This is a genomic window from Parasulfuritortus cantonensis, assembly GCF_004337445.1.
In the GTDB taxonomy this organism is placed as follows: Bacteria; Pseudomonadota; Gammaproteobacteria; order Burkholderiales; family Thiobacillaceae; genus Parasulfuritortus; species Parasulfuritortus cantonensis.
In genome coordinates, this window is record NZ_SJZB01000032.1 from 55525 (window position 1) to 112445 (window position 56921).

The following is a 56921-nucleotide window of genomic DNA, read 5'->3' on the forward strand; positions in this document are numbered from 1 at the left end:
ATAAAGATGTGACGCCGGTCAAGCTGGAAGAAAACTTCCGCTCGAGCGACGGCGTCGTGGCGGTTGCGCGTGACTTTATACAGCAACTCGTGCGGCGCCTGCCTAAGCAAATGAAGCCAACGGCGGCACAGGACTATGAGGCAGGCGACATCGTCGCGCTTGGATTCGACTCGCCGGAGGATGAAGCCCAATATATCGCGCAGACCTGCAAGACACTGCATGGCCTGGCAATCCGCGAGGGCAAGGAGACGCGCGGGATTTCGTGGTCGGACATGGCTATCCTGCTGCGCTCGGTTCGGCGCGATGGCGGCGCCATCATGGCAGCGCTGAACGAGGCTGGCGTGCCCTACGTCATCACCGGCATGGACAACCTCTTCGCCAAACCGGAGGCGGAGGCAGCGCGACAGTTGTTCTACTTTCTTGCCGGGGAAATCAACGAGAATGCTTTGCGACCCTATTGGCAGGCCGCTGATCTAGGGATCACGAAGCAGGCACTCGAGCAGGCGATCCAGTCGGCTGCGCAAGCCAGACAGGATATGCAGAACGCCCAGGTCGGGCAGTTCAAGGTGTACAACCTACAGCGCCAGTACATGGCCTTCCTCGAGAATGCCAGCATCCGGGAGGAGAATGTTCCAGACGGCCGGGGTGAGGTGGTGTTCTACAACCTCGGCAAGTTCAGTCAGGCGATCTCGGACTTCGAGAGTATTCACTTCCACTCGAGCCCGGTCGAGAAATACCAGAGCTTCGCCGGGTTCCTGCGTTATCACGCCGAGAATGCGTATCCGGAGGGCTGGCAGGACAACGCTTTCGTCGGCCCGGACGCAGTCCGGATCATGACGGTGCACCAGGCCAAAGGGCTGCAATGGCCGGCCGTGTTCATACCGCAACTGGTGAGGAACCGCTTCCCGGCCAAGGGTGGCGGCGGGCGGACGGCCTGGCATCTGTTACCGGCAGACGCCTTCGACAACGCGGCACGCTACAAAGGGGGCGTCGAGGACGAGCGCCGGCTTTTCTACGTAGCGCTGACTCGGGCGCAGAAGTTACTCCACCTGAGTTGGGCACCACATGCCGGCAACACCCACGCCCAGCAGCCGTCTGATTTCTTCACCGAGGTGCTGGCATCGAAGTACGTCAAGCGCCGTCGGCAGGACTATGCGAATCGTGAGCATCTCCCCGCCGAGCCGAAGGCATCGGTCGCCAACGTCACCCTATCGTTCTCGGACCTCAAGTATTTCTTTGCCTGTCCCTATCAGTTCAAGCTGCGCATCCTCTACGGGTTCAACGCACCGCTGGACGAAGCACTAGGTTTCGGCAAGTCGCTGCACGACGCGTTGGCGGAGGTGCATGCCCGCGCGCTGCAGGGCGAGCAGATCAAGCCGGACGAGGCTGCTGCACTCATCGCCCGGCACCTGCGTGCACCCTACGCCTACCCGACCCTGCGCGAGCAGCTCGAGGGAGCAGCCGAGCGGATCGTCGAGGGCTACATCAAGAAGAACGCCGCCGAGTTCAAGAACCTCGAGTTTTCCGAGAAGGCGATCGAGATCGCCCTCGGCGATGGCGTCTCGGTGGCCGGCCGCATCGACCTCGTCCGCCGGATCGACAATGGCGAGGTGACGATCGTCGACCTTAAGTCGAATGACCGCGCCCAAGCCGAGGCGGTGACGGAAACCCAACTCCACATTTACGCGCTCGGCTACCAAGAGCTCACTGGCCGACCGGCGGATTACGTCGAGATCTACGAGTTGGACGAACAGAAGCAGAAGCGCCGCTCGGTGGACGACGATTTCATCGCCGACGTGAAGCGCGACGTGCAGGCGGCAGCGACAGCCCTGCGCAGCAATGCCCTGCCTCCAATAGCCCACAAGAAAACCTGCGGCCAATGCGACTACTGCAACCTATGCTCGGCCGCCGTCGTGAAGTGATATCAAAAAAGGCGCAAAACTCAAACATGAACCGCCCCGGCTTCTGTGGAGGCCGATTGGTTTTTTGTGGCTTTCCCGGCGGTGTCGGAAAGCCGGCGGTAGTAGGTCATCTCAGCCCCGTTTGGAGGGATATTTAGGGCATTCAACCGCCACCTTCCAAAGCAGCAAATCTGAACACCTGAACTAAGTTCCGAGGCGATGTTGGGGCGACAGGCAGCTACGTCCGCTCAGGCCGGCGAGCACCGAGGCGTTTGGCTCACCCGATGACTGCCGCACTCAGCACCCAAGTGGAACCACGGATATCTTTGCAGCAGGTGCGGCTCAATGGGTGAATTCACAGGATTGAAAAGTTGTCCTTCACACCGCCGAGGACTCCAGCGGGTACAGTCCGCCCCAGGTTGCCAACCAGCGAGTTAGATTGTCGCCCCGTCGGCACCCTCCCCCATCGAACGGTTTGAATTTCACGAAGTCAGGGCTATAAAACGCCCTCCCACGTATGATCGAACCGGCCATGTCCCCAACCCTTTTCCAGCGCACCCCCGGCCTCAGCGGCGACGACCCCGAGGCCAAGCGCCGCGAGATACGCGACTATTTCCACGCCACGCTCGACCGCTACGAGTCGCTGTTCGAGACCCTGGCCGAGGACGCGGCGTATTACGTCAAGCCCATCCCGCTGCGCCACCCGCTGATCTTCTACTACGGCCATACCGCCACCTTCTTCGTCAACAAGCTGGTGCTCGCCGGCCTGCTCGAAACGCGCCTGGACCCGCACATGGAGTCCGTCTTCGCCGTCGGCGTCGACGAGATGAGCTGGGACGACCTCGACGAGGCCCACTACGACTGGCCGGCGGTCGCGGCGGTGCGCGACTATCGCCGGCGGATGCGCGAGACCGTGGACAGCCTGATCGACCGGCTGCCGCTCGGCCTGCCCATCACCTGGGACAGCCCCTGGTGGCCCGTCCTCATGGGCATCGAGCACGAGCGCATCCATCTCGAGACCTCATCGGTGCTGATCCGCCAGCACGCCCTGAAATACGTCCGGCCCCATCCGGCCTGGCCGCACTGTCCGGACGCAGGCGAGCCGCCGGCCAACGAACTGGTGCCGGTGGCCGAGGGCACGGTGACCCTGGGCAAGGACTGGGCCGACGATCCCCACTACGGCTGGGACAACGAATACGGCCACCATGCCGCCAACGTGCCGGCCTTCCAGGCCGCGCGCAGCCTGGTCTCCAACCGTGAGTTCCTCGAATTCGTCGAGGCCGGCGGCTACGGCGACGACGCCTGCTGGACCGAGGAAGGCCTGGGCTGGCGCGACTTCAGCCAGGCCCGCCAGCCCAGCTTCTGGCTGCGCCGCGAGGACGGCTGGCACCTGCGCCTGATGCTGGAGGAGGTGGCCATGCCATGGAACTGGCCGGTGGAGGTGAACTACCACGAGGCCAAGGCCTTCTGTAATTGGCAGGCCGGGCGCCTGGGCCGGCCGGTGCGCCTGCCTACCGAGGACGAATGGTATCGGCTGTACGAGGTGGCCGGCCTGGCCGAGGTGCCTGTGGACGCGCCGGCCAACGCCAACCTGCACCTAGACCACTGGGCCTCGTCCTGCCCGGTCGACCGGTTCGAACAGGGCGATTTCCACGACGTGGCGGGCAACGTATGGCAGTGGACCGAGACGCCGATCTATCCGTTCGATGGTTTCAAGGTCCACCCGCTCTACGACGACTTCACCGTGCCGACCTACGACGGGCGCCACAACCTGTTCAAGGGCGGCAGCTGGATCGCCTGCGGCAACGAGAGCCTCAAGGCCGCGCGCTACGCCTTCCGGCGCCATTTCTTCCAGCATGCCGGCTTCCGCTACGTCGTGGCCGACGCGCCCGAGGCGCCGGTGGCGTCGCATTACGAGACCGACAAGCTGCTGTCCGAATATGCCGAGTTCCATTACGGCGACGAATACTTCGGCGTCGCCAGCTTCCCCAAGGCCCTGGCCGACCTTGCGGTCGAGGCCATGGCCGGCCGACCCATGCGACGCGCGCTCGATTTGGGCTGCGCGGCAGGCCGGGCCACCTTCGAACTGGCGCGCCATTTCGACCGGGTCACCGGCATCGACTTTTCCGCACGCTTCATCAACCTGGGTGTGCAGATCGCCGCGCAGGGGCATTGCGCTACGTCCTCGCGGACGAGGGCGAGCTGGTGTCGTATCGCGAGCGCCGCCTGGCCGACCTGGGCCTGGACGCGGTGCGCGACAGGGTTTCGTTCTACCAGGGCGACGCCTGCAACCTGAAGCCGATCCACAGCGGCTACGACCTGATCCTGGCCGCCAACCTGATCGACCGCCTGTACGATCCGGCGAAGTTCCTCGGCACGGTGCACGAGCGCATCAACCCGGGCGGCCTGCTGCTGATCGCCTCGCCCTATACCTGGTTGGAAGAACACACCCCGCGCGAGGCCTGGCTGGGCGGCTACAAGAAGGACGGCGAGAACCACACCACCCTGGACGGCCTCAAGGACCTGCTCGGGGCGCATTTCCGCCTGGTCAGGGGGCCGCTCGACGTGCCCTTCGTGATCCGCGAGACGCGGCGCAAGTTCCAGCACACCCTGTCCGAGGCGACCCTGTGGGAGCGCTTGCCTTGAGCTTCGACTTCGACCGCGTCGTCCCGCGCGCCGACACCGCCTCGGTGAAGTGGGACGCGCGTCCCGGCTATTTCGGCAGCGCGGATGTCTTGCCGATGTGGGTCGCCGACATGGATTTCGCCGCGCCCGACGAGGTGGTCCAGGCCCTGGCCGCGCGCGCCGCGCATCCGGTCTACGGCTACACCCTCTATCCGGACGGCCTGTTCGACACCCTGGCCGGCTGGCTCCACCAGCGCCACGGCTGGACCATCGAACGCGACTGGGTGCTCTGGGCGCCGGGCGTGGTGCCTTCCCTGTTTGCCGCCGTGCAGGCGTTCGCCGGTCCGGGCGAGGGTGTCGTGTTGCAGCCGCCGGTCTATCACCCGTTCTTCTCGGCCATCACGGATACCGGCCGGGTCATCGTCGAAAACCCCTTGCGCCTGGCCGACGGCCGCTATGCCATGGACCTCGACCATCTGGAACGCTGCGCGGCGGCCGGCGCCAGGCTGCTGCTCCTCTGCTCGCCGCACAACCCGGTCGGCCGGGTCTGGCGGCCGGACGAACTGCGTGCCGTCCTGGACATCGCCCGCCGCCACGACATGACCGTGCTCTCGGACGAGATCCACCACGACCTGGTCTACCCCGGCGAGCGCCATCACCTGCTGGCCACCCTGGCCGGCGACCCATCCGGCATCGTCACCGCCGTGGCGCCGAGCAAGACCTTCAACATCCCCGGCCTCGGCCTGTCGGCGCTGGTCGTGCCTGACCCGGAACGGCGCGCGGCGCTGAAGCGGGTGTTCGGCCAGTTGCACGTCAGCGCCAGCAATCCGTTCAGCGTCGCGGCCTTCGAGACCGCCTACCGGGTCGGCGCGCCCTGGCTCGATGCGCTCATGGCCTACCTGGCCGGGACGCGCGATTTCGTGCTCGACTTCGTGGACCGGCGGTTGCCGGGCATCAGGGCGATCCGCCCCGAAGGCACCTACCTGGTCTGGCTGGACTGCCGCGGACTGGGTCTCGACGACCGGGCGTTGGCCGACTTCTTCGTCCGCACGGCCCGGGTGGGCATGAACCCCGGCCACACCTTCGGCCGCGGCGGCAGCGGGTTCATGCGCCTGAACGTCGGCGCACCGCGCGCCGTGGTGGCCGAGGCCCTGGAGCGCATCGCGGCGGCCGTCGCCGGCCGCTGACCGTCCAGGCCGGGGCAAGCGCGCGCCGGCCCGGGCCAGCCCGGCCATTCCTGGCCGCCCCGCACGGCCCCGATCCGCCCCACCCATGGCCAGGTTCGCCGCCGCCGTGCGCGTCTCCACGCCCAGCTTCCCGAGCACGCGCTCCAGGTGCTTGTACACCGTGCGCGGGGAGGGTTGCGCTCACGACGCCAGGGGCGGCCCGCGCTCCGCTCAGAGGCCGGCGCCCGCCCGCCTCAGCGACCGGGCCCGAGCCATTTCAGCAGGGTCTCGAACAGCAGGTCCGGTTCCACCGGCTTGGCGATGTGGTCGTTCATGCCGGCGTCCAGGCAGCGCCGGCGGTCCTCGTCGAAGGCGTTCGCCGTCATCGCCAGGACCGGCGTGGCCGCGTTCAAGGTGCCGGCGCGGATCGCCCGGGTCGCGTCGAGGCCGTTCAGGTTGGGCATCTGCATGTCCATCAGGATCAGGTCATAGCGGTTCTGCTCCGCGAGGGCGACCGCCTCGACGCCGTCCCCGGCCAGGTCGACCCAGAAACCGACGTCCTCGAGCAGGCCGCGCGACACTTCCTGGTTGATCGGCTCGTCCTCGGCCAGCAGGACCAGCGCACCGCCGTGGCGCGCCCGCAACTGGGCCTCGGCCGAGGCCGGTGGGTGCCGGACCGGTTCGGCGAGGCCGGCGCAGCAGCGCTCCAGGGGCACCGCGAACCAGAAGGTGCTGCCCGCGCCCGGGCGGCTTTCCACCCCGATCTCCCCGCCCATCAGGCCGACCAGGCGCTTGCTGATGGCGAGGCCGAGGCCGGTGCCGCCGAACCGGCGCGTGATCGAGTTGTCCGCCTGTTCGAAGGTGCCGAACAGGCGTCCGATGTCCTCGGCGGCGATGCCGATCCCGGTATCCGTGACCCGCCAGCGCAGCGTCACCCGTTCCGCGTCGGCCGCGGCCAGTTCGGCCCGCACGCTGATCGTGCCGTGGTCGGTGAACTTGACCGCGTTGCCGACCAGGTTGAGGAGCACCTGGCCGAGGCGGATGGGGTCGCCGAGCACCTGCAGGCCGGCGATGGCCTCGGTCAGGGTCACGTCGAACGCGAGCCGCTTCTCCTCGGCCTTCTCGGCGAGCAGGCTGCGCACGTTCTCGACCACGCTGCCGACCGAGAAGCCGACCTTGTCCAGGCTCAGGCGCCCGGCCTCGATCTTCGAGAGGTCGAGGATGTCGTTGATGACGGTGAGCAGGTGCACGGCCGCGATGCCGATCTTGTCGAGGTAGCCCTGCAGCGTCGGGTCGCCGGTCCGGCGCCGGGCCAGGCCGGCCATGCCCATGATCGAGTTCATCGGGGTGCGCAGCTCGTGGCTCATGTTGGCCAGGAAGGTGCTCTTGGCCCGGCTCGCCGCCACCGCCTCCTCGCGGAGCCGGATCTGCTCCTCCTGGGCGGCCTGCAGGCGCTGCTCCGTCTTGACGCGCTTGGCGATCTCCCGGGTCAGCTGGATGGTCCGGTTGGCCAGCTTGTCGTACATGCCCATGACCGTGTCGATGAGCACCCGGGTGGCGCCGGACATCTCCATGTTGGCGATCTCCTTGGCTTGCGCCAGGGACACGCCGGAAGGCAGCGCCAGGACCACCTTGGCCATGCGCTTGTCGGACTCGATGATGTGCATGGCCAGCCAGTGGGTCAGGAAGGTGACGATCTCCTCGATGACCTCGTCGCTGGATTCCTCGGATTCCTTCGCCTTGATGTCGAGCACCTTGGCGATGAAGTCCTCGTGCGCCTTCTTGTGCCATTCCTCCCAGGGATCGCCGGAGAAATGCCGGTGCCAGATGCTCTCCTCGGTGGAGAAATGATAGGCGGTGTAGGCCTTCAGCTCGTCGAAGACCTTGTTCAGGGTGGGCGCCTCGGACTGGAAGGCGATGTGCCCGACCAGGATGTTGAGCAGGTCGACCAGCTTGCGGTGCTGGTCGTCGATCTCCTGAATACCGCAGGAAAAATTCTCGTTCCAGGGAAATATTTCGACCAGCTCCGGCATGCCAGGCTCCCGCGATTTGCTGTAACTCATTATTCCACAGGAAGATTGCCGCCAGCATCCCCGCTCCGGCGCCGGCTTGCCGCGGCCTAGAGGTCCTGGCCCCGGTCCTTGCCGGCGCCGCTCAGCATGTGGTTCAGGTAGGCGCGCAGGGTGGCCGGCTTGAGCGGCTTGTGCAGGACCGGCAGCCCGGACGCGTCGATGGCCTGGATGGTGGTCGACGCCGTGTCGCCGGTGATCAGCGCGGCCGGGATGGTGAGGCCGAACTGGGCGCGCAGCTCGGCGATCGCCTCGATCCCGGTCCGGCCCTGGCACAGGCGGTAGTCGCTCAGGATGGCGTCCGGGGTGCGGCCGAGTTCGAGCAGGTCCTGCTTCACCTCGCAGGCGTCGGCGCCGGCCGCCAGGTCGATGCCCCATTGCTCGAAGACCAGGTTCATGGCCTCCAGGATCGCCTCGTCGTCGTCGATCAGGACGACCAGGGGCGTCCGGCCGGCCGGGGCGACCGGCTCGGCGCCCGCCAGGCGGTCGTCCGCGTGGGCCAGGGGCGGCTCGCAGCGGGCCACGCGGATGCTGAAGCAGGAGCCCTTGCCCAGTTGGGAACGCACGTCGACCGGGCTGCCGAGCAGGCGGGCCAGGCGCCGGACGATGGCGAGGCCCAGCCCCAACCCCTTGTCGCGCGCCCGTTCCGGGTTCTCGAGCTGGAAATATTCCTCGAAGATGCGTTGCCGATAGGATTCCGGGATGCCCTTGCCGGAGTCGTACACGTCGAACCGGATCCAATCCTTCTGCACCCGGCGCATGCCCAGCACGATGCGGCCGCTGTCGGTGTAGCGGATGGCGTTGGCAAGCAGGTTGCTGAGGATGCGTTCGAGCAGGACCCGGTCGGTGAAGACCGCGACCTTGCCGGCATGCACGCGCAGGTCGAGCCCCTTCTCCGCCGCCATCGGGCCGTACTGGCTTGCCAGGCGGTCGAACACCGGCGCTACCTGGAAGCATTCCAGATGCGCCACGACGACGCCGGCGTCCAGCCGGGAGATGTCGAGCAGGGAGCTGAGCAGCGACTCCATGGCATGGGCCGAGGCCTCGATGTGCTCGACCAGTCGGGTCGGCTCGCCGCCGCGCGGCTGCAGCTTCTCCTTGAGCGCCTCGACCAGCAGGGTCAGGGCATGCATGGGCTGGCGGAGGTCGTGGCTGGCGGTGGCCAGGAAGCGCGAGCGCGCCATCACCGCCGCGTCGGCCGAGGCCTTCTGGTCGCGTAACTCGCGGGTCGCCTCGCTGACTCGTTGCTCAAGGTCGTCGGCGTGCCGCTGCATGACCTCGGCCATGGCGTTCACGCCGCGCTCGAGTTCGCCGATCTGGCCTTGCGACTGCGCCCGGACGCGGGCGTCCAATTCGCCCCCGGCGATGTCGCGGACCGTGGCGATCACGGCATTGAGCGGCCGGCTGAGGCCCTGGCTCAGGCGCCAGGCGAGCGCCCCGGCGACCAGCAGCATCAGGCCGGCCAGGCCGCCGACGACGAGCAGGGAGCGGCGCTGGGCGGCGATGATCGGGGCCAGGTCGAGCACCACCATGACCTCGCCGATGCGCTCGTCCTCCTTGGCGACGTCACCGGCCAGGTAGGGGTCGTCCAGTTCCGGGTTGTGGAATACCACCGGGTAGGCGAAGAACACGTAGCCGCCGTGGCGCCACTCCCGCTTCAGCGGCGCGAAGGCCGGCGGCGGCAGGGCGATCGAACCGGCGGTGTGCAGCCAGCCGCCGAATTGCGCGGCGATGGCGACGGTATTGCAGTCCTTGGCGGCGATCTCGTAGTCCAGCATGCGCCGGAGGTACTGGGTATTGCCGGTGTACAGGTCGAAGGCGGCCGTTTCCGCCAGGCGCAAGGCCACGGCCCGGCCGCGTTCGAGCAGCGCCTCCTCGGTCGACTGGATCTCGCGGTGGGCGAAATAGCCGGCCAGCAGGATGACCGCCAGGACCAACGGCACCAGGGCCACCGCCATGATGCGCGCGCGCAGGTCGCGCGGGAACGGACTAGGGGGTGCCATCGCGGCTACCCTCCGTGGCTGGCCGTGCCCGGACCTCGGCCACCGGCGCGGCTCAATCCTTGCCGCCCAGGCCCATCTTCTGGGCGAGCAACAGCGCCTCGGTCCGGCTGTTCACGTTGAGGACCCGGAAGATGGTCGCCAGGTGGATCTTCACCGTCCCCTCGGTAACGTTGAGATTGTGGGCGATCTGCCGGTTGTTGAGTCCCTTGGCCAGTTCGCGCAACACCTCGACCTGGCGCCGGGTGAGTGCCTCGTGGCGGCCGGCCTCGGGGGCGATCGGCCGGGTGCCGCCGTCGCGGGCGTCGTCGAGCAGGGAAGGCGGGACGTAGACCCCGCCGGCCAGCATCAGCTTGAGGGCGTTCAGGATGACGTCGCTGGGCGACGCCTTGCTGATGTAGCCCAGCACGCCGTCACCGAGCAGGCGCTGGATGTTCTCGCGTTCGTCCGCCGCCGACAGGACCGCGACCGGCAGGTGCGGGAACGAGGCCCGGAAACGGGCGATGCCGTCGATGCCGGGCATGCCGGGCATGTACAGGTCCAGAAGGGCGAGATCGATGTCCTGATGCTGTCGGGCGGCTTCGAAGGCCGCCGGGTAATCCTTCGCCTCGATGATCTCCACATCCGGCGCCAGCTTCAGCAGCACCGGCTTGACGCCTTCGCGGAACAACGGGTGATCGTCAGCAAACAGGATGCGCATGGTCATACTCTCCCTTTCCTTCCTGATTATGAACGTATTCTATCTCCCTAGAGTTTTAATACCCAGGAATATAACTTTCGATATATGAGGTTTATACCTTTTGCAGATGCGGCAATCCCTAGCCACCATTTACTATGTGGTTAAGGTAGATAGAAACGCGTCGGACACTGGTGGTCGGGGAGCCAACAGCGACACTATCCAAAACGTAGCAATCCCAACCTGACCGGGCACCCGCCCGGTTTTTTTTGCCCGTCAGAGCCCCAGGCGCTGCCACAGGGTGCTGGTCAGCCCGGCCTGGTTCAGGGTGTAGAAGTGCAGGCCCGGCGCCCCCGCCGCCAGCAGACGCTCGCACATGCCGGTCACGAAATCGAGGCCGAAAGCCTTGATCGCGGCATTGTCGTCGTAATAGTTCTCCAATTTCTTCGCCAGCCAACGCGGAATCTCGGCCCCGCACATGGCCGAAAAACGCGCCAGCTGGCCATAGTTGGAGATCGGCATGATGCCGGGCACGATGGGGATGGCGATGCCGGCGGCCTCGCACTCGTCCCGGAAGTAGAGATAGGCGTCGGCATTGAAGAAATACTGGGTGATCGCCGCGTTGGCGCCGGCATCGACCTTGCGCTTGAAATTGCGCAGGTCGTCGTCGTGGTTGCGCGCCTGCGGGTGCACCTCGGGATAGGCGGCCACCTCGATGTCGAACCAGTCGCCGGTTTCCGCCCGGATGAAGGCGACCAGTTCGTTGGCGTAGCGGAACTCGCCCGGGTCCGCCACCCCCGAGGGCTGGTCACCGCGCAGGGCGACGATGTGGCGGATGCCATTGGCCTTGTAGGTCTCCAGGATGTCGCGGATGTTCTCCCGCGTGGAACCGATGCAGGACAGGTGCGGCGCGGCGGCCTGGCCCTCGGCCTGGATCTCCAGCACGGTCTCCAGGGTGCGGTCGCGCGTGGAGCCGCCGGCACCGAAGGTCACCGAGAAGAACTTGGGCTTGAGCTGGGCGAGTTGCCGGCGCGTCTCCCGCAACTTGGCCGCCCCTTCCGCGGTCTTGGGCGGGAAGAACTCCATGCTGTAGATGCGCTCGCTCATGTCGGCTACTCGGTCTGGGGATGGCGCGATTCTAACCGAGCGCCACCCCCAGCGCCCGCCCGATCAGCCAGGTCGCGGCCCCCGCGGCGGCGCCGATGGCCAGCATGCGCAGGCCGCCCTGCCAGGACTTGCGGCCGGTGAACAGGCTCAGCGTGGCACCGACGCCGAACAGGCTGATCGCCGTCGCCACCGCGGCGCCCTTCAGGGCGACGTTGCCGGACAGCAGCAGGTACGGCAGCAGGGGCACCACGGCACCGGCGGCGAAGGCGCCGAAGGAGGCCAGCGCCGCCGTCCAGGGGGAACCCAGTTCCTCGGGGTTGAGGCCCAGTTCCTCGCGCGCCAGGGTATCCAGGGCCTTGTCGGGGTCGGCGATCAGGGTGTCGGCCAGGCGGCGCGCCTCGGCGCGCGGCAGTCCCTTGGCTTCGTAGATCAGGGCCAGTTCGGCCGCCTCCTCGCCGGGGTACTGGTCGAGTTCCTCGCGTTCGAGACCGATCTGGTATTCGAAGAACTCGCGCTGGGCACGCACCGAGACATATTCCCCCGCGGCCATCGAGAAGGCCCCGGCGAGCAGCCCGGCGACGCCCGACATCACCACCACGGCGGGGTCGCCCGAGGCCCCCGCCACGCCGAGGATCAGGCTGGCATTCGAGACCAGACCGTCGTTGACCCCGAATACCGCGGCGCGCAGGCTGCCGCCGCCCGGCATCCGGTGGCGCTCGCCGCCGCCGTGGCCGCGGTCGGCCGTCTCGGCCGGGCTGTACAGGGCCATCCCGCGCACCTTCATCGCCGACAGGATGGAACGCATGGGCACGATGCCGAGCCGGCCCACCAGCCAGCCCACCAGGCGGCTGCGCAGGTCCGGCCGGAAGGCCGCCGGGACGGTGCCGCCGGCCTTGGCCAATTCGGCCGCCCACAATTCGGCCTGCTCCTCGGCCGCCCGCGCCAGTTCCAGGAAAAGCACCTGGCGCGGCGTGCCCGACTCGGCATCCGAGAGGATGCGGTACAGCCACGCCGAACGCTTCTCCTCGCGCCAGCCGTCGAGATACTGCCCGTTGCTCATGGCAAGACTCCGCGTCGATATTGGATCGCCTCGGCGATGTGGGGGTGGTGATGCCTTCCTGCCCGGCCAGGTCGGCCAGCGTGCGGGCCAACTTGAGCACCCGGTGGTAGGCGCGCGCGGACAGGTTGAGCCGGGCGATGGCCTGGCGCAGCTGGTTGGCCGCCGCCGCATCGACCGCACAGTAGCGGTCGATCTCGGCGACCGTCAACTCGGCGTTGCTCTTGCCCTGGCGCGCCAGCTGGCGCGCCCGCGCGGCGACCACCCGCGCCCGCACGGCGGCCGACGCCTCCCCGGCCGGCGCGCCGACCAGGTCCTGTTCGGGCAGCGCGGGGACCTCGACATGGAGGTCGATGCGGTCCAGCAGCGGACCCGACAGCCTGGCGCGGTAGCGCGCCACCTGCTCCGGGGTGCAACGGCAGCGGCCGGACGGATGCCCCAGGTAGCCGCACGGGCACGGATTCATGGCGGCAACGAGCTGGAAGCGGGCCGGAAAATCGGCCTGGCGGGCGGCCCGGGAGATGGTGATGCGCCCGGACTCCAGGGGTTCGCGCAGGACCTCGAGGGCCTGACGGGAGAATTCCGGCAGCTCGTCGAGGAACAGCACGCCGTGATGGGCCAGGCTGACCTCGCCCGGCCGCGGGTTGCCGCCGCCGCCGATCAGGGCCACCGCGGAAGCCGAATGATGCGGTGCCCGCATCGGGCGCTGGCGCCAGTCGGCGGGCTGGAAGTCGCCCGCCAGGGAACGCACCGCCGCCGACTCCAGCGCCTCGCGGTCGGTCATCGGCGGCAGGATGCCGGGCAGCCGGCCGGCCAGCATCGACTTGCCGGTACCGGGCGGCCCGGACATGAGCAGGGAATGGGCGCCGGCCGCGGCCACCTCGAGCGCCCGCCGCGCCGCCAACTGGCCCTTCACCTCGGCGAGATCGGCGTAGGCGGCCGCCTCGGCGAGGGCCGGCGCGACCGCCTCGGGCAACTCGGCGCGCCCGGCCAGGTGGGCGCAGACGGCCAGCAGGCTGTCGGCGGCGAATACCCGGGCATCGGCGACCAGCGCCCCCTCGGCGGCACTCGGGCCCGGGAGCACGAAGGCACGCCCGGAGGCCCGGGCAGAGAGCAGCATGGCGAGCGCCCCCCGGATCGGCCGTAAGGCACCGGTCAGGGCCAATTCGCCGGCGAACTCCAGCCCGGCCAGGGGAGCGGCCGGCACCTGGCCGGAGGCGGCCAGCACGCCCAGGGCGATGGGCAGGTCGAAGCGGCCCGACTCCTTGGGCAGGTCGGCCGGGGCCAGGTTGACGGTGATGCGCCGGGCCGGGAACTCGAAGCCCGACTGCAGGATGGCCGCCCGCACGCGGTCGCGCGCCTCCTTCACCTCGGCTTCCGGCAGGCCGACCAGGTTGAAGGCCGGCAGGCCGTTGGCGAGGTGCACCTCCACCGTCACCTCGGGCGCCTGCATGCCGGCCAGCGCCCGGGTATGCAATACCGCCAGGCTCATCGCCCCGGGCCGGGTTAGGTGCCGCCGCCTTCCAGGCGGGCGAGCCGCTCCTCGAGGACGCGCAACTGCTCGCGGGTCTGCGCGAGCACCTGCGCCTGGACGTCGAATTCCTCGCGGGTGACGAGGTCGAGCCGGCCGAGCAGACCGGCCAGGCTGGCCTTGAGATTCTTTTCCACGTCGCGCGCCGGCGAGGCGGCCATGACCTCGGATATGCGCGCCGATATTTCCTCGAGCAGGGATTGCTTGAGCATCGTCGACCTCCGTTCAACTGTTCGCGGACAGTGTACCAAAGCCGGCCGCCCCGCCGGCCAGCGCACCCGAAAGCGGCCAGCATGGTGCAAACCGGAGCGGCAATGCACCAGAATTGTGCACAATACCGACCCGCCTCCGGTGTTATTTTTTAAATACCTGATTTAATGGAGTAATTATGCTGGCATAGGAAATGCTATTGGGGGGTGTGCGTTGTTGCACCGCAATAATCTCTTTGGAGCCAATGATGAAAAAACTCGTTTCCGCCCTTGTCCTGTCCGGCCTGGCCACCGCTTCCTTCTCCGTCCTCGCCGAGGACGCTCCCGCCAGCAGCCTGACCGGCAACATCGGCCTGACCACCGATTACGTCTTCCGTGGCGTTTCGCAGACCCAAAATGGTCCCGCCATCCAGGGTGGTTTCGACTACGCTCACTCCAGCGGCCTGTACGTGGGCACCTGGGCGTCCAACGTGGACTGGGTCTCGACCGGGTTCAAGGACAATAACAGCATGGAAGTCGACCTCTACGGCGGCTACCGCGGTGCGGTTGGCGACGTCGGCTACGACGTCGGCGTGATCACCTACTACTACCCCGGCGACCAGATCAAGGGCGCCAACGATCCGGACACCACCGAAGTGTACGTCGCCGCGAGCTGGAAGTTCCTCTCCGCCAAGTACAGCTACACCGTGTCCGACCACTTCGTCGGCTGGGGCACCAAGAAGGACCCGAGCGGCAAGACCGACGGCAGCTACTACGTCGAGCTGAACGCCAACTATGACCTGGGCGACGGCTGGGGCGTGCTCGGCCACGTCGGCTACCAGGACGTCAAGGACAACGGCGACGCCTCCTACACCGACTGGAAGGTCGGCGTGAGCAAGGATGTCGGCTTCGGCGTCTTCACCCTGGCCTACTCCGACACCGATGCCGACAAGGATACCTACACCTGGTCCGACAACGCCGATGGCAGCCATTCCAAGAAGGTCGCCAACGGTCGCGTGTTCCTGTCCTTCAACAAGTCTTTCTAACCCGGTCCCAACCGCTCCGGCCACTCCCGGCCGGGTGACCGGGGCGGACAGGATACCAACAGGAGACAGTAATGAAATTTGTCACCGCCATCATCAAACCCTTCAAGCTGGATGAAGTACGCGAGGCCCTGGCCGGCCTGGGCGTCTCCGGCATCACCGTGACCGAAGTCAAGGGCTTCGGGCGCCAGAAGGGTCATACCGAGCTCTACCGCGGCGCCGAGTACGTCGTGGATTTCCTGCCCAAGGTCAAGGTCGAGGTCGCCGTCAAGGCCGACCTGCTCGACCAGGCCATCGAGGCCATCCAGAAGGCTGCCCAGACCGGCAAGATCGGCGACGGCAAGGTTTTCGTCTGGGACCTGGAACAGGTCGTACGTATCCGCACCGGCGAAGCCGGCGAAGCGGCGATTTAAGGAGACATGACCATGAAGCGCTTGTTGGCTAGTTTGTTGCTGGTAGGCACGTTGGGCTTTACCGGCCTGGCCCTGTCCGAAGAACCGGCCGCCGCTCCGGCCGCGACCACCGAGGCCGCCCCGGCCGCCCCCGAAGCCGCGGCGCCCGCCGAGGCCGCCCCGGCCCCTGCCGCCGAGCCCGCTCCGGCCCCCGCCGCCGAGGCGCCCAAGCTCGACACCGGCAACACCGCCTGGATGCTGACCTCCACCGCCCTGGTCCTGCTCATGACCGTTCCCGGCCTGGCCCTGTTCTACGGCGGCATGGTGCGCAAGAAGAACGTCCTGGCGACCATGATGCAGAGCTTCGCCATCACCGCCATGATCTCGGTGCTCTGGATGGTCGTCGGCTACAGCCTGGCCTTCGACACCACCGGCATGGAAAAGGGCGTGACCAACTTCAATTCCTTCTTCGGTAGCCTGTCCAAGGCCTTCCTGGCCGGCATGGGCAAGGACAGCCTGACCGGCACGATCCCGGAATCGGTGTTCATGACCTTCCAGATGACCTTCGCGATCATCACCCCGGCCCTGATCACCGGCGCCTTCGCCGACCGCATGAAGTTCTCCGCGATGATGTGGTTCATGGCCCTCTGGTCCCTGCTGATCTACGCCCCGATCGCCCACATGGTGTGGTCCGGCGACGGTGGCTTCATGTGGGACATGGGCGTCCTGGACTTCGCCGGCGGTACCGTGGTGCACATCAACGCCGGTGTTGCCGGCCTGGTTGCCGCCCTGGTCCTCGGCCCGCGCATCGGCTACGGCAAGGATGCCCTGATGCCGCACAACCTGACCCTGACCATCATGGGTGCTGCCATGCTGTGGGTCGGCTGGTTCGGCTTCAACGCCGGTTCCGCCGTCGCCGCTGACGGCCGTGCCGGCATGGCCATGGCGGTCACCCAGATCGCCACCGCCGCCGCCGCCCTGTCCTGGATGTTCGCCGAATGGTTCAGCAAGGGTAAGCCCAGCGTCCTGGGCATCGCCTCCGGCGCGGTCGCCGGCCTGGTCGCCATCACCCCGGCGTCCGGCTTCGTCGATCCGACCGGTGCCCTGATCATCGGCCTGGTCGCCGGCGTCGCCTGCTTCTGGGGCGCCACCTCGCTCAAGCACATGATGAAGTACGACGACTCCCTGGACGCCTTCGGCGTGCACGGTATCGGCGGCATCGTCGGCGCCCTGCTGACCGGCTTCTTCGCCGTCGAAGCCATCGGCGGCACTGCCGGCGGCATGGGCCAGTTCCTGATCCAGCTCAAGGGCACCGTGATCACGATCGCCTTCACCGCCATCGGCACCTACATCATCCTGAAGGTGCTCGACATGGTGATCGGCCTGCGCGTCTCCGAGGAAGAGGAACGCGAAGGTCTCGACATCGCCCTGCACGGCGAGCGCGTGGAATAAGCCAACCGGTCGGGCGGGCCAGCCGCCCGACCGGAGCACGATTGCTCCTTCGCCATCCCCGCCCAAGGGTTGGCTCTTCGAAAGGCGCCGAAAGGCGCCTTTTTTTATCCGTGGCCGCAAGCGGTTATAGTCGGGGCCATGAAACTACTCATACTCGCCGTCGGCGACAAGCTGCCCGCCTGGGCGGAAGCCGCCGTCACCGACTACGTCAAGCGCATGCCGCGCGAGATGCGCGTCGAGGTCGTGGCCATCAAGCCGGAGAAACGCGCCGGCCAGTCGCCGGAGCGCATCAAGGCGCTGGAGGCGGCACGCGTCCTGGACAAGCTGCCGGACGGCTGCACCCTGGTCGCGCTGGACGAGCACGGCCGCGAGGTGAGCACGCGCGAACTCGCCCAACTGCTGGACGACTGGCGCGGCAGCGGCCGCGACGTCGCCCTGGCGATCGGCGGCGCCGACGGCCTCGCGGCCCCGCTCCTGGCACAGGCGGCGGCCCAGCTGTCGCTGTCGCGCCTGACCCTGCCGCACGCGCTCGCCCGGGTCCTGCTCGCCGAGCAGCTGTATCGGGCCTGGAGCCTCCTGGCCAACCACCCGTACCACCGGGACTGACGGGTTAGAATGGCGGCCATGACGAAAACCGTGTACCTCGCCTCGCAAAGTCCGCGCCGCCTGGAGCTGTTGCGCCAGATCGGCCTGGTGCCGGTCATCCTGCCGTTGCGCCACGCCCCGCCGCGCGCCGACGTCGACGAGACGCCGCTGCCCGGCGAGCCCGCCTTCGAATACGTCCGGCGCCTGGCCCGCATGAAGGCCGAGGCGGGCATGCTGGCGCTGTGCGGCCGGCGCCTGCCGGAGGGCCCGGTCGTCGCCGCGGACACGACGGTGACCCTGGCCGGCCAGATCCTCGGCAAGCCGGCCCACGCCGAGGAGGCCGCCGCCATGCTGCGCGCCTACTCCGGACGTACGCACAGCGTCCTGACGGCCGTCGCCGTCGCCCAGGCCGGCGAGGTGGCGGTTGCCGTTTCGGAAAGCGAGGTACGCTTCAGGACCCTTTCGGAGGCGGAGATCAGCGCCTATGTGGCCAGCCACGAGCCCTACGACAAGGCCGGCGGCTACGGCATCCAGGGGCGGGCCGCGCTGTTCATCGAGCATATCGCGGGGAGCTACACGGGCATCATGGGGCTGCCGCTGTACGAGACCGGCGCCCTGCTGGCCGGGCAGGGCTGGCGGTCCTCTAGGGGCACGCGAGTGGCGAGTCGAGAGCCGGGCAGGCGCCTGCCCGGCTCTCGACTATCTACTCCGGGCTGAATTCGAATGAGCGAAGAGATATTGATCAACGTCACCCCCAGGAGACCCGCGTCGCGGTCACCTACCTGGGCGCGGTACAGGAACTGCACATCGAGCGGGCCAGCCAGCGCGGCCTGGTCGGCAACATCTACCTGGGCAAGGTCAGCCGGGTGCTGCCGGGCATGCAATCGGCCTTCATCGACATCGGCCTGGACCGGGCCGCGTTCCTGCACGTCGGCGACATCTGGGACGCCCGCGAAGGCGACGTCGTGCGGCCCATCGAACGCCTGCTGCACGAAGGCCAGAACGTCCTGGTCCAGGTCATCAAGGACCCGATCAGCGCCAAGGGCGCGCGCCTGTCGACCCAGATCAGCATGGCCGGGCGCTTTCTCGTCTACCTGCCCCAGGAGACCCGCATCGGCATCTCCCAGAAGATCGAGGACGAGGCCGAGCGGGAGCTGCTGCGCGTGCGCCTGCAGAGCCTGCTGCCCCAGGACGAGCACGGCGGCTTCATCATCCGGACCATGGCCAACATGGCCGAGGACTGCGACCTGGCCGCCGACGTGGAGTACCTGCACACCCTCTGGGACGCGATCAAGAACCGCGCCAACACCAGCGAGGGCCCGTGCCTGATCTACCAGGAGCTGGACCTGGCGCACCGCGTCCTGCGCGACTTCGCCAACGACGAGACCGACCGCATCCTGGTCGATTCGCGCGAGACCTACCTGCGCATGATGGGCTTCGCCGAGGACTTCACCCGCAAGCTGGCCGGCAAGATCAACCACTACGCCGCCGAGCGGCCCCTGTTCGACCTCTATGGCGTCGAGGAGGAGATCGAACGGGCGCTGGGCCGGCGCGTCGACCTGAAGTCGGGCGGCTACCTGATCATCGACCAGACCGAGGCGCTCACCACCATCGACGTCAACACCGGCGGCTACACCAGCGGGCGCACCTTCGACGAGACCATCTTCAAGACCAACCTGGAGGCGGCCCAGGCCATCGCCCGGCAGCTCCGCCTGCGCAACCTGGGCGGCATCATCATCATCGACTTCATCGACATGGACGTCGCCGAGCACAAGGAGGCCGTGCTGGGCGAAGTGACCAAGGCCATGGCGCGCGACCGCACCCGCATCACCATCAACGGCTTCACCTCCCTGGGCCTGGTCGAGATGACCCGCAAGCGCACCCGGGAGAGCCTGGCCCGGCAGATCTGCGAGCCCTGCCCGACCTGCCAGGGGCGCGGCCAGATCAAGACCGCCCAGAGCGTGTGCTACGAGATCCTGCGCAACCTCATGCGCGAGGCGCGTCAGTTCAACGCCCGCGAGTTCCGCATCCTGGCCTCGCAGACCGTCATCGACCTGTTCCTGGACGAGGAATCGCAGAACCTGGCCCAGTTGTCGGACTTCATCGGCAAACCAGTGTCGCTCCAGGTCGAGGGCCTGTTCACCCAGGAGCAGTACGACATCATCCTGCTCTAGGGCAGCAGGCTGCCGATCACGACCGGCACGCCGCGCGCCTGCTCGACGACCCGGAAGGCCTTGTCCCAGTCGACCCGGTAGGGGCGCTCGCCGGTGGCCCGGATGAGCGCCGCCACCATGGCGGTCTTGCCGGTCTCGGCCCGCTCCTCGGCCAGGGCCGGGTGGGCCTCCAGGTAGAGCTGGCCGTCGTGCACGGCGACCTTGTAGGGCTGGTTGACGATGCGCACCGGCGTCCCCACGGCGACCCGGTCGAACAGGTCGCGCAGGGGTTCCGGCTCCATGCGCAGGCAACCGTGGCTGACCCGCATGCCGGCGCCGTAACCCTGGTTGCTGCCGTGGATCAGGTAGTCCGTGGCGCCGATGCGCATGGCGTAGGCGCCGAGGGGGTTGTCCGGTCCCGGCGGCACCACGGCGGGCAGCGGCTCGCCGAGTTCCGCCTGCTCCCGCCGTATGGCCGCCGGCACGTGCCAGGCCGGGTCGCGCGCCTTGCTGGTGATGCGCGCCTGCAGGGTGGGCACCTGCCAGCCCTCCTTGCCGATGCCGATCGGATAGGCCAGCACGCTGGCGGCCCGGCCCGCCTCCGGCACCGGGTAATAGTACAGGCGCATCTCGGGCAGGTTGACGACGATGCCGGTGCGGGGCGCCGCCGGCAGGACCAGGCGGCCGGGCAGCAGGACCCAGGAGGTCGCCACCGGCTGGCCCGGCTCGACCTTGGGATTGGCCACGCGGACCTGCTCGTAGCCGTACTGGTAGCGGCTGGCGATGTCCAGCAGGGTGGCGTCGGCACGGCTGGCCACCGCCTTCATGCTGCCGACCAGGTCGTCGCCCGCCGGTCCGAGCGGCATGGCGTCCGCGCCGGCGTGGTTGGCGACGCCGGCCAGCAGGCCGGCCATCAATAGATAGGGAGCGATGTTCAAGCGCGGTCCGTCCAGTCGGGTCCATGCACAAGGGACCCGATTATCCGAAAACCGGGCGCCGCCGTCAGCGGCTTTCCGCCAACAGCATGGCGATCATGCGCTCGGCCTGGCCGGCATAGCCGCCGCCGAACAGGTTGTAGTGGTTGAGCACGTGGTAGAGGTTGTACAGGCTGCGCCGGACCGGATAGCCGGGATCGATCGGCCACGCCTCGTGGTAGGCGGCCATGAAGGCGGCCGGGAAGCCGCCGAACAGTTCGGTCATGGCCAGGTCGGCCTCGCGGTCGCCGTAGTAGACGGCCGGGTCGAACAATACCGGCCGCCCGCCGGCGTAGCCGTAGTTGCCGCCCCAAAGGTCGCCGTGCAGCAGGGAGGGCACCGGCGTGTAGCCGGGGAAGAAACCGCCGAGCCCGGCGAGCAGGCGCTCGCCCTGCTCGACCAGGCGGCGCGGCGCGCCGTTGCGGGCGGCCAGGCCGAGTTGGAACGCCAAGCGGCGCTCGCGCAGGAAGTCGACCCAGGCGGGCGCCGGCTCGTTGACCTGCGCGGTCGCCCCGATGGTGTTGTCGCGCCGCCAGCCGAACGTCGCGTGGCGCTGGCGGTGCATGGCCGCCAGCCGGCGGCCCAGTTCGCCGGCATCGCCGCGGCCGTCCAGCTCGAGGTACTCCAGGACCAGGAAGGCCCGGCCGCCGTCGACCCCGCTGCAGACCGGCTGCGGCGCAGCGATCGCGCCGCTGGCGAGGATCTCGGCCAGGCCTTCGGCCTCGGCCTCGAACATGGCCAGGCGTTCGGCCCGGTTCACCTTCACGAAGTAGCGGCGGCCGTCGCGCCCGACCAGGCGTTCCGCCTCGTTGATGTCGCCGCCGCCGACCGGCTGCCGGGTGGCGATGGCGAACGCCGCCCCGGTGGCGGCGCCGATCGCCTCGGCCAGCCCGCTCACCGGTTCAGGGCAGCAGGGTCTTGGGTTCGCGCGATTCGCCGGCCTCCTCGAGGCGGCGCAGGTACTCCTGCCAGTAGACGTCCTGGTGCTTGCCCAGGTCGTACAGGTAGTCCCAGGAATAGATGCCGGAATCGTGCTTGTCGTCGAACACCAGGACCACGGCGTAATGGCCGACCGGCTCGATCGCGCTGATGTCGACGTTCTTCTTGCCGACCTGCAGGGTCTCCTGGCCCGGACCGTGGCCGCGCACCTCGGCCGAAGGCGAGAACACGCGCAGGAACTCGAACGGCAGGTTGAAGCGGCTGCCGTCGTCGAAGGCGATCTCCATGACCTTCGACTGCTGGTGCATCTTGATCTCGGTGGGCGTGGGAACTTGGTTGCTCAGGCCGGCCATACGGATACCTCGGTGATGAAAGGGAATCCCGCTAGTTTGCCAGCCTAACGCGGCCCGGGCAATGACCGATTGTTTTTGTCGGGTATTAGACGGGCCCCGGCAAGGCCCGAAACGGCCCAAATTGGTGCCTTGCGCACCGAAACCATGCGGCGGCGGGCCTGCAATGACCACACCGGACAACCTGCGTATCAATACTTAACCATTAAATATCAGCCAGATACGCATTGGCCCGGACACTGGCACGGGGCTTGCTGAACAGGTGACGAATATTACGGATATTCATTTCAGTAATACCCACGAACAAGGAGTCGACCATGAACCGGAAGTCGTTCGGAAGCACCATGAAGCACCTGCTGGCCCGTGTCATCCTGCCCGCCACCGCCGCGCTGGCCTTCGCCGCCCAGGCCGCGCCGCCCCTCAAGATCGGTTACAGCGACTGGCCGGGCTGGGTGGCCTGGCAGGTCGCCATCGACAAGGGCTGGCTCAAGGAAGCCGGCGTCGCCGTCGACTTCGAGTGGTTCGACTACTCGGCCTCCATGGACGCCTTCTCGGCCGGCAAGATCGATGCCGTCACCATGACCAACGGCGACGCCCTGGTCACCGGCGCCGCCGGCGGCAAGAGCGTGATGATCATGCTCACCGACTATTCCAACGGCAACGACATGATCGTGGCGAAGCCCGGCATCAAGTCGCTGAAGGACCTCAAGGGCAAGAAGGTCGCCGTCGAGGAAGGCTTGGTCGAGCACCTGCTGCTCCTGAACGGCCTCAAGAAGATGGGCATGAAGGAGTCCGACGTCACCCTGGTGAACGCCAAGACCAACGAGATGCCGCAGGTCCTGGCCTCCGGCGACGTCGCCGCGGTCGGCGCCTGGCAGCCCATCTCCGGCCAGGCCATGAAGTCGCTGCCCGGCTCCCGCCCGGTCTACACCTCGGCCAACGAGCCCGGCCTGATCTACGACGTGGTCGCGGTCAACCCGGTCAGCGCCAAGCAGCGCAAGGCCGAGTGGGTCAAGGTGGTCAAGGTCTGGGACAAGGTCGTCAAGTACATCAACGATCCCAAGACCCAGCCCGACGCCGTCAAGATCATGGCCTCCCGCGTCGGCGTCGCGCCGGCCGCCTACACCCGCTTCCTGAAGGGCACCAAGCTGCTCAGCCTGGAGGAAGGCAAGAAGGTCATGGCCAAGGGCCCCGGCTTCGGCTCGCTGTACGGCTCCTCCAAGGTCGCCGACGACTTCAACGTCGCCAACGGCGTCTACAAGAGCCACCAGGACGTCGACGGCTACATCGACCCGTCCTTCACCGACGCCGCCCTGAAGTGACGTCCTGACCGAGACAGACTGACAACGGAGCGGAAATGAACACGATCGCCAACTGGTTCGCCAACAGCATGAGCGTCGACGCACGCAGTCGAACGCTGCTGGCCATCGGTTCGTTTCTGATCCCGTTGCTGGTCTGGAGCCTGGTCAGCTACGTGCCTTTCGTATGGCATCCCAAGGTCTACGTCACCGACCCCGGCGACGTGGACTACTTACAGGCCGGCATGCTGGTGGACAAGCCCATGTTCGCCGAGGAAGTCGCCAACATGGAGCAGTCCCAGCTGGCGCCGCCGGTGGGCCACCCCTCCAACCCGATCTACCTGCCGGCGCCCGACGAAGTGGCGAAGGCCTTCTACAACGGTTTCGCGAATCCGCCGACCAACACCGACGTGCCCTCGATGCCTGCCAGCCTGTGGCACAGCATCCAGATCATCTTCTGGGGCTTCCTGATCTCGTCGCTCATCGGCGTGCCGCTCGGCATCCTGTCCGGCACCTACAACCTGGTCGGCCGGCTGAACGAACCCTTCATCGAATTCTTCCGCTACCTGCCGGCGCCCGCCTTCGGCGCCCTGGCGGTGGCCATCCTCGGCATCTACGACGGTCCCAAGATCGCCATCATCGTCATCGGCACCCTGTTCCAGCAGGTGCTGATCATCGCCAACACCACGCGCAAGCTGGAGGCCACCATCATCGAGGCCGCCCGCACGCTCGGCACCAGGAACCTCAAGCTGCTGACCAAGGTGGTGGTGCCGGGCATCCTGCCCGACCTCTACCGCGACCAGCGCATCCTGCTCGGCTGGGCCTGGACCTACCTGATCGTCGCCGAACTGATCGGCACCAGCTCGGGCATCACCTGGTTCATCACCCAGCAGGCCCGCTACCAGCATTTCGACAACGTCTACGCCGCCATCATGACCATCGGCATCATCGGTTTCGGTACCGACCTGGTGCTGGCCTGGCTGGGCCGGCGCCTGTTCCCCTGGGACCGCACCCAGGATAGGAGCTGAGCCATGAACCAGGAAACCCTGCCCAGCCATCTCGACCAGTCGCCGGAAGTCCGGGCCCGCTTCGAACGCATCCGCAACCGCGAGGTCATCCTCGAGGTGCGCGGCCTGGGCAAGCGCTACCGCACCCCCCAGGGCGACACCGAGGCCCTGAAAGGCATCGACTTCAGCGTGCGTCGGCGCGAATTCGTCTGCGTCATCGGCCCCTCGGGCTGCGGCAAGTCGACCCTGATCCGCATCCTGGCCGGCCTCGACCAGCACACCGACGGCGAGGCCCTGCTCGACGGCAAGCCGATCAAGGGCCCGGGCCAGGACCGCGGCATGGTGTTCCAGGGCTATTCGCTGTTCCCCTGGCTGACCGTCAAGAAGAACGTCATGTTCGGCCCCCAGATGAACGGCCGCGGCCGCGACGAGGCCGAGCACGACGCCATGATGTGGCTCGATCTGGTCGGCCTGGAGAAGTTCGCCGACGCCTACCCGCACCAGCTTTCCGGCGGCATGCGCCAGCGCGTCGCGATCGCCCGCGCCCTGGTCAACCAGCCCCGCATCCTGCTCATGGACGAACCGTTCGGCGCCCTCGACGCGCAGACCCGGGCCCGGATGCAGACCCACCTGATCGACATCTGGAAGAACATCGACATCACCGTGCTGTTCATCACCCACGACCTCGACGAGGCCATCTACCTGGCCGACCGCATCCTGGTCCTCAAGGCCCACCCGGGCGAGGTGCAGGAGGTGATCGAGGTGCCGGTGCCGCGGCCGCGCACGCCGGGCCAGTTCAACAGCCCGGAATTCCGGGCCACCAAGGCGCGCCTGGAGGAACTGATCCACCCGGCCGCCGAGCACGCCCCCGAGGACGAGGAGGACGACAAGGTGAAACCGCACCTGATCCGCCTCACCGACATCAACGACAACGTCGAATAGAGAGAGCGACGCAATGCTTTGGCAAGACCTGACCTGGTCCGAAATCCCCGACGTCCTGGCCCGCTGCGGCCAGGCCGCCATCCTGCCGGTGGGCGCCACCGAGCAGCACGGCCCGCACCTGGGCACCGGCGTCGACTTCATCATCGCCGAGCGGCTGTGCGCCGCCGTGGCCGCCAGGACCGGCGTGCCCATGCTGCCGACCCTGCCGTACGGCTGCTCGCTCGGCCACAGCCGGCGCTGGCCGGGCACCCTGGCCCTGCCGCCGGTGACCCTGATCGAAGTGGTCAAGCAGATCGGCGACTGGGCCTACCACTCCGGCATCCGCCGCCTGTTCATCGTCAACGCCCACGTCACCAACGCCGCGCCGCTGCGCTGCGCCCTGGAGATGCTGCGCGCCGAACACGACGACCTCATGGTCGCGGTGATCAACACCGCCACCATCAGCGAGCGGGTGCGCCACTTCCACTTCGCCGACGCCGAGGACTGGCACGCCAACGACGCCGAGACCTCGATCATGCTCGCCATCGCCCCCGACTCGGTGCGCCCGGACAAGTTCGCCGAGGCCGACGACCCCGACCGCACCTGCGGCTGCGTCTTCGCCCATCCGGTCAACCGCACCAGCGCGAACGGCGTCACCGGCACGCCCAGCCAGGCCAGCCGCGGCAAGGGCCAGGTCTGGTTCGACTGGCTGGTCGAGGACCTGGCCGAGCGCGTCCGCATCGGCTGCAGCGAGCAGCCGCCCCTGCCCCATTCCTATTTCGAGACCGCCTGAGCGGCCCCGCCATCCACAGACCAAGGACATCATGTACACCACGGAACAGATCACCAGCCTGAAGCAGGAACTCACCGGCAAGGGCGTCAAATACTGCATCGGCGCCTACGTCGACATCCACGGCGTGCCCAAGGCCAAGGTGGTGCCGATCGACCACCTCGGCCACATGGCCAAGGGCTCGGAGCGCTACACCGGCTACGCCCTGGACGGCCTCGGCCAGGCCCCCAACGACGACGAACTGACCTCGGTGCCCGACCTCGACCGCGCCATCCAGCTGCCCTGGGAGCCCAAGATCGCCTGGATCCCGGCCGACAACCACTTCCAGGGCCAGCCCTACGCCCTCAACACCCGGGTCGCCCTGAAAAACCAGCTGGCCGAGGCCGCCAAGATGGGCTACGGCATGAACCTGGGCATCGAGTGCGAGATCTTCCTGCTCAAGCAGGGCGAGGACGGCAGCCTGTCCGTGCCCGACCCCGAGGACAAGCTCAACAAGCCCTGCTACGACGTGCGCGGCTTCACCAACAACTTCAGCTGGCTGGACAAGATGGCCACGACCATCAACGACCTCGGCTGGGACCTGTATTCCTTCGACCACGAGGACGCCAACGGCCAGTTCGAGTTCGACTTCAACTACGCCGACGCCCTGACCACCTGCGACCGCCTGACCTTCTTCCGCTTCATGGCCAAGCACTACGCCCGCGAGGAAGGCCTGGTCGCCACCATGATGCCCAAGCCCTTCGCCGACAAGACCGGCAACGGCGCCCACTTCAACATGTCGCTCTACGACCTCGGCACCGGCAAGAACCTGTTCGCCTGCAAGCCCGAGGAGGACCCCAACGGCATCGGCCTGACCCCGCTCGGCTACAGCTTCGTGGCCGGCATCCTGAAGCACGGCCGCGCCCTCTGCGCCGTCTTCGCGCCGACCGTGAACAGCTACAAGCGCCTGGTCCGCCGGGGTGCCATGAGCTACTTCTCCTGGGCCCCGGTGTTCAACTCCTACGGTTCCAACAACCGCACCAACTCGGTGCGCATCCCGGCCGGCGGCGGCCGCTGCGAGTCGCGCAACGCCGACGGCGCGGTCAACCCCTACCTGGCCGCCACGCTGGTCCTGGCCGCCGGCCTGGAGGGGGTCCGCGAGGGCCTCGACCCGGGCAAGCCGAACGAGGACAACCTGTACGCCATCAGCGAGGCCGAGCGTGCCGAGCGCGGCATCGAGTTCCTGCCCCAGACCCTGCAGGAGGCGGTCGAAGCCTTCGCCGCCGACCCGCTGGTCGAGGCCACCCTGGGCAAGGAACTGCGCGACGAGTTCATCCGCTACAAGACCGAGGAATGGGAGGCCTACCACTTGTCGGTGAGCAAGTGGGAAGTCGAACGCTACAGCTACATGTTCTGAGCCGCGCCATGAAGACGAGCCAACTGGAAAAGCCCACCTCCCTGGTCAGCCGGATCAGTGTCTCGCTGCCGCCCGACCTGCTCACGGAACTCGACGCCATGGTCGAGAGCCGCGGCTACCTGAGCCGTTCCCAGGCGATCGGCGAGATGGTCAATTACCAGTTGGCCGAGCACAAGCGGCGGCTCGGCAACGAAGTCATGGCCGGCACCCTGACCCTGCTCTACAACCGCGCCACGCGCGGCCTGCAGGGCAAGCTGGCCGACCTGCAGTACCAGCACATCGCGGAAGTCATCAGTTCGCTGCACGTGCACCTGACCGAGGACCAGATGCTGGAAGTGGTCCTGGTCCAGGGCCCGGCCGCCAAGCTGCAGGCGATCGCCGACGAGATGCTCGCCCAGCGCGGCGTCATCACCGGGCGCCTGCAACTGCTGGCGGCGGTCATCCCGCCCCTGCACGCGCCCGCGGACGCCATCGAGGAATAACCATGGAACATCCGGAAATGCTCATCGACAACCCGCCCGCCTCGGCCCCGGTCGACGCGCCCGAGCACTGGCGCCGCTTCGCCCCCGACCTCGACCCGGCCACGGTGCTGTTCTCCGAGCTGGTGCCCGGCGGCGGCCACTGGTCCTACCGGCTGCCGCGCGGCACCACCCTGCGCCTCACCGCCCTGGACGCCGGCGCCAACCTGTCCGTGGTGCTCTACTCCGCCCAGGAGAAACTGGAGCGCTACAACATGCCGGATTCCCTCAAGGCCCAGCACACCGCCCACTACACCCGCGGCCACGTCCTCATGAGCGACATGGGCCGGAGCATGGCCTCGATCACCCGCGACAGCGTCGGCTGGCACGACCCCCTCGGCCTGCTGCTCGACAACCGCCTGATGAAGGAGAAGTACGGCCAGCACGACTACCAGACCTACCGCAACGGCATGTACCGTTCCGGCCGCGACGGCCTCTTGGTCGAGATCGCCAAGTACGGCCTGGCCAAGCGCGACCTGGTGGCGCCGGTGAACTTCTTCAGCAAGGTCACGGTGGACGCCGACGGCCGCTTCCACTACGTGCCCGACCACGCCCGGGCCGGCGACCACGTCGACCTGCGCCTGGACATGGACGTCCTGGTCGCCTTCTCGGCCGCGCCGCACCCGCTCGACCCCCGGCCCGCCTACGCGCCGGGCAAGATCGGCCTGGCGGTCTGGCGCTCCGGGCCGGCCCCGGCCGACGACTACTGCCGCGCCTTCCGGCCCGAGAACGCGCGCGCCCTGTTCAACACCGACATGCTCTACCTGGCCTGAGGAGACCGCCATGACCGCGACCGCCATCCGTATCCGGGAAAGCAGCCTCGATCCCGCCGCCGCCGTGCTCGACCACGTCGTGCCGGCCGGCGAGCCCTACCTGCTCGCCATCGAGCGCGGCCAGACCCTGCGCATCGTCGACCTGGAAGGCAACCAGGCCGTCGACGTGATCTTCTACAACGCCGACGACGGCGCCGAGCACTACAGCGCCACCGAGACCATCCTGCGCCAGGGCGGCATCTACCTGACCACCGGCTCGGTCCTGTACAGCGACGACGGCAACCCGATGCTGACCATCGTCGCCGACACCTGCGGCCGCCACGACACCCTGGGCGGCGCCTGCGCGGCCGAGAGCAACACCGTGCGCTACGCCCTGCAGAAGAAGTTCATGCACAGCTGCCGCGACAACTACCTGACCGCCCTGCAGCACGCCGACATCGGCCTGGGCAAGCGCGACCTGGTGCCCAACATCAACTTCTTCATGAACGTGCCGGTCACCGAAGCCGGCAAGCTGACCTTCGAGGACGGCGTCTCCGCGCCCGGCAAGTACGTCGAACTGCGCGCCGAGATGAACATCTGGATGCTCGTCTCCAACTGCCCGCAGCTCAACAACCCGTGCAACGCCTACAATCCGACACCGGCCCGGTTCCTGCTCTGGAACCCGCAGTGAACTGACGCGACACCCGGCCCGGGACGTCCCGGACCGGCACAACCACGCGAGCGGGACGCCCCGCCTGAGGAATCCGATGTTCAAGAAGGTCCTGATCGCCAACCGCGGTGCCATCGCCTGCCGTATCCAGCGCACCCTGAAGAAGCTGGGCGCGGCCTCGGTCGCGGTCTACTCGGAGGCCGACGCCGGCGCCCGCCACGTCCTCGAGGCCGACGAGGCCTACCTGCTCGGCCCCGCCCCGGCCGCCGAGAGCTACCTGCGCGCCGACAAGATCCTGGCCATCGCCAAGCAATGCGGCGCCGAGGCCATCCACCCCGGCTACGGCTTCCTGTCCGAGAACCCCGACTTCGCCGACGCCTGCGCGGCGGCCGGCATCGCCTTCGTCGGCCCCACCGGCGACCAGATGCGCGCCTTCGGCCTCAAGCATACGGCGCGCGAACTGGCCGAGCGGAACGGCGTGCCGCTGCTGCCCGGTTCCGGCCTGCTCGGCGACGTCGGCCACGCCCAGGCCGAGGCCAGGCGCATCGGCTACCCGGTCATGCTGAAGAGCACCGCCGGCGGCGGCGGCATCGGCATGCGCCTGATCTGGAGCGAGGACCAGCTCGCCGAGGCCTATGCCTCCGTGGACCGCCTGGCGCGGGCCAACTTCAAGGAAGCCGGCATCTACCTGGAGAAATACGTCGAGAAGGCGCGCCACATCGAGGTGCAGATCTTCGGCGACGGGCGCGGCAAGGTGGTGGCCCTGGGCGAACGCGACTGCTCCGTGCAGCGGCGCAACCAGAAGGTCGTCGAGGAGACCCCGGCGCCGGGCCTGAGCGACCGACAGCGCGCCGATCTCCTGGCCACGGCGGTGCGCCTGGGCGAGGCCGTGAACTACCGCTCCGCCGGCACCGTCGAGTTCGTCTACGACGCCGGCACCGGCGCCTTCTACTTCCTCGAGGTGAACACCCGGCTGCAGGTCGAGCACGGCGTCACCGAGGAGGTGACCGGCATCGACCTGGTCGAGTGGATGCTGCGCCAGGCGGCCGACGACATGGCGCCCCTGGACAGCTTCCGGATCGCCGCCAAGGGCGCCGCCATCCAGGTCCGCCTCTACGCCGAGGACCCGAACAAGAACTTCCAGCCCAGCGCCGGCCTGCTCACCGCGGCCCGCTTCCCGAGCGACATCCGGGTCGACGCCTGGGTCCAGGACGGCACCCTGGTGCCGCCCAACTACGACCCGATGCTGGCCAAGCTGATCGCCTACGGCCCGGACCGGGAAACCGCCCGTAGCCGCCTGATCGCCGCCCTGGAGGCCTCGGAGGTGGCCGGCATCGAGACCAACCGCGCCTACCTGGCCCAGGTCCTGGACTATCCGGACTTCGTCGCCGGGCGCCAGATCACCCGCATGCTGGAAGGCTTCCACTACCGGCCCGCCAGCGTCGACGTGCTCGAACCGGGCGTCCAGTCCAGCCTGCAGGACTGGCCCGGCCGGACCGGCTACTGGGACGTCGGCGTGCCGCCCTCGGGGCCCATGGACGCCCTCTCCATGCGCCTGGCCAACCGCCTGGTCGGCAACCCGGAGGGCGCCGCCGCGCTGGAGCTGACCGCCGCCGGCCCGACCCTGAAATTCAACTGCGATGCCGTCATCGCCCTGGCCGGCGCCCACATGGCCGCCCGCCTGGACGGCGAGGTCCTGGCCTACTGGCGCGCCCACCCGGTCAAGGCCGGCTCGGTCCTGCAACTTGGCCGCGTCGACGGTCCCGGCCTGCGCACCTACCTGGCCGTCGCCGGGGCCTTCCAGGCGCCCGACTACCTCGGCTCCAAGGCCACCTTCAGCCTCGGCCAGTTCGGCGGCCACGGCGGCCGCACCCTGCGTACCGGCGACGTCCTGCACCTGCTGCCCGGGGCCGGCCCCGCCGGCGCCGGGCTCGCGGCCGCGCTGCAGCCGGAGCTGACCGACGAATGGGAGATCGGCGTCCTCTACGGCCCGCACGGCGCGCCCGACTTCTTCACCGCCGAGGACGTCGACACCTTCTTCGCCACCGCCTGGGAGGTGCACTACAACTCCTCGCGCACCGGCGTCCGCCTGATCGGCCCGAAGCCGCACTGGGCGCGCACCGACGGCGGCGAGGCCGGCCTGCATCCGTCCAACATCCACGACAACGCCTACGCCATCGGCGCGGTCGACTTCACCGGCGACATGCCGGTCATCCTCGGCCCGGACGGCCCCTCGCTGGGCGGCTTCGTCTGCCCGGCCACCATCGTCCAGGCGGAACTCTGGAAGATGGGCCAGCTGAAGCCGGGCGACCGCGTCCGCTTCAAGCGCCTGACCCGGGCGCAGGCCAACGCCCTGCAGCGGGCCCAGGACGCCGCCATCGCCGGCCTCGACCGGCCCGCCTGCGCCAGCCTGCCGGCGCAGCACGCGCCGCTCGCCAGCCCGGTCCTGCGCCACCTGGCCACCGAGGGCGAGAAGCCGGCCCTGGTGGTACGCCAGTCCGGCGACGCCAACCTGCTGTTCGAACTCGGGCCGCTGGTCCTGGACATGGAGCTGCGTTTCCGCATCCAGGCCCTGATGGAGGCGGTCAAGGCCGAGACCGCGGCCGGACGCCTGCCCGGGGTGCTCGACCTCACGCCCGGCATCCGTTCCCTGCAGGTCCACTTCGACCCCCGCGCCGTCGACCAGGACACCCTGCTCGACGCCGTGGTCGCGCTGGAAGAAGGCCTGCCGCCCTTGGACGACATGGAGGTGCCGTCGCGCATCGTCCACCTGCCGCTGTCCTGGGACGACCCGGCCACCCGGCTGGCGATCGAGAAGTACATGCAGTCGGTGCGCCCGGACGCGCCCTGGTGTCCGAGCAACATCGAGTTCATCCGCCGCATCAACGGCCTCGACAGCATCGAGGACGTCTTCAACATCGTCTTCAAGGCCAGCTACGTGGTCATGGGCCTGGGCGACGTCTATCTCGGTGCGCCGGTGGCCACGCCGCTGGACCCGCGCCACCGCCTGGTCACCACCAAGTACAACCCGGCCCGGACCTGGACCCCGGAGAACGCGGTCGGCATCGGCGGCGCCTATCTATGCGTGTACGGCATGGAAGGCCCGGGCGGCTACCAGTTCGTCGGCCGCACGGCGCAGATGTGGAACCGCCACCGGGTCACCGCCGACTTCGCGAAGCCCTGGCTGCTGCGCTTCTTCGACCAGGTCCGCTTCTACCCGGTCGGCCAGGACGAGTTGCTCAAGCTGCGCGAGGACTTCGTCAGCGGGCGCTTCAAGCTCGAGGTCGAGCCGGCCCGCTTCAGCCTGCGCGAATACCGCCGCTTCCTGGCCGACAACGCCGAGTCCATCGCCACCTTCAAGACCCGCCAGCAGGCCGCCTTCGAGGCCGAGCGCGAACGCTGGAAGGCGGCCGGCCAGGACGTCGTGACGACCGACGAGACGGTCGCCGAGGCCGGCCCGGACAGCGAGCTGGACCTGCCCGAGAACGCTCGGCCGGTGGCCAGCCACGTCGCCGGCTCGGTGTGGAAGGTCGAGGCCAAGGTCGGGGACCTGGTGCAAGCCGGCCAGACCCTGGTCATCGTCGAATCGATGAAGATGGAATTCGCCCTGGTGGCGCCCTGCGCCGGCAGGCTCAGCCACCTGTTCTGCAAGGAAGGCGGCGCGGTTTCGGCCGGCCAGGACCTGCTGGTGATCGAGGAGGCCGGCCAATGACGCCCCTGAGCCTGGACATCGCCAGCCTCAAGGCCGCCTACGCGGCCGGCACGCTGACCCCCGAGGCGGTCGCCGAGGAGGTCATCCGGCGCACCGCGGACGACCCGAACCGGGTCTGGATCGAACGCCTCCCCGACGACGCCATCCTGGCCTACGCCCACGCCCTGGCCGACAAGGACCCGGCCGCCCTGCCCCTGTACGGCATCCCGTTCGCCATCAAGGACAACATCGACCTGGCCGGGGCGGCCACCACGGCCGGCTGCCTGGCCTACGCCTATCTGCCGGAACGCAGCGCCTTCGTCGTCCAGCGCCTGGTCGACGCCGGCGCGATCCCGGTCGGCAAGACCAACCTCGACCAGTTCGCCACCGGCCTGAACGGCACCCGCTCGCCCTACGGCGCCTGCCGCAACGCCTTCGATCCGGAGTACGTCTCGGGCGGTTCCAGTTCCGGTTCCGCCGTGGCCGTCGCGAAGGGCTACGTCAGCTTCGCCCTGGGCACCGACACCGCCGGCTCCGGCCGGGTGCCGGCGGCCTTCAACAACCTCGTCGGCCACAAGCCCAGCCTGGGCTGGCTGTCGGCCACCGGCATGGTGCCGGCCTGCCGGTCGTTGGACACCGTCTCGGTGTTCGCGCTCACCGCCGAGGACGCCGAGGCGGTCATGGCCGCGGCGGCCGGCTATGACGCCGCCGACGCCTATGCGCGGCCGCTCGCCGGGCACGGCTTCGACTTCGGCTCGGCACCGGCCTTCCGGGTCGGCGTGCCCCGCCCGGAACAGCTCAACTTCTTCGCCAACTCCGAGACCGAACGCCTGTTCGCCGACGCCGTCGCCCGCATCGGGGCGCTCGGCGGCGAGTGCGTCGAGATCGACCTGCAGCCCTTCCTGGACACCGCCAAGCTGCTCTACGACGGCCCTTGGGTGGCCGAACGCCAGGCCGCCGTGGGCGCCTTCCTGGCCGCCCACCCGGACGCCGCCCTGCCGGTGATCCGGGACATCGTCGGCGGCGCGGCGCGCTGGTCGGCGGCCGACGCCTACGGCCACGGCTACCGCCTGAAGGCCTACAAGCGCCAATGCGATGCCATCCTGGCCACGGTCGACTGCGTGCTCATGCCCACCGCCGGCACCGTCTACACCATCGCCGAGCTGGAGGCCGACCCGGTGCGCCTGAACAGCAACCTGGGCTGGTACACCAACTTCATGAACCTGCTCGACTACGCCGCCACCGCCGTACCGGCCGGCTTCCAGGCCGACGGCCTGCCCTTCGGCGTCACCCTGTTCGGCCAGCGCGACCAGGACGGCCCGCTGCTACGCCTGGCCGCCAAGATGCAGCGCGCGGCGGGCGGCCAGGCCGGTGCCACCGGCTTGCCCTTGCCGACGCCCTGGCCGGCGCCCCGCCTGCCCAGCGGCCAGGTCCGCGTGGCCGTCTGCGGCGCCCACCTGTCCGGCCTGCCGCTCAACGGCCAACTCACCTCGCGCGGCGGTCGCCTGGTCGCCGCGGTCAAGTCGGCCCCGGAATACAAGTTCTACGCCCTGCCCGGCGGCCCCCCTACCGACCCGGCATGGTGCGCGTCGCCGAGGGCGGCGGCGCGGTCGAGATGGAGATCTGGGAAGTGCCGGCGCGCGAGTTCGGCTCCTTCGTCGCCGGCATCCCGGCCCCCCTCGGCATCGGCATGGTCAAGCTAGCCGACGGTGGCTGGGTACAGGGCTTCGTCTGCGAAGCCGCGGCGGCGGCCGGCGCGGAGGACATCACGGCGTTGGGGGGGTGGAGGGCTTATCTGGCGGGACGGAGAGTTTCCACACCATAAATGGATCGTCCATAGTGAATGTAAATAGTGACGATCAAACTTAATCGTCACGATTGCAAACTGGCTAGGAGATGGTAGGTTTAGCCCAATCGTAAATCTCTCTTGCCAGTTCAGCTGCTGACGGCAGACTCACTACGCGGAACCCATCTTGCTCCAATTTCCATTCGTATTCGCCAATTACATTCTCAATTCGCTTGTAATCCTTTGGCTCGATTGAGTCTGAGCTAGGCAGGAGCAGAAAAAGACCGACATCGTTCAGCTTCCGAACGCGAGAGTAGGTTGTCAAATCCCGACTTGACTTAAGCAGATTAAGCTCAACGCTTTGCGGTGTCTTATAGACCGCGGACGTGACGCTTCCGCAGGCCCGCGCAGTAAGAAGGTTAAGGTCGAGATAATGCTTAACTCCATCCTCTTCCAGTAAAATCCCTTGGTTGTTTTCGTTGACGATTCGGTCAAAATCAAGATGGGCTATGCGTTTCAGTTCGTCGTTTACAATTTTTCTCGCATGTGGTGTGTCCATTGATTCAAATTCACTCTTCAGCTTGTTCGGAATTGGCGACATTATCACCACTTCTCGGAAGAGTCTTTCAACGGTTAGCTCTAAATCGTCCCCTGATGTATACTGTGGCTGAGAGAGACTGAGGCAATAGGTGTCGAAGACAATCTCTGGAATGGCGATCTTTTGCTGAACGCCCCGGCGAAGTGTCTCCTCGGCATGAGCCATAATTTCTCGGATAGACTTCTGCGGAAAATAACTATGATAGATGCAATCAAATTTCCTTAGGTCGTCTAGTAACTTGAAATGCAAGCGTTCACCGGGAGACTGGACAACCACACCAACGGTAAAGCGTTGGGGCGCGAACACATCAGGCTGAATTTCGATGGTGCTCCACGCACCCGAAAACGCAACTCCAGGTATCTTTGTAGCTATGCTTCGTAGATGCGATACGTCGGCGTTCGATGAAAAATAAGAATTGCTCACGCTATCACCCCCAACGTATTTGCAAGCCACCCAGCCTGAGCACGCTCGTCGAGCGTTTTTAATACCTCGGTGGTTAGCGTTGCCGATAAATGCGGATATATTTTTGTGACAATATCTGCGATATCCGTGCGAACTGAATTAAACCCTGGTGCGTGCTTGCTTGCCGCATTTGCCATATCCACCTGGAAGCGCCGAAAATCTCCATAAGACAGGTGCTTCCGTGCTTCTGATAACAAACTTCTAGAATGGAATACTTTTCCGGTACGTGGCCAGAGCAGATCGTGAAGAATGGTCTCGTGGTCAATCGCTATATAACCACCGTTTGCTGAGCGAATTACATTGCCATAATTGCGATCTCTTAGATCTGTCCAAACATCAAATGATGCAATTTGCCTTGCATCTTTGCTGTGTAGGCATTGTCGCCGTGCAAGCCAGAACGCCCATGTATGTATCTGGCGAAGCGATTTACCGGCGACGACTTCGCAACACCAAGCTGGACAATAGTCGATACCATTAAGCTCCAGCGGGAGCGTCGTGCTTTGCCGCAATTGACTCAAGGGCACGATAACAATTGCCGCAAACGGCACGCAGGTGAGACCACTTGCACGAGCGAGCAGCCAACCAATTGCTTCACCAAGCAGTGAAGGGTAAGTAAGCGGCAGGAGTTTTACGAAACAATCTCGCAGTTTTCCGGTGCCGTCGGCAATTTTTGCTAAATGCGCTGTCCCGTTGGCCCCCAAGCTAGCTGGTCTTCCTCGATATTCACGCCATGCAGATGAGTCGAGAATAGGTACGCTCACCGTAACCCCCTAACAGTGTAACGAGCGAGTTTCGTTCGTTGTGTTTTACTTGTTGAAATCATAGCGCGCGTAGGGCGGAAAAGCGTAGCGTCTTCTGCCGAATGCATTATGGCTTACCCCACCTCTTACGCCCCGGTAGGTAGGTTGTCGCCACCTGCCAACCCCAGCAAAAGGGGTCAGTACAGAACAATCATCGGGGTCAGACCCCTATTGTTCTCTCAGATCGAGTAGGCATCCTCACCCAACCCAAGCTGGCCGAGAGTGTTCAAATCGCATCCCTGGCAGGCGGAACAGGCGAGGCAAGCATCGGCGGGATGAATCCCTCGTCGGTCAATGCCTTCACCACGCCGCGCAGGAGCATGTTGTTCGCGAAGCCGATGGTGTATTGCCGCGCCCCTTCCTTGATGGGCTGCAGCATGCCTGCCTCCACCAGTTTGCGGATCTGATAGGTGCGTTGGTTCGCATTCAGGCCGGCCAGTACCGGTTCCAGATCGTTTGCCTTGACGATGCCGAGCTTGATTGTCGTGTTGAGCACCGAGGCTTCCCGCGTCGTCACCAACTGCCGGTCGCGGGCGAAGGCCACGGCGGGCAGCAAAATCCTCGCCTGGAGTTGGGCATAGTCCGCCAGCCGGTCGATCTTGTTCAGTTCGTCGCGGATGCCCGCCAGTACATACGTGCACCAGGCCTCCAAGGCGGCGTCCGTACCGACATCGGCCGCCCCCAGCATGGCGTAGTAGCGCTCCCTGTCGGCGCAAAACACCGCCGCCGGGTTCAACAGCCGGCCCGCCGAGCTGACCCGGAAACCGTATTTGATCAGCTGGGCGTAGGTCAGCAGGCGCACCACCCGGCCGTTGCCGTTGCTGAAGGGATGAATCCAGGCAAAACGATGGTGCGCCAAGGCCACTTTCATCAAGTCGTACTTGGGCGGATCGGGCCGGTTGATGAAGGCCACCAGTTCGGCCATGTACTCGGGTACCCGTATCGCATCGGGCGGCAAATGCTCCGCCTGGGCTATCTTTACCGGACCACCACGGTAGGTCCCCGGCGTGCGGTCACCTTCCCGCTCGAGCGTATCGACCGTGGTGGCATGCAGGCCGCGCAGCAGGTGCTCGCTCAACGCCTCGCCCGGCTGCATGGCTTCTTCCACCTGGCGCATGGCCTGTTCGATGTTGGCGATTTCGCGCAACGCCTCGTTGTCGGCGCCCCCTTGGTGAACGCGGATTTCAACGTAATCCGCGAGTGTGGTGTGGTTGCCCTCGATGCGCGCCGAAGCCAGGCTTTCCAGCAGATGGAACACCTCCTTGAGTTGGAGAAATACGGGCGGCGGCGTGGTGCCGCGAATTTCCAGCCGGCGCAGGTGTTCCAAGTCGGTCAGCACGTCGAGCAGCGGTGAGTCGAAGCTCGGATTCAGCAACCGGAGATCGTGATGGACAAAGTGAGGCATGGCGCAACGCTTCTCGAATACCGTAAAAAATTATCTAAAACACCGTCCAAAAAATCATTTCAAGATAATAAGTTAGTTTCTAGCCGAAGGAATTTTATCTGCATTAGTTGGTGCGCACATCTGGAAAAACAGGGCGCTAAATGTTGAAACGCGGGCGGACGACAAGCTAGTTGGCGGCACCAGCCGTATGTGGCAGGCCCCCGGTAAATCCCGAGGAACTGGGGCCTAGCTTGCGGCTTGGCGGACAAGGCCGGGGAGCTTTGTGCCCCAATCTCGCCGCAGCCTCGGGCACCACGTTCGGCTAAGGCCGGAGCCTGATCCGGGCGCGAGGGAAGCGACGCGCCTGCCCCATTGACGGAAGGATTACCCCATCTCGCCAAGTCGTCTGGCGAATACCCCTGCGTTGGCGACTGGGTGGGCGACCACGCCACTTTGCGCGCACACAGACCCGTGACCACTTGCAGCAACACCCGGATCATCGCGTCCGCATGGTGGCGGCCGACGGTGTCGCACCGGACATCGCTGGACTTGGTGTCATGATTCCGAACCGGATTGGGCGTTTTTCCCCGCCATTGAGCGGCACTGCGGAGCGTGGAGCGCGCGAAAAGTCACCTGAAACTACGCAAGGGGTCGGACTTCCAAAACGGCCCCACCGAACTCGGCGCAAGACGGACCGCGCAATCCGCAACGAATACGCACGAACTAGCGTCTTCCACCCAGGGCAAGGTGGACCATGGTGCCCCAGGCGGGCGGCCAGCCGCGGATCAGCAGCGGCCCACCCGCACCGCCAGCGGCCAGGTCACCTGGCGGGCCACCTCCGGGTCGCCCCAGGCGCCGGCGATCTCGTCGGCTAGGGCGGCAACCGGGTCGCGGCCGACGGCGGCCAGGTAGCGGCCGGTCGCCGACCAGCTGCGGAAATAGCCGAGCAGGCGCGCCAGGCGCCAGTGCGTGGTCATGGCGAAGGCCGGCACCGCCAACTCGGCGAACGGGAATTCGAGGTCCCGGTAGCCGCTCTCCACCAGCGCCCGTTCGGGTGGCCAGTACGGTCCAACCACGTCGTGGTAGAAGCGCTGGACATGGGCGTTGACGCGCAGGTCGTCGACGCGCTGGACGCCATAGGTCCAGACCGCGAGGAGGCCGCCCGGACGCAGGACCCGGCGCACCTCGGCGTAGAAACGCGGCCGGTCGAACCAGTGCAGGGCCTGGGCCACGGTGACGAGGTCGGCCGAGGCGTCCGCCAGGCCGGATGCCTCGGCCGGCGCCTGGCGGTATTCGACGTGCGGATGGGCCTGGGCCCCGGCCAGCTGCTTCTCGCTGGCATCGGTGGCGACCACGCGGGCGAAGCGGGCCGCCAGGTCGACCGAGGCCTGGCCGCTGCCGCAGGCGCAATCCCAAGCGAGGGCGCGCGCCGGGGCCTGCTCGGCCAGCCAGTCGAACAGCGCCGCCGGGTAGCGCGGCCGAAAGTCGGCGTAGGCGCCCGAGACCGGGGCGAAATGGTCGTTGAACGGCTTTTCCAATTGGCTCATGCAGCCCTCCCGACGCCGCGCGCGGCACTGGCGCCAAGCATACACGCGCGGCCGGCGCTCAGGCCCGGACGATCTCCTCGTAGCGGCGCGCGAGTTCCCGGTAGAACGGGCCGGGGCAGGCCGCCATGCGGCGGCCGTCGACCTCGGCGACCGGGATCAGCTCGGCGCCGGTGCCGGTGAGGAAGCACTCGTCGGCGGTGTACAGGTCGTAGGGCGCCAGGGCGCTTTCCGAGACCGGGATGCCGGCGGCGAGCGCCAGTTCCAGGACCGTTTCGCGGGTGATGCCGGCCAGGGCCCCTTCGACCGGCGGCGGCGTCAGCAGGCGGCCGTGGCGGACCACGAAGACGTTGTCCGCCGTGCCTTCGGTGACCCGGCCGGCGGCGTTGAGCAGGATGGCCTCGTCGGCACCGGCCTGGTTGGCCTCGATGCGGGCCAGGATGTGGTTGAGGTAGTTCAGGCTCTTGATGCGCGGGTCGAGGCCGTCGGGCGGCAGGCGCCGGGTCGCGGCGATGATCAGGCGGGCGCCCTGCTCGCGCGACTCGCGGGCGACCATGCTCAGGCGGTCGGCGATGACGAACAGGCTCGGCCGGGCGCAGTTGCGCGGGTCGATGCCCAGGGCGCCCTCGCCGCGCGTCGCCACCAGGCGCAGGTAGCCGTCGGGACCGGCGAACGCGGCCACCGTCTCGGTCACCGCGGCGCCGAGGTCGTCCCGGCTGTATGGCAGGTCGAGGGCGATGGCACGCGCGGAATCCAGGAAACGTTCCAGGTGGGCCGCCAGCTTGAACGGCCGGCGGTTGTAGAAGCGGATGCCCTCGAACACGCCGTCGCCGTACAGCAGGCCGTGGTCGAACACCGAGATGCGGGCCTCGCCGGTGGGCACGAGCCGGCCATTCAGCCAGCACACGGCATGTTCATGCATGGTAACGCTCCATATAGGTCAGCAACATTGACTTATCAGCTTAGGGCTGGCCGGGCTAAAATGTCAACATGACTGACCTATCTGACACGACACCGGAACGCGAGCAGGCGCTCAACCAGGCCTTGGAAGCCCTCTTCTACGCCTTCAACGCCCTGGTCGCCCACCCCGACGCCATGCTGGCGGAACAGAACCTGTCGCGCGTGCACCACCGCATCCTGTATTTCGTCGGCCGCAATCCGGGCGTCTCGGTGAACGACCTGCTCGGCATCCTGGGGGTCACCAAGCAGTCGCTCAACGCGCCCATGCGCCGGCTCGCCGAACTGGGCTACGTGCGGGCGGATACCGACGCGGCCGACCGGCGCGTGCGCCGGCTCTCGCTGACGCCGGCCGGGCAGGCGCTGGAATCCGTCCTCTCGGGCGACCAGCGCGCCCGTTTCGCGCGCGTCTTCGCGCGCCTGGGCGCGGCGGACGAGGCCGGCTGGCGCCGGGTGATGGCCGGCTTGGCCGAGGACGAGGGGTTGACTTGACCGACCGGTCTATTATCATGCGCCACATGAACGCCGAATCCGACACCCGCTCCCGCATCCTGGCCGTCGCCCGCGACATGTTCCACGGCCGCAGCTATGCCGACGTGGGCATCCAGGAAATCTGCGAGGCGGCGCGCGTGCAGAAGGGCAGCTTCTACCACTTTTTCCCGTCCAAGCGCGATCTGGCCCTGGCGGTGATCGACGACATGGCGGACGACTGGGCGCACGGCTTCGTCGCCGAGGCCTTCGACCCAAGCCTGCCGCCGGTGGAGCGCCTGGACTACATGGTCGACGCCGCCTACTACTGGCAGAAGGCCTCCGCCGACCTGGAGGGCCGCATGCCCGGTTGCCTGTTCGGCAACCTGGCCCTGGAGATGAGCACCCGGGACGACGTCATGCGCGCCCGCCTGAACGCGGTGTTCGACAAGGCGCGCGACCAATTCCGCGCCACCCTGGACGAGGCGGTCGCGCGGGGCGCCCTGGCCGCCATGGACACCGAGGCGACGGCCTCCGCCATGCTGGCCTACCTGGAGGGCGTGATCCTGCTGGCCAAGACGCGCAACGACCCGGAGGTGATCCTGCGCCTGGGCCCTGCCATCAAGACCCTGAGGATAGAGATGGCGCACTGAGCTTTCCCGCCCGTCCCGGCCAAACCGGGACGGGCACCGACCCCCGGCCCGTTTTGGGCTTTTTTTGAACCCGCACTAGACCGACCGGTCTACTTGTGACAAGGAGATGCACCATGGAAAACACCCTCGACGCCCGCGGCCTCAACTGCCCGCTGCCGATCCTGCGCACCAAGAAGACCCTGAACGGCATGCAACCCGGCGACACCCTCAAGGTGGTGGCCACCGATCCCGGCTCGCTCAAGGACATGGCCGCGTTCTGCTCGCAGACCGGCAACACCCTGCTGTCGTCGCAACAGGCCGGCGGCGACTACGAATTCCTCATCCGCAAGGCCTGAACAAGGAGGAGCATCATGAACGTCGCCAAGCTGCAAGCCGCCGCCCCCGACACCCTGCCCACCGACCTGGCCGCCCTGGAGGCCTGGTTCGACCGTCGCCTGGACGAGAAGCTGGCCGAAAGGGAGGCCAACAAGGTGCCGTCGCTCTGCGTCATCGCCACCAAGGGCACCATGGACATGGCCTACCCGCCCTTCATCCTGGCCTCCACCGCCTCGGCCCTGGGCTGGAACGCCTCCATCTTCTTCACCTTCTACGGCCTCGAACTGCTCAGGAAGGACCTGCACCTGAAGGTCTCGCCCCAGGGCAACCCGGCCATGCCGATGAAGATGCCGTTCGGGCCGGACTGGCTGAAGCGCATCAACATGCCCATCCCCAACCTGGTGTCGGGCAACCTGCCCGGCTTCGAGAGCCTGGCCACCAGCCTGATGGAACAGACCGTGAAGGCCAAGGGCGTGCCCAGCATCAAGGAATTGCGCGACATCTGCATCGAGTCCGACGTCCGCCTGGTGGCCTGCCAGATGACGGTGGACCTGTTCAACTATCGCCAGGACGAGTTCATCCCGGAGATCGCCGAGTGGATCGGCGCCACGACCTACCTGGGCGAGGCGCGCAACGCCGACGTCTGCCTGTTCGTCTAGGCGGTCCGGCGCGCCCCCCGGGCGACGCCGTTCGGGGGCCGTGCCGGTATCATGGCGGCTGCACGGCAACCCGGAACCGACCATGCGTGTACTGTCCGTCATCCCGCCGATGACGCAGCTCAATACACCCTACCCCTCGACGGCCTACCTGACCGGCTTCCTGCGCGCGCGCGCCGTCGACGCGGTCCAGGAGGACCTCGCCCTGGCCCTGGTCCTGCGCCTGTTTTCCCCGGCCGGCCTGGACGCCGTCCGGGCCGTCGTCGAGGCCCTGCCGAACAAGCGCCGGACGCCGCGGGCCAAGGCCTTCCTGCGCGAATTCGCCCGCTACCGGGCCAGCGTCGGGCCGACCGTCGCCTTCCTGCAGGGCCGCGACCCCAGCCTGGCCCAGCGCATCGCCGGCCGCCGCTTCCTGCCCGAAGGGCCGCGTTTCGAATCGCTCGACGTCTACTACGACCCCGAGGGCGGCGACCCGCTGGCCTGGGCCTTCGGCGCCCTCGGCGTACAGGACCGGGCGCGCCACTTCGCCACTCTGTACCTGGACGACCTCGCCGACGTCCTGCGCGAGGCCGTCGACGGCCGCTTCGAGTTCGTCCGCTACGCCGAGTCGCTGGCCCTCAGCCAGGCCAGCTTCGCGCCCCTGGCCGAGGCCCTGGCGGCGCCCGAGACCCTGGTCGACGGCAGCCTGCGCGAACTCGCCGAGGCCGCCGTCGAGCGCCACGCGCCCCGGGTGGTCCTGGTCTCGGTGCCCTTCCCCGGCTCCGTCTACGGCGCCTTCCGGATCGCCCGGGCGATCAAGGCGCGCCATCCCGAGGTCGTCACCGTGCTGGGCGGCGGCTACGTCAACACCGAGCTGCGCGAGCTGGCCGAACCGCGCGTGTTCGACTACTTCGACTACGTCACCCTGGACGACGGCGAGCGGCCGGTCCTCGCCCTGCTCGAACACCTGCGCGGCGAGCGGCCGCCCGAGCGCCTGGTGCGCACCTACCTGCGCGACGCCGGCACGGTGCGCTACGTCGACTGCGGCGAGGCGGACGTGCCGTTCGCCGAGGTCGGCACGCCGACCTGGGACGGCCTGCCGCTGGACCGCTACCTGGGCGTCCTGGACATGCTCAACCCCATGCACCGGCTGTGGTCGGAGGCACGCTGGAACAAGCTCACCGTGGCGCACGGCTGCTACTGGAAGAAGTGCAGCTTCTGCGACGTCGGCCTCGACTACATCGGCCGCTACGAGGCCGCCGACGCCGCCTTGCTGGTCGACCGCATCGAGGCCGTGGTCGCCGAGACCGGCCAGACCGGCTTCCACTTCGTCGACGAGGCGGCGCCGCCCAAGGCCCTCAAGGCGCTGGCCGAGGAACTCCGGCGCCGGCAGCGGGCGATCTCCTGGTGGGGCAACATCCGGTTCGAGAAATCCTTCACCCCGGAACTCTGCCAGGACCTGGCCGCGAGCGGCTGCATCGCCGTCTCGGGCGGCCTGGAGGTGGCCTCGGACCGCCTGCTCCAGCTCATGCAGAAGGGCGTCTCGGTGGCCCAGGTGGCGCGCGTGACGCGCGCCTTCAGCGACGCCGGCATCCTGGTGCACGCCTACCTGATGTACGGCTTCCCGAGCCAGACCGTGCAGGACACCGTCGACGCCCTGGAATACGTCCGCCAGCTGTTCGAGGCGGGCTGCATCCAATCCGGCTTCTTCCACCGTTTCGCCTGCACCGCGCACTCGCCGATCGGCCTCCACCCGGAGCGCTACGGCATCACCCTGCAGCCGATGGCGCCGGTCAGCTTCGCCCGGAACGACGTCCGCTTCACCGACCCGACCGGCGTCGACCACGAGCGCCTCGGCACGGCGCTCAGCAAGGCGCTCTACAACTACATGCACGGCATCGGCCTGGACGAGGACGTGCGCAGCTGGTTCGCCGACCGGGTGCCGAAGCCGCGCGTCGCGCGCCACTTCATCGCCCGCGCCCTGTCCGAACCGGGCCCGCCTTAGCCGGGCCGGGGCCGGCTAGTCGTCGGCCAGGGCGATCACGGCGGCGCCGCTGGCGGGATCGATCTCGAACAGCATCTCGCAGTATTCGTTCTGGGGCTCGAAGGGGGTCGGATCATCGGCGCAACTGCAGCCGGCGATGATGCCCGAGTAGAACACCCCGACCCGGGCCTGGATGCGGCCGCCGACCTCGGCGGCACCGATGACCAGCGCGGTGACCGGCTCGTCGAGGGCATGGCTGCAGGTCGACAGGCCCTGTTGCAGGGGCAGCCGGGCCGGATCGAGGCCCTCCACCTCCCGCTTCAGGACCGCTTTGAAGTCGGCCGTGCCCCAGGCCTCGGCGGCGCCGGCCAGGCGGATCGCGCCGGTCATCGCCGGCGCGGCCTAGACGACGCTGCCGAAGCCCCGGTCGGCGGCACCGGGCGGGGGCTGCAGGCCGGCCAGGCGGCAGCCCTGGGCGATCGGGCCGTTGGGGAACAGCTCGTACAGGTACTTGATGCCGCCCTCGGGGTGGAAAAACTCGTCCAGGGCGTCGTGCAGTTCGCGCACGTTCACGCTCGGGCCGTCGTGGCGGGCGTAGAACTCCTGCAGGGCGCACACCACCTGCCAGTGCTCCTCGGTCAGGGCCAGGCCTTCCCGGCGCGCGAGGGCGATCGCGTCGGCACGCGACCAGTCGGCGGGGGCGAGGGGAAAATCCGGATCGGAGATGGGTTCGAAACCGGGACGAACGTAGCTTTCGGCGAAATAGTTCATGGTTCTCCTCCTGTCAGTGGCCGCCGCGGGACACGACGGCTCGGCTTACGAGTTAAGCCTAGCCGTAATAGTTGACCAATCCACTCGACATTGCAAGCACGCCATGACGCGCGCTCACAGGAGCGGCCGGCCGGCCCCGATCGCGCGCTTGGCCACGCGGCCGGCGCTGCCGCCCTTGATCATGAAGAAGGCCAGCCCCGGGCAGGACACCCGCTCGCCCAGGCGGGCGAGCAGCTTGGCCTCGCGGGTGAACCAGCCGCGCCGTTGCACGACGATGACGTGGACCGGACTGTCCGGATCGACCTCGACCACCTTGCGGCAAATCCAGGCCTGCTTGACGCCGTCCACGGCGGCCAGCTCGCGGGCCAGGGCGGCCAGCTCGGCCTCGGCCAGGACGGCGCCGGCGAAGGTGTCCTTGGCCATCACCCCGGCGCGTTCGGCGCGCCCCCGGGCCTCGCGGTCGAACTGCGCCTCGCCCCGGCGCAGCCAGGCGTCGGCGCCGTCCCGGTCGCCGACGCGCCGGCAATAGTCGTAGGCTACCTCGCAGACCGGCAGCGCCAGGTCGAAGCGGGCCGCCGCCCGTTCCAGATGGGCCAGCCCCGCCGCATCGTCGCGCGCCAGCAGGAGGCGGCCGACGCTGAACTCGGCGTCGAGGTCGTCCGGATAGCGCCCGGCATAGGCCTGGTAGTGGGCCAGGGCATCGAGGCCGAGCCGTTCGCTCCAGGCCGCCCGCTGCCACGCCTCGTCGGCGCTCAACGTCTCCTCCGGCCGGGCCTCCAGCTCGGCCAGGCGGGCGCGCATCTCGGCCGTCTCGCGATAGCGTGCCTCCCAGGGCCCGGCGTTGCGTTCCAGCCAGGTGCGGTCGAACTCGGCCAGGAGCGCGTCGCAGCGGTCCCCGAACCAGACCTCGGCGGCACTCGGCCGCGCCGGCCCGGCCTCCGGCGCGGGGACGCCCAGGGCGCGCAGGCGGTCGGCCAGGGACGGGTGGGTATCGGTATAGCCGGTCTCGACCGCCAGGGCCGGTTGCAGTCCGGCAAAGCGCTCCCCGGCCGAGTCGGCCAGGAAGCGGGCCATGCCGCCGTAGGGCCCCGCCTCGGGCCGTTCCACCAGGTCGGCGCGGGCCAGGAAAGGCCGCCAGTAGGCCTCGGCCAAGTGGCCCGCGCCGACGTGGCTGGCGACCAGGCAGGCCGCCGCGTCCGCCGCCGAGGTGACGCGGGCCGAGAGGGCGTCGGCCTGGTATTCCTCGGCGCGCGCCAGGGCGAAGCTGTAGGCGCCGAAGTGTGGCGCATACCAGTCGAAGAAGCGGGCCATCAGCCGGCTGCCCCAGTCGCCCGAGCGGTCGAACGCCTGCATGACCCGGTCCCAGGTCTGGCGGACGCGGTATATCCAGGCACCGAAGCGGCCATGGTTCCCGGACAGGTGGCCGAGCTCGTGGCCGAGCAGCGCCCTGGCCTGGTCCGGCGACATCGCCAGGAGCAGCGGCAGGCCGAGCATGAGGGTGTTGCGCGGCCAGCCGAAGACGCCCAGGCGCGGGGTCTGGACGACCGAGGCGTTGAACTCGTCGGTAAGCATGACCGAGTGCAGGGTGGGCGTGGCGAGCTGCCGGGACAGGTCGGCCAGGACGGCGGCGAGGGCCGGGTATTGGCGCAGGTCCAGTTCACGGCCCTCGGGCGGATCGAAACGCACCCAGAGCGCGCGGCCGATGGCGTAGACCAGATAGCCGAGCAGGATGATGAGCTTCTTCTTGATCAGCAGAATGAGCAGTGCGGTGCTCGCGAGGGCGCCCCAGACACTGCCGACCAGCAGGGCCAGGAGGAGGAACAGGACGCCGAACAGGACCGCGTAGCCGAGCACGGCCAGGAGGGCGAGGCGGCGCCGGTAGGCGGCCGGGTCGGCGGCGCCGAGGGCCTCCGCACGCCGGATCAGGTCTTGGAAATGCTCACGCTGTTCGGTGGTACTGGCCATCGCCGGATCTCCCTTTTGGTTTTCCGGCATTCTGCCAGGGCCGCCGGCCCGCGCGCCAGCCGTGTCCTCAGTGCCGCCCGGCCAGGCGTCCCAGTTCCGCCAGGGCGGCCTCGGCGCGCCCGTCCCAGGTCAGCGCCGCGGCCAGGCGCAGGCAGTTGCCGTAGCGCGCCTGGGCCGAGAACAGGCGCCCCGGGGTGAAGCTGACGCCGGCCGCCAGCGCCCGCTCGTAGAGGTCCTCGGTGTCGATGCCCTCGGGCAACTCGACCCAGAGTACGAAGCCGCCGCCCGGCCGCGAGGCGCGCGTGCCGTAGGGGAAATAGCGCGCGATGCCGGCCTGGATGCGCGCCAGGTTGTCGGCGTACACCCGGCGCACCCGGCCCAGGTGGCGTTCGTAGCGGCTGTCGGCCAGGTAGTCCGCGACCGCGAGCTGGGTCAGGGTGGCGTTGCCCATGGTGCTCATGTACTTGAGGTGCTCCACCGTCTGCTGCCAGCGCCCCGGCACGATCCAGCCGATCCGGTAGCCGGGCGCGATGCTCTTGGTGAAGGACGAGCAGAGCAGGACGTTGCCGTCGCGGTCGTAGGCCTTGGCCGCGAGCGGCCGGTCGCGGCCGTGGCAGAGGTCGCCGTAGATGTCGTCCTCGATCAGGGGCACGCCGCGCGCGGCCAGCAGCCTGACCAGGCGCGCCTTGTTGGCGTCCGGCATGAGGCCGCCGGTCGGGTTGCTGTAGTTGCTCACCACCATCACCGCCTTGACCGGCCAGCGGTCCAGCGCCAAGGCCAGCGCCTCCAGGCTGATGCCGGTGTCGGGGTCGCCGGGAATCTCGAGGGCCTGCATGCCGAGCGACTCGATCGCCTGCAGGGTGCCGAAAAAGGCCGGCGACTCGATGGCGACGATGTCCCCGGTCCTGGCCACCGCGCGCAGGGCCAGGTTGAGGGCCTCCTGGCAGCCGTCCGTGACGACGATCTCGTCGGGACCGAAGCGGCAGCCGGAATCCTCGGCGCGCCGGGCGATGCGCACCCGCAGCGCCTCCTCGCCGGGCGGGAAGCTGTAGCGGCTGCCCAGGTCCTCGGCCGCGCGCAGGCAACGCTTGAGCGAGGCGCGCAGGTCGGCCAGGGGCAGGAATTCCGGCTGCGGCACCGCGGCACCGAAGGAGACCAGGTCCTTGCGCTGGGTGTTGCGCAGCATGCGCAGGGTGCGTTCGGTGACGTTGACCTGGCACGGCCCCTCGGCCGCGGCACCGGGCCGCGCCGGCGCCGGCGCCGATTCCGGCTGCCGGGCGTAGAACCCCGACTGCGGCCGCGCCTCCAGCCAGCCATGGCTTTCCAGCAGCCGGTAGGCCGCCACCACCGTGGCCTGGCTGACCCGGTGGCGCTCGGACAGGCGCCGCACCGACGGCACCCGCTCGCCGGGCGGATAGACGCCCTCGCGGATGGCATCCTTCAGCTGGGCGGCCAGATTCTCGTACAGGTTCATCGTCTCCTCCTGATGGAACCAGTCTAGCCGCTCGTAGCGCATCGGCACCGATACAGTCGCGTGCCCGGACCGGCGATACAGTCGCGGCAACGCCTTAACTGTAGTGCAGCAATTGGCCTTTCACTGACTCTGTATCGCCCACCCCGCGCTGTCTAGGATGGCCTTATCGCCCCGACCAGGAGACGGCCATGACCGCTCACCGACCGACACCACCGCGCCGCCCCGCCGGCCGGGCCGGCGACGCCGGTCTGCTGGCCCGGGCCTGGCTGGGCCTGGCGGCCTTCTGCGCCCGTCGGCGCGCCGAGGCCGAGTTGCGGGCCATGGACGCCCGCGAGCTCGGCGACCTGGCACTCGACCGCGGCGGCATCGGCTACGCGGCCCGGCACGGCCGCACGCCACGCTAGCCTCCGGCAGGCCGGATCGCGGCGAGCCGACCGGCGACGTGGCGGCCGCCCCTGAACCGAGGAGCCCCTCCGACCGTCTACCCACCTCCAGGCCCTGGACATGACGAGAGGAGATCACCATGAGCAACCAACAGCCCGCCCCCGAGACCCACGGCGTCACGACGCAGTTACTCGCAACGGTCGACCTCGGCCCCGAGATCGAAGGCATGGCCGGGCGCCAACTCAGGATGCGCATGGTCACCATCGAGGCCGGTGGCGTCTTCGGGCCGCTCCACGACCATGTCGACCGGCCCGGCGTCGTCTACATCCTGCAGGGGACCATCACCGACCATCGCAACGGCGTCGCCACCGACTACGGCCCCGGGGTCGGCTGGCCCGAGGACCGCAACACCACGCATTGGCTCGAGAACCGGGGCACGACGACGGCGGTGGAGATCTCGGTCGACATCGTCCGCCAATAGGCGCCTGGCCGCCCTCAGCCCCCGGAGGCCGCCACCCTGGCCGCCAGGCGCGCGCTGCTGAGGGCGCGCAGGAAGGCGGCGATGTCGCGCACCTGGGCCTCGCTCAGCTCGCGCCCCGGCACCCGGTGCAGGGCCCGGTCGGCGGCCGACCAGTAGGCCGCCTCGGCCGGGTCGGCCGCCCCCGGGACGACGCGGCGGCCGAGCTGGGAGGTGGCCATGATGCGGACCGCCTCCTCCAGGCTGGTCACCGCGCCGTTGTGGAAATACGGCCCGGTGAGCGCGACGTTGCGCAGCGACGGTACCTTCCAGACGCCGCGCCCGGCCCGTTCGGCGCCCAGTCCGTGGTCGTCGGCGAGGCGGTAGCGGGCGACGTAGGCGTTCCCGTAGGCCGGGAACATCCGGTACGGCGCGCGGGCGTCGAAACGGCTGGCGCTGCTGAAGTTGGGGCCGTGGTGGCAGATCACGCAGCCGACCTCCTCGAACAGCGCCATGCCGCGCACCTGGGCCGCGTCAAGGGCGGCGCGGTCGCCGCGCACGTAACGGTCGTAGGGCGCGTCGGCGGTGACCAGGGTGCGCTCGTAGGCGGCGATCGCCGCCACCACGGCGTCGATGTCGACCGCCTGCGCCGGCCCGAAGGCCGCCGCGAAGGCGGCCCGGTAGTCGGGTCGCGCGGCCACCCGGGCGGCCACCTCGGCCAGGCTGTGCATGCCCATCTCGACCGGGTTCACCGGCGGGCCCTTGGCCTGTTCCTCCAGCGACGGCGCCCGGCCGTCCAGGAACAGGCGGGCCTGGAAGGCGGCGTTCCAGACCGTCGGGGCGTTGCGCCGGCCAACCTGGCCGGCGATGCCCAGCGACGTCGCGCGGCCGTCCGCGCCGGTGCCGCCGGCGACGTCGTGGCAGGAGGCACAGGCCACGCTGTAGTCCCGGGACAGCGCCTTGTCGTGGAACAGGCGTTCGCCCAGGGCCACCCGGGCCGGGCCGACGGCGTCGGCCGGAGCGGCCGTATCCGGCAACGGCCGCCAGGCGTAGACCGCCTTGACCGGGACCGCGGCGGGCGTGGCCGGCGGCGTCCGCCCGGGCGCGCGCCCGGCGTGGTGTACTGCGCTCAGCGGTGCCAGGGTGGCTTGCGGCAGGGTCACCATCAGCGTGATGGCGGTCGCCTTGGCGGCGAAGGCGAGCACGCCCATGCCCAGCCCGGCCGCGAGCAGGAAGCGGCCACGGCCCGACAGGCCGGCCGAGGGCGCCAGTTCGCGCAGCACGATGGCCAGCACCGCCAGTGCCCCGAGCAAGGCCAGCAGGGCGAGCAGGCCGAGGAAGTCGAGCCATTCCGGGTACATCTTCCACCTCCGTTTGCATGCCAGTGAGGTGGCCAGGATGACGCCGCCGCTGCGGCCGTTCAGTAGCAAAAGCTACACTCGCGGCCGGGTCAGGGTGCGGGGTCTTCGACCAGGAGGAAGGGCCGGCCGACCGCCAGCCGGAAGCGCCCGCGCCCGGTCTTGGTCATGGTCAGGAACGGACAGCGCTCGGCCAGGCGGCGCTGGAGCAGGATCAGGCGGGCGTCCAGGTTGTCGGTGACGCCGGGCAGCCCGAGGGAGCCATCCAGGCGCAGCTCCCGGTTGCTGAACTCGTCGCGCCCGGCATCGCGGTACTCGCGTAGCAGCTTCCAGACGATCGCCCCGGCGACGCCCTTGATGAGGTAGTCGTTGTCGACGAACACGCTGTGGTCGGCGGCGAAATGGCGGATGGTCACCGTGGCGCCCGGCGGCACCGGCGCGGCCGGCCGCGGGGCGGGCATCGGCGCGCTGTCCTGGGCCGGCTCGGCGCCGCGCGCCAGCCAGTCGAGCTGGAGCGCCAGCTGGCCGGCCAGGACCGCCATGGCATCCTCGTCCTCGTAGCCGAAGCGCTGTTCGGACGGGCTCTCGACGTAGAGGACGCCGATCAGGCGCCCCGCCACCGCCAGCGGCAGGGCGAGCTGGCTGGCCGCCTCGGCCAGGCCGGGCAGCGGGATCTCGGTCTCCAGGACGATGCGGGCGTCGCTGTCGGCGAAACGGCGCCGGGTGGCCTGGCTGTAGCGGTACTCCTCGACGGCATGGCCGATGCGGATCGGCGTCCGCGCCGCCGCCGCGACCCCGACGATGCCCTCGCCCAGGCCGACCTCGGAACCGACCCCGGACTCCGGGTAGCCCCGGCTGGCGACCGTGTACAGGCAGCGCCGCCCGGGGTCGAGCAGGAGCAGCATGGCGTGGCGGATGTCCAGGTGGCGTTCCAGGCTCGCCAGGGCGGCGTCGAGCAGGCCGGCCAGGTCCGAACAGGGGGCCAGGTCGGCCTGGCAGGCGCGCAGCGCCGCCACCAGGTCGGTGCGCGGCGGGCCCGGCTGGTCGTGGTCGCCGGGTACCAGGCCGACGTCGAGCACCCGGTAGACGTCGGAACCGAGCAGGCGGAACACCTTGCTCATCCCGGTATGCGAGGCGATGGCGGCCAACCGGGCCTTCATGGTCTCGAACAGCGGCCCCTCGGTCTCGGTGCGCAGGTAGGCCAGGCGCAGCTGGTAGTGGGCCGCGCTGACCGGGTCCACCACCTCGACCAGGGCGTGCGGATTGGCCAGGATGTTGGCGCGGGTCTTGTTGAAGAACTGGTAGGACAGGGCGACGTGGCCGTCGTCGACGAAATGGACGTGCGACAGCTTGGCCACGTTGGGCATGCCATCCGGCGCACAGGTGGCGATGGTGGCCGGGATGGCGCCCTCGAAGCAACGCCGCAGGGCGCGCAGCGGCAGGCTCACGCGCCGGGCTCCAGGCGGCGCCCGGCCGCCGGCCCCGGGGTCTGCTCGAAGGCGCCTTCGGGACAGAAGGCCACCGCCATGGCCTCGTCGCGCAGCGGTGCCAGCATCGCGCTGAGGAACGCCTCCGGATAGCCCAGGGCGGTCAGTTCGGCGGCGAACGCGGCGCCGCTCGCCGCCATGGCGGCGGCGTCGGCCGCGGCCACGGCGCGGACCCGGGCGCGGGCCGCCTTCAGCTGCAGGGTCTCGTGCGTTGCCGGTCGGCTGAACACGGCGGCGACCGGGGCGCCGGCGGCGACGTCGCGCAGCAGCTCGGCGGCGCGGCGCCGGGAAACGTAGATCACCACCTCGCGACGATCCGCCGACACGCGGCAGCCGTAGGCCCGGCTCAGCGAGGGCCGGCCGTCGGCACCATGGGAGGCCAGGCCGATCGACAGCGGGCCGCCGAGGAAGGCGGCCTGCCGGGCATCCAGCAGCGGGGCGGCGGTTTTCTTACTGGGCACGCGAATGACCTAGCGAAACAGTCGGGTTAGTGGAGCCCATTATAGGTCCCGGCGGCGCTTAGGAAATTTTTAGCATTTCCCTAGCAAACACTTAGCGGCGGCGGCCGGGGCCCGTGCCTAATCTGCGCATCAGGCAATACGCCTTGCGATCCGATACGGAGGTTTCCATGCAACACCCTCGCCGCGGCCTGGCCGCGTTTCTCGTTTCCGCCCTGTGCGCCCCGGCCGCCTGGTCGGCCGGCACGGCCCAGGACGCCAAGCTCGCCGAACACGGCCGCTACCTGGTCCAGGTGTCCGGCTGCAACGACTGCCATACCCCCGGCTACCTGCAGAACGACGGCAAGGCCCCGGCAGCGCAGTGGCTGACCGGCAGCGCGGTCGGCTTCCAAGGCCCCTGGGGCACCAGCTACCCGAGCAACCTGCGCCTGCTCGCCGACCGCCTGAGCGAGGCGCAGTGGCTGGCCCGGGTACGGCAGCCGATGCGCCCACCCATGCCCTGGTTCAACCTGAAGGCGATGAGCGAACGCGACCTGCTGGCCATCTACCGCTACCTGCGCGCGGCCGGCCCGGCCGGCGCGCCGGCCCCGGCCGCCGCCGCGCCGGGCGTCCAGGTCGCCACCCCGTATTTCGACTTCACGCCGAAGAACCTGCCCAGCCAGGTTTCCTCGGCCGGCAAACCCTGATCCGGAGGTCGCCATGGCCGAGACAAGCCCCGAGCTGGCACGCCTGGAAGGCATGCTTTTGATCCGCGCCTACGAAGAACAGCTGGTCGCCCTGCACCGCGACGGCGCCCCCGGCACCTGCACCAGCGTCGGCCAGGAGGCCTGCGCCGTCGGCGTGGTGCAGGCCCTGGATGGGCGCGACCGCATCCTCACCAACCACCGGAGCGGCGGCCACCTGCTGGCCCGCGGCGCCGATCCCGGGCGCCTGATCGCCGAGGTGCTCGGCCGGGTCGACGGCTATTGCGGCGGCCGCTCCGGCAGCCTGCACATCTCGGCCGCCGAACTGGGCGTGGTACTCACCTCGACCATCGTCGGCGGCGAGTTGTCCATGGCGCCGGGCGTCGCCCTGGCCCAGAAGATGGGCCGCGGCGAACCGGGCGGTATCGTCGCCGTGTTCTTCGGCGACGGCGCCGCGTGCGAGGGCGTCTTCCACGAGGCCCTGAACCTCGCCGTGCACTGGCGCCTGCCGCTCCTGTTCGTGTGCGAGAACAACCAGTGGCAGGCCTACGTGCACCGCCTGGAGACCATGTCCGACCGGGCCATCAGCGCCTGGGCGGAGGGCCACGGCCTGCCCGTGCGGGTGGTCGACGGCAACGACGTCGAGGCCGTGCACGGCGCCGCCGCCGACCTGGTGGCCGGCATCCGGGCGCAGGGCGGCCCCGCCTTCCTGGAACTGTCCACCTACCGCCAGCGCGGCCACTTCGAGCCCGACGACCAGGCCTACGTCGACCCGGCCGAGTGCCAGGCCTGGCTGGCGCGCGACCCGATCCGGCGCCAGGCCGAGCGCCTGCGCGCGGCCGGCCGCCTGGACGCCGCCGGGCTGGCCGCCCTGGAGGCGCGGGTCGCCGCACGCATCGCCGCCGCCCTGGCTTTCGCCCAGGCGAGCCCGATGCCCGGCCCGGACACCCTCGACCGACACGTCTACGCCTGAAAGGGGACCCGATGTCCACGATGACTCTGGAACAAGCCGTGCAGCTGGCCCTGCGCGAAGAGATGGGACGCGACGCCAGCGTCCTCTACATGGGCGAAGGCGTCGCCACCAAGCACGCCGACATGGTGGCCGACTTCGGCGCCGACCGGGTCCGCAACACCCCCCTCGCCGAGGCCATCATCGCCGGCACCGCGGTGGGCGCCGCCGCGAGCGGTTTGCGCCCGGTGATCGACCTGCTGTTCGCCCCCTTCATGACCTACGCCATGGACGCCCTGGTCAACAGCGCCGGCAAGCTGCGCTACCTGTCCGGGGGCCAGTTCAGCTTCCCCCTGGTAGCCCTGGGCATGACCGGCGCCGGCTGGGGCGTCGGCGGCCAGCACAACCACAACCTGGAGGCGATGTTCGTACACGCCCCCGGCCTCAAGGTGGTCATGCCGGCCACCCCGGCCGACGCCCGCGGCCTGCTCAAGGCCGCCATCAGGGACGCCAACCCGGTGTTGTTCTTCCTCGACATCGGCCTGCTCCACCAGCCCGGCCCGGTGCCCGACGCCGTCGACCAGGTCCTACCGCTGGGCGAAGCGGCCGTGCCGCGCAGCGGGCGCGACGTCACCCTGGTGAGCTACGGCAAGACCGTGGCGGTGTGCCTGGAGGCGGCCGCCGGGCTGCAGGCCGACGGCATCGACGCCGAGGTGGTCGACCTGCGCACCCTGAAGCCGCTGGACGAGGCCGCGGTGCTGCGCTCGCTGGCCAAGACCGGGCGCCTGGTCGTGGTCCAGGAGGCCAGCGGCCTGTGCGGCGTCGCCGCGGAGATCGCCGCCCTGGCGGCGGGCCGGGGCTTCCCCTTCCTGCAGGCGCCGGTCGCCCGCCTGACCGGCCCGGACGCCCCGGCGCCCGGCAACTGGGCCCTCGAGCAGGCCATGGTGCCGAGCGCCCAGCGGGTGATGGAACAGGTCCGCGCCCTGGTCGGCACGCCCGCCCTGGCCGCCTGACCGGCTCAGGCGGAGGCGTCCGTGACCAGGCGGCGCAGGCCGAACAGGTCGCGTATGGTCACGGCGCCGCGCCGGGTGTCGACCAGGCCCTTGCCGACGAACTCCTGCAGCAGGCGGGCGATCACCTCGCGCGTGGTGCCCAGGTGCTGGGCCAGTTGCTGCTGGGTCATGCGCAGGACGCCGTCGGCGGCGGCCTGGATGAGGATGAAGTTGGCCAGGCGCTGGCGGTGGTGGCTGGAGTGCACCAGTTCCAGCTCCGACATGAGGCGGAACACCAGGGTCGACAGGGTGTGCACGGTGAGGTTCTGGATGGCCGGCTCGCGCTCGAACAGGGTTCGGTAGACGGCGCCCGGGATGAGGGCGATGGTGGTGTTCGCCTCGGCCTGCACCCAGGCCGGGTAGAGCAGGTCGTTGAACAGGCAGTTGAGGGCGAGGACGCAGGTCTCGCCCGGGTCGATGAAATACAGCGTGGCCTCGGTGCCGTTGGGCGCCAGGGCGAACACGCGCAGGCGGCCGGACAGCACGACGTAGGCGCCGGAGACCGGCTGGCCCTTGTGCAGGGCCATGCCGGCGCGCGGGCACTCCGCCTGCACCAGGCCGCGCGCCAGCACGGCCCGGCTCGCCTCGGACAGGCTGCGGAAGGGTTCGAAACGCTGCAGTTCGGCCAGGGTGGACATGGCGGCTCCCTCGGGTCGCCCGCCCGGGGCGGGCGACGGGTTCGATACGGCGCTCAGGCGGCGTGGCGCTTGAAGAACATGTCGCCGGGCGTCGCCGTGGTCACCTCGGTGATGGAGTCGAACGGCAGGCCCAGCTTCTCGTGCACCCGGCGCACCGCCTCGGCATCGGGCGCCATATTGAAGCAGAAGGCGCGCCCCTCCTCAAAGCCGACGTGGGTGCGCAGGGGCACCACGCCCTCCTCCGCGCAGGCCATCTCGTAGAGGCTGTAGAAGCCCTCGAAATCCTCCGGCGAGAGCTTTTCCGGGAAGGTCTGGCGGGCACGGTCGTGGGTGTCGATGTAGAAACGCATGGACTGCATGGTCATCTCCTGTGTGGTCGCGCCGGGATTGGCGGCGACACCCAGGTTA

49 protein-coding genes and 4 pseudogenes (2 of these 53 only partly in view) are annotated in these 56921 nt (G+C 68.6%); 29 read left to right on the top strand and 24 right to left on the bottom strand.

Going from position 1 to position 56921, the window contains the following annotated elements:
• From EZJ19_RS08585 to EZJ19_RS08595, 3 genes and pseudogenes are all read left to right on the top strand, one after another.
• Nucleotides 1–1922: the 3' portion of an ATP-dependent helicase gene (locus EZJ19_RS08585; protein WP_131446626.1), read on the top strand. It extends 838 nt beyond the left edge of the window; only the last 1922 of its 2760 coding nucleotides appear in the window; its start codon lies beyond the left edge, outside the window; its stop codon occupies nucleotides 1920–1922.
• Between the two features lie 511 nt (nucleotides 1923–2433).
• A pseudogene (ovoA, locus tag EZJ19_RS08590) lies at nucleotides 2434–4547 on the top strand (5-histidylcysteine sulfoxide synthase).
• A complete protein-coding gene (locus EZJ19_RS08595; RefSeq protein ID WP_131446628.1) occupies nucleotides 4544–5713 on the top strand; it encodes a MalY/PatB family protein in 1170 nt (389 codons plus the stop codon). Before ovoA ends, EZJ19_RS08595 begins: the two are co-directional and overlap by 4 nt.
• 233 nt (nucleotides 5714–5946) lie before the next feature.
• On the opposite strand, the gene EZJ19_RS08600 is transcribed toward EZJ19_RS08595, so the two are convergent.
• From EZJ19_RS08600 to EZJ19_RS08630, 7 genes and pseudogenes are all read right to left on the bottom strand, one after another.
• Nucleotides 5947–7725 carry a bacteriohemerythrin gene (locus tag EZJ19_RS08600; RefSeq protein ID WP_165873523.1) on the bottom strand — a complete coding sequence of 593 codons (1779 nt, stop codon included), beginning with the start codon at nucleotides 7723–7725 and terminating at the stop codon, nucleotides 5947–5949.
• An 86-nt stretch (nucleotides 7726–7811) separates the two neighbouring features.
• Nucleotides 7812–9764, bottom strand: coding sequence for an ATP-binding response regulator (locus EZJ19_RS08605; protein ID WP_131446632.1), 1953 nt, complete (start codon nucleotides 9762–9764; stop codon nucleotides 7812–7814).
• A gap of 52 nt (nucleotides 9765–9816) precedes the next feature.
• On the bottom strand, nucleotides 9817–10467 hold the full coding sequence (locus tag EZJ19_RS08610) for a response regulator (RefSeq protein WP_240754710.1): 651 nt from the start codon (nucleotides 10465–10467) through the stop codon (nucleotides 9817–9819).
• 246 nt (nucleotides 10468–10713) lie between these two features.
• A complete protein-coding gene (gene metF, locus EZJ19_RS08615) occupies nucleotides 10714–11544 on the bottom strand; it encodes a methylenetetrahydrofolate reductase [NAD(P)H] (protein WP_131446634.1) in 831 nt (276 codons plus the stop codon).
• 31 nt (nucleotides 11545–11575) lie between these two features.
• Nucleotides 11576–12604: a VIT1/CCC1 transporter family protein gene (locus EZJ19_RS16370; protein WP_131446636.1), complete on the bottom strand. Its 1029-nt coding sequence runs from the start codon at nucleotides 12602–12604 to the stop codon at nucleotides 11576–11578.
• Nucleotides 12601–14093, bottom strand: a pseudogene (locus EZJ19_RS16375) (YifB family Mg chelatase-like AAA ATPase). Before EZJ19_RS16375 ends, EZJ19_RS16370 begins: the two are co-directional and overlap by 4 nt.
• 14 nt (nucleotides 14094–14107) lie before the next feature.
• Nucleotides 14108–14344, bottom strand: a complete 237-nt coding sequence (locus tag EZJ19_RS08630) for an accessory factor UbiK family protein (protein WP_131446638.1) — start codon at nucleotides 14342–14344, stop codon at nucleotides 14108–14110.
• A gap of 245 nt (nucleotides 14345–14589) precedes the next feature.
• Here EZJ19_RS08630 and EZJ19_RS08635 point away from each other — a divergent pair, with 245 nt between their 5' ends.
• From EZJ19_RS08635 to rng, 6 genes and pseudogenes are all read left to right on the top strand, one after another.
• Nucleotides 14590–15366, top strand: a complete 777-nt coding sequence (locus EZJ19_RS08635; RefSeq protein WP_131446640.1) for a TorF family putative porin — start codon at nucleotides 14590–14592, stop codon at nucleotides 15364–15366.
• Between the two features lie 71 nt (nucleotides 15367–15437).
• Nucleotides 15438–15776: a P-II family nitrogen regulator gene (locus EZJ19_RS08640; RefSeq protein ID WP_131446642.1), complete on the top strand. Its 339-nt coding sequence runs from the start codon at nucleotides 15438–15440 to the stop codon at nucleotides 15774–15776.
• 12 nt (nucleotides 15777–15788) lie between these two features.
• Nucleotides 15789–17207 carry an ammonium transporter gene (locus EZJ19_RS08645; RefSeq protein ID WP_131446644.1) on the top strand — a complete coding sequence of 473 codons (1419 nt, stop codon included), beginning with the start codon at nucleotides 15789–15791 and terminating at the stop codon, nucleotides 17205–17207.
• Between the two features lie 138 nt (nucleotides 17208–17345).
• Nucleotides 17346–17813, top strand: a complete 468-nt coding sequence (gene rlmH / locus EZJ19_RS08650) for a 23S rRNA (pseudouridine(1915)-N(3))-methyltransferase RlmH (protein ID WP_131446646.1) — start codon at nucleotides 17346–17348, stop codon at nucleotides 17811–17813.
• Between the two features lie 9 nt (nucleotides 17814–17822).
• The gene (locus EZJ19_RS08655; RefSeq protein ID WP_131446648.1) at nucleotides 17823–18509 is read left to right on the top strand and encodes a Maf family protein; all 687 of its coding nucleotides are present in this window, start codon (nucleotides 17823–17825) and stop codon (nucleotides 18507–18509) included.
• Nucleotides 18510–18515: 6 nt separating this feature from the next.
• Nucleotides 18516–19966: pseudogene (rng, locus tag EZJ19_RS08660) on the top strand (ribonuclease G).
• Here the strand turns inward: rng and EZJ19_RS08665 are convergent.
• From EZJ19_RS08665 to EZJ19_RS08675, 3 genes are all read right to left on the bottom strand, one after another.
• Nucleotides 19963–20883 carry a L,D-transpeptidase family protein gene (locus tag EZJ19_RS08665; RefSeq protein ID WP_131446650.1) on the bottom strand — a complete coding sequence of 307 codons (921 nt, stop codon included), beginning with the start codon at nucleotides 20881–20883 and terminating at the stop codon, nucleotides 19963–19965. The pseudogene rng and the gene EZJ19_RS08665 sit on opposite strands and share 4 nt — an antisense overlap.
• Before the next feature lie 64 nt (nucleotides 20884–20947).
• Complete coding sequence (locus tag EZJ19_RS08670) at nucleotides 20948–21817, bottom strand: fructosamine kinase family protein (protein ID WP_131446652.1); 870 nt, start codon at nucleotides 21815–21817, stop codon at nucleotides 20948–20950.
• Nucleotides 21818–21821: 4 nt separating this feature from the next.
• On the bottom strand, nucleotides 21822–22211 hold the full coding sequence (locus tag EZJ19_RS08675; protein WP_131446654.1) for a gamma-butyrobetaine hydroxylase family protein: 390 nt from the start codon (nucleotides 22209–22211) through the stop codon (nucleotides 21822–21824).
• A 314-nt stretch (nucleotides 22212–22525) separates the two neighbouring features.
• Here EZJ19_RS08675 and EZJ19_RS08680 point away from each other — a divergent pair, with 314 nt between their 5' ends.
• The 10 genes and pseudogenes from EZJ19_RS08680 to atzF all read left to right on the top strand — a co-directional run bounded on the left by EZJ19_RS08680 (nucleotide 22526) and on the right by atzF (nucleotide 35076).
• Nucleotides 22526–23530, top strand: a complete 1005-nt coding sequence (locus EZJ19_RS08680) for an ABC transporter substrate-binding protein (RefSeq protein WP_131446656.1) — start codon at nucleotides 22526–22528, stop codon at nucleotides 23528–23530.
• Nucleotides 23531–23565: 35 nt separating this feature from the next.
• The gene (locus EZJ19_RS08685; RefSeq protein ID WP_131446658.1) at nucleotides 23566–24534 is read left to right on the top strand and encodes an ABC transporter permease; all 969 of its coding nucleotides are present in this window, start codon (nucleotides 23566–23568) and stop codon (nucleotides 24532–24534) included.
• A gap of 3 nt (nucleotides 24535–24537) precedes the next feature.
• Nucleotides 24538–25455 (top strand): ABC transporter ATP-binding protein, encoded by a 918-nt coding sequence (locus EZJ19_RS08690; RefSeq protein ID WP_131446660.1) that lies wholly within the window; start codon nucleotides 24538–24540, stop codon nucleotides 25453–25455.
• Between the two features lie 13 nt (nucleotides 25456–25468).
• Nucleotides 25469–26227 (top strand): creatininase family protein, encoded by a 759-nt coding sequence (locus EZJ19_RS08695; protein WP_131446662.1) that lies wholly within the window; start codon nucleotides 25469–25471, stop codon nucleotides 26225–26227.
• Nucleotides 26228–26258: 31 nt separating this feature from the next.
• The gene (glnT, locus tag EZJ19_RS08700; protein ID WP_131446664.1) at nucleotides 26259–27620 is read left to right on the top strand and encodes a type III glutamate--ammonia ligase; all 1362 of its coding nucleotides are present in this window, start codon (nucleotides 26259–26261) and stop codon (nucleotides 27618–27620) included.
• A gap of 8 nt (nucleotides 27621–27628) precedes the next feature.
• Nucleotides 27629–28102, top strand: a complete 474-nt coding sequence (nikR, locus tag EZJ19_RS08705) for a nickel-responsive transcriptional regulator NikR (RefSeq protein ID WP_131446666.1) — start codon at nucleotides 27629–27631, stop codon at nucleotides 28100–28102.
• Nucleotides 28103–28104: 2 nt separating this feature from the next.
• Complete coding sequence (locus EZJ19_RS08710; RefSeq protein WP_240754712.1) at nucleotides 28105–28911, top strand: urea amidolyase associated protein UAAP1; 807 nt, start codon at nucleotides 28105–28107, stop codon at nucleotides 28909–28911.
• 10 nt (nucleotides 28912–28921) lie between these two features.
• On the top strand, nucleotides 28922–29581 hold the full coding sequence (locus EZJ19_RS08715) for an urea amidolyase associated protein UAAP2 (RefSeq protein WP_131446668.1): 660 nt from the start codon (nucleotides 28922–28924) through the stop codon (nucleotides 29579–29581).
• 76 nt (nucleotides 29582–29657) lie between these two features.
• Nucleotides 29658–33272, top strand: a complete 3615-nt coding sequence (gene uca / locus EZJ19_RS08720) for an urea carboxylase (RefSeq protein WP_131446670.1) — start codon at nucleotides 29658–29660, stop codon at nucleotides 33270–33272.
• Nucleotides 33269–35076: pseudogene (gene atzF, locus EZJ19_RS08725) on the top strand (allophanate hydrolase). Before uca ends, atzF begins: the two are co-directional and overlap by 4 nt.
• A gap of 64 nt (nucleotides 35077–35140) precedes the next feature.
• On the opposite strand, the gene EZJ19_RS08730 reads toward atzF, so the two are convergent.
• The 5 genes from EZJ19_RS08730 to ilvE all read right to left on the bottom strand — a co-directional run bounded on the left by EZJ19_RS08730 (nucleotide 35141) and on the right by ilvE (nucleotide 40747).
• Entirely contained in the window at nucleotides 35141–36058 is a 918-nt protein-coding gene (locus EZJ19_RS08730) for a hypothetical protein (RefSeq protein WP_131446672.1), read from the bottom strand.
• Nucleotides 36055–36858 (bottom strand): hypothetical protein, encoded by an 804-nt coding sequence (locus EZJ19_RS08735; protein ID WP_131446674.1) that lies wholly within the window; start codon nucleotides 36856–36858, stop codon nucleotides 36055–36057. Before EZJ19_RS08735 ends, EZJ19_RS08730 begins: the two co-directional genes overlap by 4 nt.
• A gap of 265 nt (nucleotides 36859–37123) precedes the next feature.
• The gene (locus tag EZJ19_RS08740; protein WP_131446676.1) at nucleotides 37124–38302 is read right to left on the bottom strand and encodes a Fic family protein; all 1179 of its coding nucleotides are present in this window, start codon (nucleotides 38300–38302) and stop codon (nucleotides 37124–37126) included.
• Between the two features lie 764 nt (nucleotides 38303–39066).
• Nucleotides 39067–39828 (bottom strand): class I SAM-dependent methyltransferase, encoded by a 762-nt coding sequence (locus EZJ19_RS08745; RefSeq protein ID WP_131446677.1) that lies wholly within the window; start codon nucleotides 39826–39828, stop codon nucleotides 39067–39069.
• A gap of 58 nt (nucleotides 39829–39886) precedes the next feature.
• The gene (gene ilvE / locus EZJ19_RS08750) at nucleotides 39887–40747 is read right to left on the bottom strand and encodes a branched-chain-amino-acid transaminase (RefSeq protein WP_131446678.1); all 861 of its coding nucleotides are present in this window, start codon (nucleotides 40745–40747) and stop codon (nucleotides 39887–39889) included.
• Nucleotides 40748–40815: 68 nt separating this feature from the next.
• Between ilvE and EZJ19_RS08755 the strand changes: the two genes are divergently transcribed.
• From EZJ19_RS08755 to EZJ19_RS08775, 5 genes are all read left to right on the top strand, one after another.
• The gene (locus EZJ19_RS08755) at nucleotides 40816–41274 is read left to right on the top strand and encodes a MarR family winged helix-turn-helix transcriptional regulator (protein WP_131446680.1); all 459 of its coding nucleotides are present in this window, start codon (nucleotides 40816–40818) and stop codon (nucleotides 41272–41274) included.
• A gap of 26 nt (nucleotides 41275–41300) precedes the next feature.
• Nucleotides 41301–41903, top strand: coding sequence for a TetR/AcrR family transcriptional regulator (locus tag EZJ19_RS08760; protein WP_131446682.1), 603 nt, complete (start codon nucleotides 41301–41303; stop codon nucleotides 41901–41903).
• A gap of 113 nt (nucleotides 41904–42016) precedes the next feature.
• Nucleotides 42017–42238 (top strand): sulfurtransferase TusA family protein, encoded by a 222-nt coding sequence (locus tag EZJ19_RS08765; RefSeq protein WP_131446684.1) that lies wholly within the window; start codon nucleotides 42017–42019, stop codon nucleotides 42236–42238.
• A 15-nt stretch (nucleotides 42239–42253) separates the two neighbouring features.
• Complete coding sequence (locus EZJ19_RS08770; protein ID WP_131446686.1) at nucleotides 42254–42877, top strand: DsrE/DsrF/DrsH-like family protein; 624 nt, start codon at nucleotides 42254–42256, stop codon at nucleotides 42875–42877.
• Between the two features lie 82 nt (nucleotides 42878–42959).
• Nucleotides 42960–44858, top strand: a complete 1899-nt coding sequence (locus tag EZJ19_RS08775; RefSeq protein ID WP_131446688.1) for a B12-binding domain-containing radical SAM protein — start codon at nucleotides 42960–42962, stop codon at nucleotides 44856–44858.
• Between the two features lie 15 nt (nucleotides 44859–44873).
• On the opposite strand, the gene EZJ19_RS08780 is transcribed toward EZJ19_RS08775, so the two are convergent.
• From EZJ19_RS08780 to EZJ19_RS08795, 4 genes are all read right to left on the bottom strand, one after another.
• Complete coding sequence (locus EZJ19_RS08780; protein WP_131446690.1) at nucleotides 44874–45227, bottom strand: hypothetical protein; 354 nt, start codon at nucleotides 45225–45227, stop codon at nucleotides 44874–44876.
• Between the two features lie 12 nt (nucleotides 45228–45239).
• Nucleotides 45240–45608, bottom strand: a complete 369-nt coding sequence (locus EZJ19_RS08785) for a TusE/DsrC/DsvC family sulfur relay protein (RefSeq protein WP_131446692.1) — start codon at nucleotides 45606–45608, stop codon at nucleotides 45240–45242.
• A gap of 114 nt (nucleotides 45609–45722) precedes the next feature.
• The gene (locus tag EZJ19_RS08790; protein ID WP_131446694.1) at nucleotides 45723–47573 is read right to left on the bottom strand and encodes a M48 family metallopeptidase; all 1851 of its coding nucleotides are present in this window, start codon (nucleotides 47571–47573) and stop codon (nucleotides 45723–45725) included.
• 67 nt (nucleotides 47574–47640) lie between these two features.
• A complete protein-coding gene (locus EZJ19_RS08795; RefSeq protein ID WP_240754716.1) occupies nucleotides 47641–49089 on the bottom strand; it encodes an aminotransferase-like domain-containing protein in 1449 nt (482 codons plus the stop codon).
• A 146-nt stretch (nucleotides 49090–49235) separates the two neighbouring features.
• On the opposite strand from EZJ19_RS08795, the gene EZJ19_RS08800 reads away from it, so the two are divergent.
• Both EZJ19_RS08800 and EZJ19_RS08805 read left to right on the top strand, forming a co-directional pair.
• Complete coding sequence (locus tag EZJ19_RS08800; protein ID WP_131446696.1) at nucleotides 49236–49451, top strand: hypothetical protein; 216 nt, start codon at nucleotides 49236–49238, stop codon at nucleotides 49449–49451.
• A 119-nt stretch (nucleotides 49452–49570) separates the two neighbouring features.
• Nucleotides 49571–49912, top strand: coding sequence for a cupin domain-containing protein (locus EZJ19_RS08805; RefSeq protein WP_131446698.1), 342 nt, complete (start codon nucleotides 49571–49573; stop codon nucleotides 49910–49912).
• A gap of 14 nt (nucleotides 49913–49926) precedes the next feature.
• On the opposite strand, the gene EZJ19_RS08810 is transcribed toward EZJ19_RS08805, so the two are convergent.
• The 3 genes from EZJ19_RS08810 to EZJ19_RS08820 form a co-directional block, all read right to left on the bottom strand.
• Entirely contained in the window at nucleotides 49927–51249 is a 1323-nt protein-coding gene (locus tag EZJ19_RS08810) for a cytochrome-c peroxidase (protein ID WP_131446700.1), read from the bottom strand.
• Nucleotides 51250–51338: 89 nt separating this feature from the next.
• Nucleotides 51339–52694, bottom strand: a complete 1356-nt coding sequence (locus EZJ19_RS08815) for a GAF domain-containing protein (RefSeq protein WP_131446702.1) — start codon at nucleotides 52692–52694, stop codon at nucleotides 51339–51341.
• Nucleotides 52691–53194, bottom strand: a complete 504-nt coding sequence (locus tag EZJ19_RS08820) for a hypothetical protein (protein WP_131446704.1) — start codon at nucleotides 53192–53194, stop codon at nucleotides 52691–52693. Before EZJ19_RS08820 ends, EZJ19_RS08815 begins: the two co-directional genes overlap by 4 nt.
• Before the next feature lie 167 nt (nucleotides 53195–53361).
• Here EZJ19_RS08820 and EZJ19_RS08825 point away from each other — a divergent pair, with 167 nt between their 5' ends.
• Genes EZJ19_RS08825 through EZJ19_RS08835 form a run of 3 tightly spaced genes read left to right on the top strand, consistent with a single transcriptional unit; the run spans nucleotide 53362 to nucleotide 55836 of the window.
• The gene (locus EZJ19_RS08825) at nucleotides 53362–53877 is read left to right on the top strand and encodes a cytochrome C (RefSeq protein ID WP_131446706.1); all 516 of its coding nucleotides are present in this window, start codon (nucleotides 53362–53364) and stop codon (nucleotides 53875–53877) included.
• Between the two features lie 13 nt (nucleotides 53878–53890).
• A complete protein-coding gene (locus EZJ19_RS08830) occupies nucleotides 53891–54847 on the top strand; it encodes a thiamine pyrophosphate-dependent dehydrogenase E1 component subunit alpha (RefSeq protein WP_131446708.1) in 957 nt (318 codons plus the stop codon).
• An 11-nt stretch (nucleotides 54848–54858) separates the two neighbouring features.
• Nucleotides 54859–55836, top strand: coding sequence for an alpha-ketoacid dehydrogenase subunit beta (locus EZJ19_RS08835; protein ID WP_131446710.1), 978 nt, complete (start codon nucleotides 54859–54861; stop codon nucleotides 55834–55836).
• Between the two features lie 5 nt (nucleotides 55837–55841).
• Here EZJ19_RS08835 and EZJ19_RS08840 read toward each other — a convergent pair whose 3' ends face one another.
• Nucleotides 55842–56513 carry a Crp/Fnr family transcriptional regulator gene (locus tag EZJ19_RS08840; protein ID WP_131446712.1) on the bottom strand — a complete coding sequence of 224 codons (672 nt, stop codon included), beginning with the start codon at nucleotides 56511–56513 and terminating at the stop codon, nucleotides 55842–55844.
• A 53-nt stretch (nucleotides 56514–56566) separates the two neighbouring features.
• Nucleotides 56567–56921 carry the 3' portion of a DUF4242 domain-containing protein gene (locus EZJ19_RS08845; RefSeq protein ID WP_206199376.1) on the bottom strand. 5 nt of this gene lie beyond the right edge of the window, so 355 of the gene's 360 nt are visible here — the last part of the coding sequence; its start codon lies off the right edge, out of view; the stop codon is at nucleotides 56567–56569.

Coding starts and splice junctions, on each gene's coding strand:
- EZJ19_RS08600 (WP_165873523.1), bottom strand. CDS start 7,725: ATGCCGGAGCTGGTCGAAATATTTCCCTGGAACGAGAATTTTTCCTGC.
- EZJ19_RS08675 (WP_131446654.1), bottom strand. CDS start 22,211: ATGGCCGGCCTGAGCAACCAAGTTCCCACGCCCACCGAGATCAAGATG.
- EZJ19_RS08655 (WP_131446648.1), top strand. CDS start 17,823: ATGGCGGCCATGACGAAAACCGTGTACCTCGCCTCGCAAAGTCCGCGC.
- EZJ19_RS08710 (WP_240754712.1), top strand. CDS start 28,105: ATGGAACATCCGGAAATGCTCATCGACAACCCGCCCGCCTCGGCCCCG.
- EZJ19_RS08765 (WP_131446684.1), top strand. CDS start 42,017: ATGGAAAACACCCTCGACGCCCGCGGCCTCAACTGCCCGCTGCCGATC.
- EZJ19_RS08770 (WP_131446686.1), top strand. CDS start 42,254: ATGAACGTCGCCAAGCTGCAAGCCGCCGCCCCCGACACCCTGCCCACC.
- EZJ19_RS08795 (WP_240754716.1), bottom strand. CDS start 49,089: ATGCGCTACGAGCGGCTAGACTGGTTCCATCAGGAGGAGACGATGAAC.
- EZJ19_RS08800 (WP_131446696.1), top strand. CDS start 49,236: ATGACCGCTCACCGACCGACACCACCGCGCCGCCCCGCCGGCCGGGCC.
- nikR (WP_131446666.1), top strand. CDS start 27,629: ATGAAGACGAGCCAACTGGAAAAGCCCACCTCCCTGGTCAGCCGGATC.
- EZJ19_RS08830 (WP_131446708.1), top strand. CDS start 53,891: ATGGCCGAGACAAGCCCCGAGCTGGCACGCCTGGAAGGCATGCTTTTG.
- EZJ19_RS08775 (WP_131446688.1), top strand. CDS start 42,960: ATGCGTGTACTGTCCGTCATCCCGCCGATGACGCAGCTCAATACACCC.
- EZJ19_RS08685 (WP_131446658.1), top strand. CDS start 23,566: ATGAACACGATCGCCAACTGGTTCGCCAACAGCATGAGCGTCGACGCA.
- rlmH (WP_131446646.1), top strand. CDS start 17,346: ATGAAACTACTCATACTCGCCGTCGGCGACAAGCTGCCCGCCTGGGCG.
- EZJ19_RS08695 (WP_131446662.1), top strand. CDS start 25,469: ATGCTTTGGCAAGACCTGACCTGGTCCGAAATCCCCGACGTCCTGGCC.
- EZJ19_RS08640 (WP_131446642.1), top strand. CDS start 15,438: ATGAAATTTGTCACCGCCATCATCAAACCCTTCAAGCTGGATGAAGTA.
- EZJ19_RS08780 (WP_131446690.1), bottom strand. CDS start 45,227: ATGACCGGCGCGATCCGCCTGGCCGGCGCCGCCGAGGCCTGGGGCACG.
- glnT (WP_131446664.1), top strand. CDS start 26,259: ATGTACACCACGGAACAGATCACCAGCCTGAAGCAGGAACTCACCGGC.
- EZJ19_RS08645 (WP_131446644.1), top strand. CDS start 15,789: ATGAAGCGCTTGTTGGCTAGTTTGTTGCTGGTAGGCACGTTGGGCTTT.
- EZJ19_RS08635 (WP_131446640.1), top strand. CDS start 14,590: ATGAAAAAACTCGTTTCCGCCCTTGTCCTGTCCGGCCTGGCCACCGCT.
- ilvE (WP_131446678.1), bottom strand. CDS start 40,747: ATGCATGAACATGCCGTGTGCTGGCTGAATGGCCGGCTCGTGCCCACC.
- EZJ19_RS08810 (WP_131446700.1), bottom strand. CDS start 51,249: ATGTACCCGGAATGGCTCGACTTCCTCGGCCTGCTCGCCCTGCTGGCC.
- EZJ19_RS16370 (WP_131446636.1), bottom strand. CDS start 12,604: ATGAGCAACGGGCAGTATCTCGACGGCTGGCGCGAGGAGAAGCGTTCG.
- EZJ19_RS08790 (WP_131446694.1), bottom strand. CDS start 47,573: ATGGCCAGTACCACCGAACAGCGTGAGCATTTCCAAGACCTGATCCGG.
- EZJ19_RS08630 (WP_131446638.1), bottom strand. CDS start 14,344: ATGCTCAAGCAATCCCTGCTCGAGGAAATATCGGCGCGCATATCCGAG.
- EZJ19_RS08825 (WP_131446706.1), top strand. CDS start 53,362: ATGCAACACCCTCGCCGCGGCCTGGCCGCGTTTCTCGTTTCCGCCCTG.
- EZJ19_RS08715 (WP_131446668.1), top strand. CDS start 28,922: ATGACCGCGACCGCCATCCGTATCCGGGAAAGCAGCCTCGATCCCGCC.
- EZJ19_RS08760 (WP_131446682.1), top strand. CDS start 41,301: ATGAACGCCGAATCCGACACCCGCTCCCGCATCCTGGCCGTCGCCCGC.
- EZJ19_RS08745 (WP_131446677.1), bottom strand. CDS start 39,828: ATGAGCCAATTGGAAAAGCCGTTCAACGACCATTTCGCCCCGGTCTCG.
- EZJ19_RS08610 (WP_240754710.1), bottom strand. CDS start 10,467: ATGACCATGCGCATCCTGTTTGCTGACGATCACCCGTTGTTCCGCGAA.
- EZJ19_RS08785 (WP_131446692.1), bottom strand. CDS start 45,608: ATGAACTATTTCGCCGAAAGCTACGTTCGTCCCGGTTTCGAACCCATC.
- EZJ19_RS08755 (WP_131446680.1), top strand. CDS start 40,816: ATGACTGACCTATCTGACACGACACCGGAACGCGAGCAGGCGCTCAAC.
- EZJ19_RS08840 (WP_131446712.1), bottom strand. CDS start 56,513: ATGTCCACCCTGGCCGAACTGCAGCGTTTCGAACCCTTCCGCAGCCTG.
- EZJ19_RS08690 (WP_131446660.1), top strand. CDS start 24,538: ATGAACCAGGAAACCCTGCCCAGCCATCTCGACCAGTCGCCGGAAGTC.
- EZJ19_RS08805 (WP_131446698.1), top strand. CDS start 49,571: ATGAGCAACCAACAGCCCGCCCCCGAGACCCACGGCGTCACGACGCAG.
- EZJ19_RS08605 (WP_131446632.1), bottom strand. CDS start 9,764: ATGGCACCCCCTAGTCCGTTCCCGCGCGACCTGCGCGCGCGCATCATG.
- EZJ19_RS08740 (WP_131446676.1), bottom strand. CDS start 38,302: ATGCCTCACTTTGTCCATCACGATCTCCGGTTGCTGAATCCGAGCTTC.
- EZJ19_RS08835 (WP_131446710.1), top strand. CDS start 54,859: ATGTCCACGATGACTCTGGAACAAGCCGTGCAGCTGGCCCTGCGCGAA.
- uca (WP_131446670.1), top strand. CDS start 29,658: ATGTTCAAGAAGGTCCTGATCGCCAACCGCGGTGCCATCGCCTGCCGT.
- metF (WP_131446634.1), bottom strand. CDS start 11,544: ATGAGCGAGCGCATCTACAGCATGGAGTTCTTCCCGCCCAAGACCGCG.
- EZJ19_RS08680 (WP_131446656.1), top strand. CDS start 22,526: ATGAACCGGAAGTCGTTCGGAAGCACCATGAAGCACCTGCTGGCCCGT.